The 55,953-nt window shown below is 73.0% G+C and carries 51 protein-coding genes and 2 pseudogenes (2 of these 53 cut by a window edge); 25 read left to right on the forward strand and 28 right to left on the reverse strand.

The window, feature by feature from the left end:
* On the forward strand, nucleotides 1-721 hold the end of the coding sequence (locus tag ACFC09_RS16410) for a GTP-binding protein (protein ID WP_376528263.1). 1,475 nt of this gene lie to the left of the window's left edge; 721 of the gene's 2,196 nt are visible here — the last part of the coding sequence; the start codon falls outside the window, past its left edge; the stop codon is at nucleotides 719-721.
* Between the two features lie 141 nt (nucleotides 722-862).
* Here ACFC09_RS16410 and ACFC09_RS16415 read toward each other — a convergent pair whose 3' ends face one another.
* The 4 genes from ACFC09_RS16415 to ctaD form a co-directional block, all read right to left on the reverse strand.
* Nucleotides 863-2,113: a YncE family protein gene (locus ACFC09_RS16415; RefSeq protein ID WP_376528265.1), complete on the reverse strand. Its 1,251-nt coding sequence runs from the start codon at nucleotides 2,111-2,113 to the stop codon at nucleotides 863-865.
* Between the two features lie 278 nt (nucleotides 2,114-2,391).
* Complete coding sequence (locus tag ACFC09_RS16420) at nucleotides 2,392-3,618, reverse strand: glycosyltransferase (protein ID WP_376528428.1); 1,227 nt, start codon at nucleotides 3,616-3,618, stop codon at nucleotides 2,392-2,394.
* A gap of 177 nt (nucleotides 3,619-3,795) precedes the next feature.
* Nucleotides 3,796-4,149: a hypothetical protein gene (locus ACFC09_RS16425; protein ID WP_376528267.1), complete on the reverse strand. Its 354-nt coding sequence runs from the start codon at nucleotides 4,147-4,149 to the stop codon at nucleotides 3,796-3,798.
* Nucleotides 4,146-5,894, reverse strand: a complete 1,749-nt coding sequence (gene ctaD, locus ACFC09_RS16430) for a cytochrome c oxidase subunit I (protein ID WP_376528270.1) — start codon at nucleotides 5,892-5,894, stop codon at nucleotides 4,146-4,148. The genes ACFC09_RS16425 and ctaD overlap by 4 nt, the downstream gene beginning before the upstream one ends.
* Here ctaD and ACFC09_RS16435 point away from each other — a divergent pair.
* Together ACFC09_RS16435 and ACFC09_RS16440 are read left to right on the forward strand one after the other, a co-directional pair.
* Nucleotides 5,893-6,402 (forward strand): annotated as a pseudogene (locus tag ACFC09_RS16435) (RNA polymerase sigma factor); the annotation flags it as partial. The gene ctaD and the pseudogene ACFC09_RS16435 sit on opposite strands and share 2 nt — an antisense overlap.
* A 262-nt stretch (nucleotides 6,403-6,664) precedes the next feature.
* A complete protein-coding gene (locus tag ACFC09_RS16440; protein WP_376528272.1) occupies nucleotides 6,665-7,639 on the forward strand; it encodes a CU044_5270 family protein in 975 nt (324 codons plus the stop codon).
* 72 nt (nucleotides 7,640-7,711) lie between these two features.
* Here ACFC09_RS16440 and ACFC09_RS16445 read toward each other — a convergent pair whose 3' ends face one another.
* A complete protein-coding gene (locus ACFC09_RS16445; protein ID WP_376528274.1) occupies nucleotides 7,712-7,972 on the reverse strand; it encodes a hypothetical protein in 261 nt (86 codons plus the stop codon).
* A complete protein-coding gene (locus ACFC09_RS16450; protein ID WP_376528276.1) occupies nucleotides 7,960-8,325 on the reverse strand; it encodes a nuclear transport factor 2 family protein in 366 nt (121 codons plus the stop codon). The genes ACFC09_RS16445 and ACFC09_RS16450 overlap by 13 nt, the downstream gene beginning before the upstream one ends.
* Nucleotides 8,326-8,497: 172 nt before the next feature.
* Between ACFC09_RS16450 and ACFC09_RS16455 the strand changes: the two genes are divergently transcribed.
* The 8 genes from ACFC09_RS16455 (at nucleotide 8,498) to ACFC09_RS16490 (ending at nucleotide 14,507) form a co-directional block, all read left to right on the forward strand.
* On the forward strand, nucleotides 8,498-8,794 hold the full coding sequence (locus ACFC09_RS16455) for a hypothetical protein (protein ID WP_376528279.1): 297 nt from the start codon (nucleotides 8,498-8,500) through the stop codon (nucleotides 8,792-8,794).
* 130 nt (nucleotides 8,795-8,924) lie between these two features.
* Entirely contained in the window at nucleotides 8,925-9,209 is a 285-nt protein-coding gene (locus tag ACFC09_RS16460; protein WP_376528281.1) for a metal-sensitive transcriptional regulator, read from the forward strand.
* Nucleotides 9,210-9,336: 127 nt separating this feature from the next.
* On the forward strand, nucleotides 9,337-10,422 hold the full coding sequence (locus ACFC09_RS16465) for an S-(hydroxymethyl)mycothiol dehydrogenase (protein WP_376528284.1): 1,086 nt from the start codon (nucleotides 9,337-9,339) through the stop codon (nucleotides 10,420-10,422).
* Complete coding sequence (locus tag ACFC09_RS16470; protein ID WP_376528287.1) at nucleotides 10,422-11,051, forward strand: MBL fold metallo-hydrolase; 630 nt, start codon at nucleotides 10,422-10,424, stop codon at nucleotides 11,049-11,051. The genes ACFC09_RS16465 and ACFC09_RS16470 overlap by 1 nt, the downstream gene beginning before the upstream one ends.
* Nucleotides 11,052-11,103: 52 nt before the next feature.
* A complete protein-coding gene (locus ACFC09_RS16475; RefSeq protein ID WP_376528289.1) occupies nucleotides 11,104-11,472 on the forward strand; it encodes a DUF4180 domain-containing protein in 369 nt (122 codons plus the stop codon).
* 176 nt (nucleotides 11,473-11,648) lie between these two features.
* On the forward strand, nucleotides 11,649-12,563 hold the full coding sequence (locus tag ACFC09_RS16480) for an SDR family oxidoreductase (protein WP_376528292.1): 915 nt from the start codon (nucleotides 11,649-11,651) through the stop codon (nucleotides 12,561-12,563).
* Nucleotides 12,564-12,879: 316 nt separating this feature from the next.
* Nucleotides 12,880-13,674 carry an SDR family NAD(P)-dependent oxidoreductase gene (locus ACFC09_RS16485; protein ID WP_376528295.1) on the forward strand — a complete coding sequence of 265 codons (795 nt, stop codon included), beginning with the start codon at nucleotides 12,880-12,882 and terminating at the stop codon, nucleotides 13,672-13,674.
* Nucleotides 13,675-13,811: 137 nt separating this feature from the next.
* Nucleotides 13,812-14,507, forward strand: coding sequence for a L,D-transpeptidase family protein (locus ACFC09_RS16490; RefSeq protein ID WP_376528298.1), 696 nt, complete (start codon nucleotides 13,812-13,814; stop codon nucleotides 14,505-14,507).
* Between the two features lie 29 nt (nucleotides 14,508-14,536).
* Here the strand turns inward: ACFC09_RS16490 and ACFC09_RS16495 are convergent, their stop codons facing one another.
* A complete protein-coding gene (locus tag ACFC09_RS16495) occupies nucleotides 14,537-15,739 on the reverse strand; it encodes a Gfo/Idh/MocA family protein (protein ID WP_376528301.1) in 1,203 nt (400 codons plus the stop codon).
* A 189-nt stretch (nucleotides 15,740-15,928) separates the two neighbouring features.
* Between ACFC09_RS16495 and ACFC09_RS16500 the strand changes: the two genes are divergently transcribed.
* On the forward strand, nucleotides 15,929-17,095 hold the full coding sequence (locus ACFC09_RS16500; RefSeq protein ID WP_376528303.1) for an ROK family protein: 1,167 nt from the start codon (nucleotides 15,929-15,931) through the stop codon (nucleotides 17,093-17,095).
* A 169-nt stretch (nucleotides 17,096-17,264) separates the two neighbouring features.
* A complete protein-coding gene (locus tag ACFC09_RS16505) occupies nucleotides 17,265-17,450 on the forward strand; it encodes a hypothetical protein (protein WP_376528306.1) in 186 nt (61 codons plus the stop codon).
* Nucleotides 17,451-17,528: 78 nt separating this feature from the next.
* Here the strand turns inward: ACFC09_RS16505 and ACFC09_RS16510 are convergent, their stop codons facing one another.
* The 5 genes from ACFC09_RS16510 to ACFC09_RS16530 all read right to left on the reverse strand — a co-directional run bounded on the left by ACFC09_RS16510 (nucleotide 17,529) and on the right by ACFC09_RS16530 (nucleotide 21,601).
* Nucleotides 17,529-18,215, reverse strand: coding sequence for a class I SAM-dependent DNA methyltransferase (locus ACFC09_RS16510; protein ID WP_376528309.1), 687 nt, complete (start codon nucleotides 18,213-18,215; stop codon nucleotides 17,529-17,531).
* 224 nt (nucleotides 18,216-18,439) lie between these two features.
* On the reverse strand, nucleotides 18,440-18,859 hold the full coding sequence (locus ACFC09_RS16515) for a Zn-ribbon domain-containing OB-fold protein (protein ID WP_376528311.1): 420 nt from the start codon (nucleotides 18,857-18,859) through the stop codon (nucleotides 18,440-18,442).
* Nucleotides 18,860-19,023: 164 nt separating this feature from the next.
* Nucleotides 19,024-19,776 carry a TetR family transcriptional regulator gene (locus ACFC09_RS16520; RefSeq protein ID WP_376528314.1) on the reverse strand — a complete coding sequence of 251 codons (753 nt, stop codon included), beginning with the start codon at nucleotides 19,774-19,776 and terminating at the stop codon, nucleotides 19,024-19,026.
* 97 nt (nucleotides 19,777-19,873) lie between these two features.
* Entirely contained in the window at nucleotides 19,874-20,248 is a 375-nt protein-coding gene (locus tag ACFC09_RS16525; RefSeq protein WP_376528316.1) for a hypothetical protein, read from the reverse strand.
* 429 nt (nucleotides 20,249-20,677) lie between these two features.
* A complete protein-coding gene (locus ACFC09_RS16530; RefSeq protein WP_376528430.1) occupies nucleotides 20,678-21,601 on the reverse strand; it encodes a MurR/RpiR family transcriptional regulator in 924 nt (307 codons plus the stop codon).
* A gap of 484 nt (nucleotides 21,602-22,085) precedes the next feature.
* Between ACFC09_RS16530 and ACFC09_RS16535 the strand changes: the two genes are divergently transcribed.
* The 3 genes from ACFC09_RS16535 (at nucleotide 22,086) to ACFC09_RS16545 (ending at nucleotide 27,109) form a co-directional block, all read left to right on the forward strand.
* Nucleotides 22,086-23,915, forward strand: a complete 1,830-nt coding sequence (locus ACFC09_RS16535; protein WP_376528319.1) for a hypothetical protein — start codon at nucleotides 22,086-22,088, stop codon at nucleotides 23,913-23,915.
* 114 nt (nucleotides 23,916-24,029) lie between these two features.
* Complete coding sequence (locus tag ACFC09_RS16540; protein WP_376528322.1) at nucleotides 24,030-24,770, forward strand: HAD family hydrolase; 741 nt, start codon at nucleotides 24,030-24,032, stop codon at nucleotides 24,768-24,770.
* Complete coding sequence (locus tag ACFC09_RS16545) at nucleotides 24,767-27,109, forward strand: glycoside hydrolase family 65 protein (RefSeq protein ID WP_376528324.1); 2,343 nt, start codon at nucleotides 24,767-24,769, stop codon at nucleotides 27,107-27,109. The genes ACFC09_RS16540 and ACFC09_RS16545 overlap by 4 nt, the downstream gene beginning before the upstream one ends.
* An 81-nt stretch (nucleotides 27,110-27,190) precedes the next feature.
* Here ACFC09_RS16545 and ACFC09_RS16550 read toward each other — a convergent pair whose 3' ends face one another.
* Nucleotides 27,191-28,084: a M48 family metalloprotease gene (locus ACFC09_RS16550; RefSeq protein ID WP_376528326.1), complete on the reverse strand. Its 894-nt coding sequence runs from the start codon at nucleotides 28,082-28,084 to the stop codon at nucleotides 27,191-27,193.
* Nucleotides 28,081-28,464, reverse strand: a complete 384-nt coding sequence (locus tag ACFC09_RS16555; protein WP_376528329.1) for a BlaI/MecI/CopY family transcriptional regulator — start codon at nucleotides 28,462-28,464, stop codon at nucleotides 28,081-28,083. The genes ACFC09_RS16550 and ACFC09_RS16555 overlap by 4 nt, the downstream gene beginning before the upstream one ends.
* Nucleotides 28,465-28,636: 172 nt before the next feature.
* Between ACFC09_RS16555 and ACFC09_RS16560 the strand changes: the two genes are divergently transcribed.
* From ACFC09_RS16560 to prcB, 3 genes are all read left to right on the forward strand, one after another.
* Nucleotides 28,637-30,124, forward strand: a complete 1,488-nt coding sequence (locus ACFC09_RS16560; protein ID WP_376528433.1) for a hypothetical protein — start codon at nucleotides 28,637-28,639, stop codon at nucleotides 30,122-30,124.
* A complete protein-coding gene (locus ACFC09_RS16565) occupies nucleotides 30,121-31,068 on the forward strand; it encodes a YbhN family protein (RefSeq protein ID WP_376528331.1) in 948 nt (315 codons plus the stop codon). Before ACFC09_RS16560 ends, ACFC09_RS16565 begins: the two co-directional genes overlap by 4 nt.
* 69 nt (nucleotides 31,069-31,137) lie before the next feature.
* Nucleotides 31,138-31,992: a proteasome subunit beta gene (gene prcB / locus ACFC09_RS16570; protein ID WP_376528334.1), complete on the forward strand. Its 855-nt coding sequence runs from the start codon at nucleotides 31,138-31,140 to the stop codon at nucleotides 31,990-31,992.
* A gap of 268 nt (nucleotides 31,993-32,260) precedes the next feature.
* Here the strand turns inward: prcB and ACFC09_RS16575 are convergent, their stop codons facing one another.
* From ACFC09_RS16575 to ACFC09_RS16595, 5 genes are all read right to left on the reverse strand, one after another.
* Nucleotides 32,261-33,001 (reverse strand): response regulator transcription factor, encoded by a 741-nt coding sequence (locus tag ACFC09_RS16575; protein ID WP_376528338.1) that lies wholly within the window; start codon nucleotides 32,999-33,001, stop codon nucleotides 32,261-32,263.
* A 32-nt stretch (nucleotides 33,002-33,033) separates the two neighbouring features.
* Nucleotides 33,034-35,679 (reverse strand): FtsX-like permease family protein, encoded by a 2,646-nt coding sequence (locus ACFC09_RS16580; RefSeq protein WP_376528341.1) that lies wholly within the window; start codon nucleotides 35,677-35,679, stop codon nucleotides 33,034-33,036.
* 244 nt (nucleotides 35,680-35,923) lie between these two features.
* A complete protein-coding gene (locus tag ACFC09_RS16585) occupies nucleotides 35,924-36,586 on the reverse strand; it encodes an ABC transporter ATP-binding protein (protein ID WP_376528344.1) in 663 nt (220 codons plus the stop codon).
* Nucleotides 36,587-36,675: 89 nt separating this feature from the next.
* On the reverse strand, nucleotides 36,676-37,392 hold the full coding sequence (locus tag ACFC09_RS16590) for an ABC transporter ATP-binding protein (protein ID WP_376528347.1): 717 nt from the start codon (nucleotides 37,390-37,392) through the stop codon (nucleotides 36,676-36,678).
* Between the two features lie 5 nt (nucleotides 37,393-37,397).
* A complete protein-coding gene (locus tag ACFC09_RS16595; protein ID WP_376528349.1) occupies nucleotides 37,398-38,003 on the reverse strand; it encodes a hypothetical protein in 606 nt (201 codons plus the stop codon).
* 167 nt (nucleotides 38,004-38,170) lie between these two features.
* On the opposite strand from ACFC09_RS16595, the gene ACFC09_RS16600 reads away from it, so the two are divergent.
* Together ACFC09_RS16600 and ACFC09_RS16605 are read left to right on the forward strand one after the other, a co-directional pair.
* Nucleotides 38,171-39,463, forward strand: coding sequence for a histidine kinase dimerization/phospho-acceptor domain-containing protein (locus tag ACFC09_RS16600; protein ID WP_376528352.1), 1,293 nt, complete (start codon nucleotides 38,171-38,173; stop codon nucleotides 39,461-39,463).
* A 154-nt stretch (nucleotides 39,464-39,617) separates the two neighbouring features.
* Nucleotides 39,618-40,445: a hypothetical protein gene (locus ACFC09_RS16605; RefSeq protein ID WP_376528355.1), complete on the forward strand. Its 828-nt coding sequence runs from the start codon at nucleotides 39,618-39,620 to the stop codon at nucleotides 40,443-40,445.
* 7 nt (nucleotides 40,446-40,452) lie between these two features.
* Here the strand turns inward: ACFC09_RS16605 and ACFC09_RS16610 are convergent, their stop codons facing one another.
* From ACFC09_RS16610 to ACFC09_RS16630, 5 genes and pseudogenes are all read right to left on the reverse strand, one after another.
* Nucleotides 40,453-41,811 (reverse strand): sensor histidine kinase, encoded by a 1,359-nt coding sequence (locus tag ACFC09_RS16610; RefSeq protein WP_376528358.1) that lies wholly within the window; start codon nucleotides 41,809-41,811, stop codon nucleotides 40,453-40,455.
* Nucleotides 41,808-42,485, reverse strand: coding sequence for a response regulator transcription factor (locus ACFC09_RS16615; RefSeq protein WP_376528361.1), 678 nt, complete (start codon nucleotides 42,483-42,485; stop codon nucleotides 41,808-41,810). Before ACFC09_RS16615 ends, ACFC09_RS16610 begins: the two co-directional genes overlap by 4 nt.
* Before the next feature lie 481 nt (nucleotides 42,486-42,966).
* Nucleotides 42,967-43,626 (reverse strand): annotated as a pseudogene (locus ACFC09_RS16620) (phosphatase PAP2 family protein); the annotation flags it as partial.
* On the reverse strand, nucleotides 43,623-44,225 hold the full coding sequence (locus ACFC09_RS16625) for a phosphatase PAP2 family protein (RefSeq protein WP_376528363.1): 603 nt from the start codon (nucleotides 44,223-44,225) through the stop codon (nucleotides 43,623-43,625). The pseudogene ACFC09_RS16620 and the gene ACFC09_RS16625, both read right to left, overlap by 4 nt.
* Nucleotides 44,222-44,881: a DedA family protein gene (locus tag ACFC09_RS16630; RefSeq protein ID WP_376528366.1), complete on the reverse strand. Its 660-nt coding sequence runs from the start codon at nucleotides 44,879-44,881 to the stop codon at nucleotides 44,222-44,224. The genes ACFC09_RS16625 and ACFC09_RS16630 overlap by 4 nt, the downstream gene beginning before the upstream one ends.
* A gap of 189 nt (nucleotides 44,882-45,070) precedes the next feature.
* On the opposite strand from ACFC09_RS16630, the gene efeU reads away from it, so the two are divergent.
* The 3 genes from efeU to ACFC09_RS16645 all read left to right on the forward strand — a co-directional run bounded on the left by efeU (nucleotide 45,071) and on the right by ACFC09_RS16645 (nucleotide 50,132).
* Nucleotides 45,071-47,407 carry an iron uptake transporter permease EfeU gene (gene efeU / locus ACFC09_RS16635; protein WP_376528369.1) on the forward strand — a complete coding sequence of 779 codons (2,337 nt, stop codon included), beginning with the start codon at nucleotides 45,071-45,073 and terminating at the stop codon, nucleotides 47,405-47,407.
* Nucleotides 47,408-47,559: 152 nt separating this feature from the next.
* Entirely contained in the window at nucleotides 47,560-48,843 is a 1,284-nt protein-coding gene (gene efeB / locus ACFC09_RS16640) for an iron uptake transporter deferrochelatase/peroxidase subunit (protein ID WP_376528435.1), read from the forward strand.
* Between the two features lie 128 nt (nucleotides 48,844-48,971).
* The gene (locus ACFC09_RS16645; protein WP_376528373.1) at nucleotides 48,972-50,132 is read left to right on the forward strand and encodes a HoxN/HupN/NixA family nickel/cobalt transporter; all 1,161 of its coding nucleotides are present in this window, start codon (nucleotides 48,972-48,974) and stop codon (nucleotides 50,130-50,132) included.
* Nucleotides 50,133-50,262: 130 nt separating this feature from the next.
* Here ACFC09_RS16645 and ACFC09_RS16650 read toward each other — a convergent pair whose 3' ends face one another.
* From ACFC09_RS16650 to ACFC09_RS16665, 4 genes are all read right to left on the reverse strand, one after another.
* The gene (locus tag ACFC09_RS16650) at nucleotides 50,263-51,222 is read right to left on the reverse strand and encodes a hypothetical protein (protein WP_376528376.1); all 960 of its coding nucleotides are present in this window, start codon (nucleotides 51,220-51,222) and stop codon (nucleotides 50,263-50,265) included.
* A 12-nt stretch (nucleotides 51,223-51,234) separates the two neighbouring features.
* The gene (locus tag ACFC09_RS16655) at nucleotides 51,235-52,707 is read right to left on the reverse strand and encodes an APC family permease (protein WP_376528379.1); all 1,473 of its coding nucleotides are present in this window, start codon (nucleotides 52,705-52,707) and stop codon (nucleotides 51,235-51,237) included.
* Nucleotides 52,708-53,005: 298 nt separating this feature from the next.
* A complete protein-coding gene (gene sthA, locus ACFC09_RS16660; RefSeq protein ID WP_376528437.1) occupies nucleotides 53,006-54,394 on the reverse strand; it encodes a Si-specific NAD(P)(+) transhydrogenase in 1,389 nt (462 codons plus the stop codon).
* Nucleotides 54,395-54,563: 169 nt separating this feature from the next.
* Nucleotides 54,564-54,770 carry a hypothetical protein gene (locus ACFC09_RS16665; RefSeq protein ID WP_376528381.1) on the reverse strand — a complete coding sequence of 69 codons (207 nt, stop codon included), beginning with the start codon at nucleotides 54,768-54,770 and terminating at the stop codon, nucleotides 54,564-54,566.
* Between the two features lie 201 nt (nucleotides 54,771-54,971).
* Here ACFC09_RS16665 and ACFC09_RS16670 point away from each other — a divergent pair, with 201 nt between their 5' ends.
* Nucleotides 54,972-55,953: the 5' portion of a glycoside hydrolase family 15 protein gene (locus ACFC09_RS16670; protein WP_376528384.1), read on the forward strand. The gene runs 863 nt beyond the window's last position; the window shows 982 of its 1,845 coding nt (coding positions 1-982); it begins with the start codon at nucleotides 54,972-54,974; the stop codon falls past the right edge of the window.

Here is a 55,953-nt window from a genome sequence, read left to right on the forward strand (position 1 = left end):
GACCCTCTGCGTCGAGCGTCCGCTCGGCAGCGGAGCGGCCGTGGAGTTCAACAAGAAGGACCAGAACCCGTTCCTGGCGACCGTCGGACTCCGCGTCGACCCGGCCCCGGCCGGCTCAGGCACCGGTTTCCGGCTGGAGGTGGAACTCGGCTCGATGCCGTACGCCTTCTTCAAGGCCGTCGAGGACACGGTGCGCGAGACGCTCGGGCAGGGGCTGCACGGCTGGCAGGTCACCGACTGCACGGTGACCGTGACCCACTCCGGGTACTCGCCCCGGCAGAGCCACGCCCACCAGGGCTTCGACAAGAGCATGTCGAGCACCGGGGCCGACTTCCGCGGACTGACCCCGCTCGTCCTGGTCGAGGCGCTGCGGCGGGCGGGCACCCGGGTGTACGAACCGATGCACCGCTTCCGCATCGAGGCGCCGGCGGACACCCTCGGCACCCTGCTGCCGGTGCTCGCGCGCCTGTCGGCGGTGCCGCAGACCACCGCGACGCACGGCACCGGGTGCGTGCTGGAAGGTGCGGTGCCCGCCGCCCGGGTGCACGGTCTCGGGCAGCGGCTGCCCGGCCTGACCCGGGGCGAGGGCGAGTGGGAGAGCGCCTTCGACCACTACGCACCGGTGACCCGCGGGACCGTCCCGGAGCGGGCGCGCACCGACCGCAATCCGCTGAACCGGAGGGAGTACCTGCTGAACGCGACGAACCGGCTCGGCACCTGACCGGCGCCGACGGCGGCCGGACGGACACCGTCCGCACCGGCCCACGGCGGCCGGACACGGTCCGGCGACCGGTCACGACAGTCCGTCGGGTCAGGGCGGCTCCGGTCAGTCCGTCAGGTCAGGGCGGGTCCGGTCAGTCCGTCAGCCTCCCGCCGGGCCGGTCCAGTCGGCCTGGACGTGCCCCAGCCGGACCCGCTGCGGATGGTCGCCGACCGCGACCGTCGCGACCTTCCGCCCGGTCGCGAAGTCGATCGCGGTGACCTGGTCGGCGCCGCTCTCGGAGACCACGCAGTCCTTGCCGTCGCCGCTGACCGTGGCCCAGTACGGTTTGGACGTGCCGACCAGCGGGCCTTCCTGGAGGGTGGCGCGGTCGACGACCGTGGCGTAGTCGTCCATGGTGCCCGCGACGCACAGCTTCGTACCGTCCGGACTCATCGACATGCCGTGATGGCGCGAGTCGTTGACCCACGTGGTGCGGTCCGTGCTGGTCGCCGGGTTCTCCGGCAGCGTCTTCACCCGGGTGATCCGGTCCGCGGCGATGTCGTACTCCAGGAAGCCGTTGAAGAACGAGACCTGGAAGTACAGTCTGGACTCGTCCGGGGAGAAGACCGCGGGGCGCACCGCGTCCGAGAAGTCGGTCAGGCCGATCGCGTCGAGCCGCTCCCGCATGTCGATGACCTTGACCTGCCGGAAGGTCGTCGCGTCGACGACCGTGAGGTGCCGGTCGCCCTTCGTCCAGTCCCAGAACGGGTCGTCGAGGTCGGTGTTGACGTCCCCGATGGACATGTTCCAGATGTACTTGCCGTCCTTGGTGAAGATGTTCTCGTGCGGCTTGTCGCCGGTGCCGAAGGAACCGAGTTGCCTGCCGGTGGCGATGTCCAGCACGTGCACCCTGTTGGCGGTCGAGGCGGACACCGCGACCCGGGTGCCGTCGGGGGAGACGGCCATGTGGTCCGCGCGGTAACCGCTCACCGGGAAACGCCAGTTGACCACGCCGGTGGCCAGGTCGATCGAGACCACGTCGGCGAAGCTCGGCCGCGACACCACGACCGACTTCCCGTCCGGGGTGGAGTACATGTCGTCCACGAACTGGTCGTGTCCCTCGCCGACGCTGTCGCGGATGGCCATGAAGTAGATCCACTTGATCGGATCGGCGTTGATCTCCGCCATCCGCTGGTCCTTGTCGGGGATGACGTCGATCCGGCCGACCTTCGCGTAGTCGCCGCCGGAGCCGATGACGTCGGCGGTGCCGTCCCAGTTGTTGCCCACGAACAGCACCTCGCGCAGGGCCGCGGCGTCGGACACGGCGGTGGCGGCGGTGGCGGGAGCGGTGACGGTCAGGACGAGCGCGGCGGCCACGGAGCAAAGGTGCCTGGTGGTGAAGGCAGGCATGGCTGCTCTCCTCTGGACGGGGGCGTGGGGGTACGGGCCCTGACAGGGCGGAGCATCTGAACACAGGCGCGTTCTCGACCAACTTACTGAAAAGTAAGGTGGGGTCGGCTTCGCCACAAGAGCGCGTACACGACAAAAATGGCCGGTACGGAGGGTACGGCGGGCGGAGGAGGGCCCGTGGCGGGCGGGCTCGGGGCACCGACCGGCCGCGTCTCGCGCGCCGCACCCGCTGGGTCGGGCTGAGCTGCGCCGAGGCACGGGCAGCCGCCGCGCGCGGGCTATTCGGCCAGTCGGTCAAGGGCCGCCAGGACCGGTGCCACGCCGTCCTCCGCGCGGATCCGGGCGCCCAACTGCCGCGCGCGGTCGGCGAACGCGGGCTCGCGGGTCGCGCGGACGAGGGCGGCCGACAGGGTGTCCGTGGTCAGACCGCGCAGCGGTACCGCGGCCGGCGCCACGCCCAGGTCGACCAGACGGGCGGACCAGAAACTCTCGTCGAACTGGATCGGGACCGGAACGGCCGGCACCCCGGCACGCAGCCCGGCGGCGGTCGTGCCCGCGCCCGCGTGGTGGACCACGGCGGCCATCCGCGGGAACAGCGCGGAGTGCGCCGCCTCGCCGATGGTCAGCATGTCGTCGCCGTCCGCCGCGAGCCCGCCCCAGCCCTGCTGCACCACCCCGCGCAGCCCGGCCCGCCGCAGCGCCGTCACGACCTGCTCGCTCAGCCGCCCGGCGTCGGGCACGGTGGCGCTGCCCAGGCCGACGAAGACCGGAGCGGGCCCCGCGTCCAGGAAGTCCCGCACGTCGCGGGGGAGTCCGGCCGCGGCGTCGTACGGCCACCAGTAGCCGCACACGTCCAGACCCGCCCGCCAGTCCCGGGGCCGCGGGACGACCAGCGGGCTGAAACCGTGCTGTATGGTCCAGCCGCGCGCACGTGCCCGCCGGGCGGTGCCGAGCCGTTTCGGCGGCGCACCCAGCCGCGCCCGCACCTCCGGCACAGCCGCCGCGAAGATCTGCTCCACGGCCAGGCTCACCCCGTGCCCGGCGAACCGGTTGCCCGCTCCTCCCCAGGACCCGCCGCCCAGCACCGGGGGCGCGAACTCCCGGGTGGGTGTGAGCGGTTGGAGGTAGACGCCCATGCTGGGCAGGGACAGCCCGTCCGCGATGGCGTGCCCGAGCGGCGCCACCGCGCCGGACAGCAGCAGCACATCGCTCCCGCGGGCGGCGGCCACCAGGTCGTCCGTCATCCGGCCGACGAGCCGCCGCGCCATCTCGGCCACCCGCACCAGCTTGCCCACACCGCTGGCGCTGCGGTGCAGTCCCCGCCCGCGCACGGACTCCAACTCGGCCCGCGGATCGACCGGAAGCGGCCGGAAGGCGACCCCGGAGCCCGCCACCAGGTACTCGAAGCGGGCATGGGTGACCAGAGTGACCTCGTGCCCGGCGCGGCACAGGCCCTGGCCGAGCCCGGTGTACGGGGCGACGTCGCCCCGGGATCCCGCCGTCATGATCGCAACCTGCACGACCGCCAGTATGACGGCGCCGCGGCCCGCGGGGCCCGACACGGCGGCCACTTCCGGCCGGTACGGATCCGGTTCCGCCCGTCCACGCGGCCGGAGCGTCATGGGACCGCCGGGGACGCCCGCCGGACCGTCACCGGGCCGCCGACAGTCGCCGCCGGACCGTCATCGGGCCGCCGACAGCGCCAGCAGCCCCGCGGCCGCCAACACGGCGCAGCCCAGCAGGAAGCAGGCCACCAGTTGGTGCCGCAGCGCCCGGTACTGGGTCTCGTAGGTGCGGCGCAGTTCCTCGGCGCGCTCCGCCGTGCGCCGCCAGGAGGCGCGCGCCAGGCCCAGGTACTCGGCCTCGAACTGCCGCTCCACATCCTCGCGTTGCCGGTCGGTCAGCCAGCCGAGCCGGCCGGTGAGCCGGGCCGCGGCCGTCCGGCCCTCCTCGCGGGCGGCGGCCAGCAGCAGATGGCCCTCGACCTCCTGGACCAGCGCCCGCGCCTCCCGCGCCCCGTCGTCCCTCCTGGTCACGGCGCGGTCAGCTCCCGCTCCTCGGCGCGGGACACCTCCGCGTGGTGCAGGTCGAATGCCGGGGATTCGCTGCGGATCCGCGGCAGGGTGAGGAAGTTGTGCCGCGGCGGCGGGCAGGAGGTGGCCCACTCCAGCGAGCGGCCGTAGCCCCACGGGTCGTCGACCTCGACCTTCTTGCCGTACTTGGCGGTCTTCCAGACGTTGTAGAGGAACGGCAGGATCGACAGGCCGAGCAGGAACGAGGAGATCGTCGAGACCGTGTTCAGGGTGGCGAAGCCCTCCACCGCCAGATAGTCCGGGATCCGTCGCTGCATGCCCTCCGCGCCCAGCCAGTGCTGGACCAGGAAGGTGCCGTGGAAGCCGGTGAACAGCGTCCAGAAGGTGATCTTGCCGAGGCGTTCGTCCAGCATCCTGCCGGTGAACTTGGGCCACCAGAAGTGGAAGCCGGCGAACATCGCGAAGACCACGGTGCCGAAGACGACGTAGTGGAAGTGGGCCACCACGAAGTACGAGTCGGAGACGTGGAAGTCGATCGGGGGAGAGGCGAGCATGACGCCGGTCAGGCCGCCGAAGGCGAACGTCACCAGAAAACCCATGACCCAGAGCATGGGTGTCTCGAAGGACAGTGAGCCCTTCCACATGGTGCCGATCCAGTTGAAGAACTTCACACCTGTCGGTACGGCGATGAGGAAGGTCATGAAGGAGAAGAACGGCAGGAGCACACCGCCGGTGACGTACATGTGGTGGGCCCACACCGTCACGGACAGGCCGGCGATGGAGATGGTCGCGCCGATCAGGCCCATGTAGCCGAACATCGGTTTCCGGGAGAAGACCGGGATGACCTCGGAGATGATGCCGAAGAACGGCAAGGCGATGATGTACACCTCCGGATGGCCGAAGAACCAGAAGAGGTGTTGCCACAGCAGGGCCCCGCCGTTGGCGGCGTCGAAGACGTGGGCGCCGAACTTGCGGTCCGCCTCCAGGGCGAGCAGCGCGGCGGCCAGCACCGGGAAGGCGAGCAGGACCAGGACACCGGTCAGCAGCACGTTCCACACGAAGATCGGCATCCGGAACATGGTCATGCCCGGGGCGCGCATGCAGATGATCGTGGTGATGAAGTTGACCGAGCCGAGGATGGTGCCGAAGCCGGACAGCGCCAGACCCATGATCCACATGTCGGCGCCGACACCCGGCGAACGGATCGCGTCCGAGAGCGGCGAGTAGGCGAACCAGCCGAAGTCCGCCGCGCCCTGCGGCGTGAGGAAACCGCCCGCCGCGATGAGCGAGCCGAGCAGGTACAGCCAGTAGGCGAACATGTTCAGCCGGGGGAAGGCCACGTCCGGCGCGCCGATCTGCAACGGCATGATCCAGTTCGCGAAACCGGCGAACAGCGGCGTCGCGAACATCAGCAGCATGATCGTGCCGTGCATCGTGAACGCCTGGTTGAACTGCTCGTTCGACATGATCTGCAGACCCGGCCGGGCCAGCTCGGCACGCATGAGCAGCGCCATCACGCCGCCGATCAGGAAGAACGCGAACGACGTCGCGAGATACAGCGTGCCGATCGTCTTGTGGTCGGTGGTCGTCAGCCACCTGACGATCCTGCGGTCGAGGATCCTGAGGTCGATGCTTGTCACGCCCTGCCTGTGTCCGCGCGGACCCCGCACGTCACACTCGAAGGACGCGACGAGAATCACGACGAAGGGGTGTGACGATCCGGCCGCCGCCGGACACCAAGCGGGCATGAGCAACGACGAGATCTTCGCCGCTGCCTATCGCGAGCACTACTGGGCGGTCACCCGCTATGTCGCGCGGCGACTGGCAGATCGGGGCGACGCGGTGGAGGAAGTGGTGGCGGAGGTGTTCACGGTGGCCTGGCGCCGCCGGGCCGAACTGCCGTCCGTGCCGCTGCCCTGGCTGTACGGGGTGGCACGCAACTGCCTTGCGAACACGGTGCGCGGCTGGGGACGCCGACGGCGGCTGGTCGACCGGCTCGGCAACGAGGACACCGCCCACCGGCGGCACATCGTCGAGAGCCCCGACACGGAGACTCCGGGCGCCTGGGTGCACGAGGCACTGGCCCGGCTCTCCCCGGCCGACCAGGAAGTGCTGCGCCTGACGGCATGGGAGGAACTCGGTGTCGACGAGATCGCCGTCGCCCTCGGCTGTGGCACCCGGGCCGCCGCGATGCGCCTGCACCGGGCGCGGCGCCGGCTGAGAGCCGAGATCGACCGCATCCGCCCGGCCGTGTCCACTGCCCCGGCAGCGGCCGTGTCCGACGGCCGGGCAGCGGCCGTGTCCGTCGACCCGGGACCGGCCGTGTCCGACGGCCGGGCAGCGGCCGTGTCCGTCGACCCGGGACCGGCCGTGTCCGACGGCCGGGCACCGGCCGCCTCCGCCGGTTCGCCACCGGCCGCACCTGCCGGTCCGGCACCGGCACCGGCTGCGGGCGCCGGACGTCCGGCGCCGCGCCCCGTACCCGCCGTAGACGCGGCCCTTTCGAAGGACGACGGCCATGGCTGACGAACTCGACCTGCTGCGCCGCGCCAACCCGGTACCGGCGGACGACCCGCCCACCGCGGACGGCCCGCTCGACCAGCACGCCGAGCGCACCCTGAACCGGCTGCTGCACGACCCGCACCCCGGCCACCGCCACCGGTACACCCGGCCGGCCTGGGGCCTCGCGGCCTGCGCCGTCGTCCTCGCGACGGCCCTGACCGTGCTGCTCGGCGGCACGGGCACCACGCCCGCCGTCGCCGCGCCCCGCCCGCTCGCCGTACGCCCCCACTCCACCGCCGTACCCCTGGACCGACTCGCCGCCCTCGCCGCGGCGGCCGTGGTGGACGGCTCACCGGAACTGCGCAAGGGCACGCACGTGCAGTCCTGGAGCCTCGGCATGAGCGACGACAGGCCGCCGGTCACCCTGCCCGAGGAACGCATCGTGCGCTGGCACGCCGACGACAGCCGCACGGAGATCGTCGTGGCGACCGATCCCCGGCACCCGGGCCGTCCCGTCCTCACGGACGAGGACGGACCACCGCACCAGGTCGCCGACGGCCAGGTGCTCAGCCACCGCACCTACCCGCCGAGCTGGAGCGACGCCCCGCCGGAGGCACCGCCCCCGGACGACCCCGGACATCTGCGTGCCTACCTCGCCGAGACGGTCCGCACCGACTCCCCGACCACACCCGAACTCCTGGACTCCGTCGACGAGTTGCTCGACCACTGGACGCTCGGCGCGCGCGAGTCGGCGGCGCTCGTGCGGCTCCTAGCCGACATCCCCGGCCTGCGGGCGGTCGGGCAGGTCACCGACCGGCTCGGGCGGCCCGGCCAGGCATACGTCTACGACACGGCGGGCACCCGCCGGATGCTGGTCCTGGACCCCGCCACCGGAGCCGTGCTCGGGACCGAGACCACGTTCAGCGAGGACCAGCCGGAGTACGGCGTCGTGGCCGGCGACGTCATGGACTACAGCGCCTGGATGCGGTGAGCCGGGGGCGATGTCCCGCCGGTGTCCGCCGGTGTCCGCAGGTGTCCGCCGATGCCCTCCGGCCGGGCGGTGTCAGCGCGGGCGGGCGCGACGGGTGCGGGGCGTCGGTGCCGCCGGAGCGCACCGGCGGCGGCACGCCGCCCGCAGCACCGTCCGAAGCAGCCCGGCGCTCACCGGCCGGGCCGCGGCGACCGCCGGCCGGTGCCCGCCGGGCTGCCGGTGACGGGCCCGGCCGAGCGCCGCTCGGGCCGAGAAGGTCCAGGTCAGATGGGCGGTCCAGGTCAGCTGGGAGGTGACCTGGACCCGCGCGATCCGTTTCGCTACTCGTCCCATGCCTGGATCATGACCTGTTCGGCGATCTTGCCGTCGCGCAGCGTGAGCATGGACTCGGTGAGGACCCGTACGCCGTCCCCGTACTCGCAGGACTCGCTGTAGGCGGCGTGGTCGCCCTGCACGACACACCGGTCCAGCTTGTGCGTCATGTCGCGGCTGTAGACGTCGTCGAGCAGTTGCGCGATCTGGGGCCGGCCACGCAGGACCCTGGGGTGGCTGGGCTGGGTGTCGCGGTCGACGATGCGGATCTCCGCGTCGTCCGCGTACAGCGACAGCAGGGAGTTCCCGGTGTTCCCCTCGATGCCCCGGCGCAGGGCCTCGGCGGTGAAGGCGGAGCCCGTCGCGGTACCCATGGTGACCTCCTTCGAGGGGCCGCGGGCCCGGATGGAGCGGGGCGTTCGCGTCCCCTCTTCGAGGCTCCCCCGCCCCGGCGGCCTCGGCAAGCGCAGCGGGGCCGCTCCGCCTCACGGGTGAGCGGGGGCGGGTGCCCGTGTCCGCAGGGGCACCGGTGCCGTTGCTGAGGACATGATCTCAACACGACGCATCGTCGCCGCCGTCGGCATCGCCGCGGGCGTCACCGGCCTCGCCGCACCGCTGGCGAACGCGGCTCCCGCGAGCGCCCGGGAAACCGGGAAGATCAGCCCGATGGCCACGGTCGACGCGCTCGCCATGAGCGACATCCCCGCGGAGCAGCGGGCCGGGGTCCCACGGGTCTCCGAGCAGTTGCAGGGGCTGAACCGGCTGCACGACCTCGGGGAACTGCACCAGGTCACCGACCTGGTCGCCCCCGTGACCGGGTTGCTGCCCGCCGTCGAGTACTGAACCGCCGCATCCCGCCCGCCGACACCGAGGGCCGTCCGGAAACGGGCGGCCCTCACGGCTGTCCGGGACCATGGGAACGGACGGCCGGGTAAAATACCCCAGAGGGTATAAAGGGAGTGGAGGGGCGGTCGTGGAGCTTCGGTTCGAAGGTGACGAACTGACGTCGGTGCTCAACCGGTTGCGCCGGGCGCAGGGACAGATATCGGGCGTGGTCAGGATGATCGAGGAGGGCCGCGACTGCGAGGACGTGGTCACTCAGCTCGCCGCGGCCTCGCGCGCGCTGGACCGGGCCGGCTTCGCGATCATCGCGACCGGACTCCAGCAGGTCCTGGCCGAAGGACAGGACGGGACGGACAGCGGGACGGCCGAGCAGATGAGGGCCCGTCTGGAGAAGCTGTTCCTGTCCCTCGCCTAGCTAGCCTCCGCCGACCCGTCGGCGCGTCCGGCCGGAAAGATCCACCGCCGCCGTCGTGCTCCGTCCAGCTACCGATCGGTCACGCGTAGGGTCGGCACACAGGCACATCGACGGAAGGGGCCAGGCCATGGCGCAGGAAGTACGCGGCGTGATCGCACCGGGGAAGGACCAGCCGGTGCGGGTCGAGACGATCGTGGTGCCGGATCCCGGTCCGGGTGAGGCGGTCGTCCGTGTCCAGGCGTGCGGGGTGTGCCACACGGATCTGCATTACAAGCAGGGCGGCATCACCGACGAGTTCCCCTTCCTGCTCGGCCACGAGGCGGCGGGTGTGGTGGAGTCGGTCGGCGACGGCGTCACGGATGTCGCTCCGGGTGACTTCGTGGTTCTCAACTGGCGGGCCGTGTGCGGCAGTTGCCGGGCCTGTCTGCGCGGTCGTCCGTGGTACTGCTTCGACACCCACAACGCGCGGCAGAAGATGACGCTCACCGACGGCACCGAACTGACCGCGGCCCTGGGCATCGGGGCCTTCGCCGAGAAGACGCTGGTCGCGGCCGGGCAGTGCACCAAGGTCGATCCGGCCGTCTCGCCCGCCGTCGCCGGGCTGCTGGGCTGCGGTGTGATGGCCGGCATCGGCGCCGCCCTCAACACCGGCGACGTCGGCCGCGGCGACTCCGTGGCCGTCATCGGCTGCGGCGGTGTCGGCGACGCGGCGGTCGCCGGGTCCCGGCTGGCGGGCGCGGCGAAGATCATCGCCATCGACATCGACGACCGCAAGCTGGAGAAGGCCCGTGCCATGGGCGCCACGCACACCGTCAACTCCCGCGAGACCGACCCGGTCGAGGCCGTCAGGGAACTGACCGGAGGCTTCGGCGCCGACGTCGTCATCGACGCGGTGGGCCGCCCGGAGACCTACCGGCAGGCGTTCTACGCCCGCGACCTGGCCGGCACGGTCGTCCTCGTCGGCGTGCCCACGCCCGAGATGAAGCTCGAACTGCCGCTGCTGGACGTCTTCGGCCGTGGCGGCGCGCTCAAGTCCTCCTGGTACGGCGACTGCCTGCCCTCCCGGGACTTCCCCATGCTGATCGACCTGCACCTGCAAGGCCGCCTGGACCTGGGCGCGTTCGTCTCCGAGACCGTCGGGCTCGACGAGGTGGAGCAGGCGTTCGAGCGGATGCACGGCGGCGACGTGCTGCGCTCGGTGGTGGTGCTGTGATGGCCGCGCGCATCGAACGCCTCGTCACCTCGGGCGTGTTCACCCTCGACGGCGGCACCTGGGAGGTCGACAACAACGTGTGGATCGTCGGCGACGACGAGGAGGCCGTCGTCATCGACGCCGCCCACGACGCCCGCGCCATCGCCGAGGCGGTCGGCGACCGGCGGCTGACCGCCATCGTCTGCACCCACGCCCACAACGACCACATCGACGCCGCCCCCGCCCTCGCCGACCTCACCGGCGCCACGATCTGGCTGTACCCCGCCGACCTGCCGCTGTGGCGGCAGACCCACCCCGACCGGGATCCGGACAGGCACCTCACCGACGGCCAGGTACTCCAGACCGCCGGCGCCGATCTGACCGTCCTGCACACCCCCGGCCACTCGCCGGGCGCGGTCTGCCTCCACGACCCCGGGCCGGCCACGGTCTTCACCGGCGACACCCTCTTCCAGGGCGGCCCCGGTGCCACCGGGCGCTCCTACTCCGACTTCCCGACGATCATCGCCTCGATCCGCGACCGACTCCTCGCCCTCCCGCCCGAGACCAAGGTCCTCACCGGCCACGGTGACGCCACCACCATCGGCGCCGAGGCCCCGCACCTGGAGGAATGGATCGCCCGCGGCCACTGAACCGGAAAAGCCGCGGGAGAACGGACGGCGCCGCCCGTACGATCACCTGGCCATGGCCCCGGACACGCTGGTGAACCTGCGCGACGTACGCGTCCTGAACTGCGCCTTGGACGGTCCGCTCCTCGACGGCGAGAGCGTGGCGCTCGACCTCGTCGGGGAGGCGCTCGGCCGGGAGGCGCAGTGGGTCGCTGTCCCCGTGGAGCGCATACCGGACGAGTTCTTCCGGCTGCGGTCCGGCATCGCGGGCGCCGTCGTGCAGAAGTCCGCCACGTACCGGCTGGGCCCGGCCGTGATCGGCGACATCTCCCGGCACCTCGCCGGCAGCACCGCCCTGCGGGACATCGTGTACGAGTCGAACCAGGGCAGTCGGCTGTGGTTCCTGGCCGACTCCCGGGAGTCCGGCGACAGACTGCGCGAGTGAGGACGGCGGACCGCGCGGCCAAGGGCCAGGGATCACGCGGGATTACGCGACCAAGGACACGGACCGCGCCAGAAAAGCCCAAGGACACGGACCGCGCCAGAAAAGGTGACAGGAGGTGTCCGGCTTTCGCGGCAGCCTGGTCGGCGACGCAGTCGTACGGACACGGGAGGCCGGACATGTCAGGACCGTTGGCGGGCAAGGTCGCGCTGGTGGCGGGCGCGACCAGGGGAGCGGGTCGCGGAATCGCGGTGGAACTCGGCGCGGCCGGCGCCACCGTCTACGCCACCGGCCGCAGCACGCGTGCCCGCCGCTCGGAGTACGACCGCCCCGAGACCGTCGAGGACACTGCCGACCTGGTCACCGCGACCGGCGGCCAGGGCATCGCCGTCCCCGTCGACCATCTCGACCCGGCCGCCGTCCGCGCCCTCGTGGACCGCATCGCCGACGAGCAGGGCCGGCTCGACGTGCTGGTGAACGACATCTGGGGCGGCGAGCACCTGTTCGCCTGGGACAGCCCGGTCTGGGAACACGACCTCGACAAGGGACTGCGCCTGCTCCGGCTCGCCGTGGAGACCCACGCCATCACCAGCCACTTCGCCCTGCCACTGCTGCTGCGCCACCCCGGCGGTCTCGCCGTGGAGGTCACCGACGGCACGGCCGACTACAACCGCGGCACCTACCGGGTCTCCTTCTTCTACGACCTCGCCAAGGCGTCCGTCCTGCGCATGGGCTTCGCCCTCGGCCACGAACTGGGCCCGCGCGGCGCCACCGCGGTCGCGCTGACCCCCGGCTGGCTGCGCTCGGAGATCATGCTCGACCACTTCGGCGTCCGCGAGGACGACTGGCGTACCGCGCTGGACCGGGCGCCCCACTTCGCCATCTCCGAGACCCCGCGCTACGTCGGCCGGGCCGTGGCCGCCCTGGCCGCCGATCCCGACGTGGCCCGCTGGAACGGGCAGTCCCTGTCCAGCGGCGGGCTCGCCCAGGTGTACGGCTTCACGGACCTGGACGGCAGCCGCCCCGACGCCTGGCGGTACCTGGTCGAGGTGCAGGACACCGGCCGACCGGCGGACGTGACCGGCTACCGGTGACCCACGACCGCGGGAGCGGCCGGCTCTCCGACCGGCCGGGCGGCAGGTGCGGATCCTCCCGGTCGGCCCGCTGCCGGGCCGGCCGGGCCCGCCAGGTCTCGGGACCGCGCCGGCCCTCCACCGATGTCCACCACCGTCACCGCTCGGTCGCGGACCCGAGCCCCCACCGCCGGGCTGCCGAGCAGGAGCAGCGCCGCACCGGCGACCAGGGCGGGGAGGCGCCGCGGGGAACGCGCGGACATGCCCGCACGCCGTCCGGCACGTCCCCCGCGCAGCGGCCTTTTGCGGCCGTCGCCGCGCCCGTACCGTCCTTGTCATGACCGAACCCAAGCGCTTCGCGGGACACGGAGTCCTCATCACGGGCGCGGCCCGCGGCATCGGCGCGGCCGTCGCCCACCGGCTCGCCGACGAGGGCGCGCGGGTCCTGGTGACCGACCACGACCTGCCCGCGGCGGAGCGGGCCGCGGACGGGCTGCGCCGACGGGGCCTGGCGGCCGAGGCGTTCGCCTGCGACGTGTCCGACCGGGCCGCCGTCGAGGCCGCCGTCGCGCGGGCCGTCGCCGTCCTCGGCTCGCTCGACGTCCTCGTGAGCTGTGCCGCCCACTGCACCCCCGACGTCCCCCTCTTCGAGGACGACCCGGACGACGCCTGGGCCCGCGACCTGGACGTCACCCTCACCGGCGGCTACCGCTGCTGCCGCGCCGCGCTCCCGCACCTCGCCGCCTCCGGCCGGGGCGCGATCGTCCTCATCGGCTCCGTCAACGGCGTCCAGGACTTCGGCAACCACGCCTACAGCGCGGCCAAGGCCGGACTCGACTCCCTGACCCGCACCCTCGCCGGGCACGCGGCGCCGCGCGGGGTCCGGGTCAACCTGGTGGCGCCCGGCACGGTGCGCACCTCGGCCTGGGCGGGGCGGGAGGCCGAACTCGACGCCGTGCGCGGGCTCTACCCGCTCGGCCGGGTCGGCGAACCCGAGGACATCGCCGCCGCTGTCGCCTTCCTCGCCTCCCGCGACGCCGCCTGGATCACGGGCACCGCACTCCGTGTCGACGGTGGACTCACCGCGGTCAACACCGGTTTCCACACGGCCCTGCGCGGCGCCGCGGACTGAGCGGTACGGGCGCCCGCGGAGCGGATCTTCACCGTTCGGTCACGACTTGGGAGGCGCCGCAACCGAAGCCACGGCTCGCTCGTCTAGGTCTCCGGGTCCGTGACAGTCACGGACGCCCGAGCAAGGAGGGGCCCTACATGGGGGACATAGGCAGGCGAAGCGCCGTCGCGCTGGGCATCACGGGGCTGGTGGCACCGCTCACACTCGCGCTCGGCGCCGCACCGGCCCAGGCGGCGAGTTGCACGACGAAGGCCGGGCCCTACCAGAAGCAGGTGGAGAAGTTCCTCGGCCGCCCGGTCGACGGGAAGCAGTCCACCGCCGACTGCAAGGCCGTGCGGGCCTTCCAGAACAAGCACGGCATCACGCCCGACATCGGCTACGCGGGTCCCGTGACCTGGGGCGTGATGGACCTCATGAACAAGCAGAAGGCCGTCGGGAAGAACCCGAACAAGGCCGGCAAGTGCCCGGTGAACAAGGGCCGTGTCGCCTGTGTGAACCTCACGCTCCAGCTGAGCTGGATCCAGGACGGCAGGAAACTGGTGTACGGGCCGGTCCCGGTGCGCACCGGCCGCAACGGGTACGAGACCCGCACCGGCCTGAAGAAGATCTACTGGCGGGACATCGACCACGTCTCGTCGCTCTACGACGTGCCGATGCCCTACAGCCAGTTCTTCGACGGTGGCCAGGCGTTCCACTCGGTCGGTCTCAGCATGTGGAACCCGCCGGGCTCGCACGGCTGCGTCAACATGACCACGAAGGACGCCAAGAAGTACTGGTCGCTGCTGAAGAAGGGCGACGACGTCTTCGTGTACGGCCGCAAGCCGGGCACCTGAGCACGCCCAGGCACCCGGCCGGCCGGAGCTCAGCTCTCCGGGGCGTCCCCGAAGTCGGGGATCTCCAGCCGGACCCCGCCCTGCCGCGCGGACTTGTGCGCGATGATCCCCGGCAGGGTGTAGCGCGCCGCCACCCAGGCGTTCACGGACGGCAGGGTGCGGCTGTTCACCGCGGTCACGAAGTCGTCCACCAGGAAGTGGTGGCTGCCCTCGTGCCCGTTGTGCAGGTGGTCGAACGCGCGCGGCAGCCGGGCGCGGTCGTGCACCGGCGCCGAACCGGAGGTGAACGCGGCCCGCAGCTCGGGCGCGACGTGCTGGAGCGACGGGTCGTCGGGGGACAGGGTGGGCTTGGGCTCCAGCAGTTCGCTGATGTCCGTCACCCCGGTCTTGTCCTGCCAGAAGGCCACCGTGGCGAGCTGCTCCATGCTCGCGTCCGTGCCGAAGAACCGGAACCGGGACTCGCGGATGTGTGACGGGTAGCCGACCCGCCGGAACTCGTTCGTGCGGAACGAGCCGCCGCCCGCCACTTCGAACAGCGCGGTCGCGTTGGAGACGTCGTTGTCGAACTGGCTGACCGAACGGTCGAAGACGCCGTCCCCGCGCTCGTCGACGACCCCGAGGGCCGACACGCTCACCGCGTGCGTCTGCCAGGCGCCGAGCACCCCGCCCACCGAGTGCGTCGGGTACAGCAGCGGGGGGTAGCTGGCGGTCGCCTGCCAGTTCTCGCCGCCGCTGTACCGGTAGGCGTCGTAGAAGCCGAGGTCCATGTCGTGGACGTAGTCGCCCTCGGCGTAGAAGATCCGCCCGAAGGCGCCCTCGGCGATCTGGTTGCGGGCGTGCACGGTCGCCGGATTGTACTGGCTCGTCTCGCCCATCATGTAGGTGAGCCCGGTCGTCCTGACCGCCTCGATGATCGCGGCGATCTCCTCGGTGGTGATCGCCATGGGGACCGCCGAGTAGACGTGCTTGCCGGCGGCCAGGCCCTGGAGCACCAGCGGGCCGTGGGTCCAGCGCTGGGTGAAGACGGCGACCGCGTCGACGGCCTCCGACTCCAGCATGGCCTCGTACGACGGGAAGGTGCCGGCGAGGGACTGGGCCGTGGCCAGCCGCTCGGCCCGCTCGGGCAGCAGATCGGTGACGTACACGTCGCCGACGCCGGGGTGGGCCTGGAACAGGGTGGCGAACTGGCCGGAGAACTGCCCGGCGCCGACGATGCCGAGGGAGAACGTCATGGAAAAGGGTGCCCTTCAGTGGCCGCGGACGAATGTGATCCGGTGTTGGTCTTCCTCGGGTATTTACTTTTGATGCGAAACAATCAATCCGTCAAGTCCCTTGGACGGGTCATGTCGGCACGGCTCGACACGCTCTAGACTGGTCGCCTTACTTTCAGGCCGAAAGATACCTCAGGGAGTTCGATCTCCATGACCGCCGCAGCTGCCGCCGCCAGCTGGCTGCCGCTCAGCCCCGGTGAACGCTCCGTGGCCATCGAGGTGCTGGTCCACGGTCCGCTGTCGCGCGCCGAACTGGCCCGTCGACTGGACCTCTCCGCGGGCAGCCTCACCCGGCTGACCAAGCCGCTGATCGAGTCCGGGCTGCTCGTCGAGGTCCCCGAGGCGGGCGGCCCCGGCGAGGCGAGGCAGGGGCGCCCCTCGCAACCGCTCGACGTCGTGGCCGAGTCCCGGTCCTTCCTCGGCTTCAAGATCACCGAGGACAGGGTGTACGGCGTCGTCACCAGCCTCAGAAGCGATATCGTCGCCCGTCTCGACCGCCCGCTCACCACGCACGACCCCGGCGAGGTCGTCGATCTGCTCGCCGGGATGACGGCCGAACTGGCCGCCTCCTTCCCCGCGCTCGCGGGCATCGGCATCGGGGTGGGCGGACTCGTGCAGGACCGTGCCGTGGTCGGTGAGTCGCCCTTCCTGAAGTGGCGGGACGTGCCGCTGGCCGAACTGGTCGGGGCCCGCACCGGGTTGCCGGTGGTCGTGGAGAACGACTTCGCCGCCCTGGTCGAGGCGGAGACCTGGTTCGGCGCCGGCCGCGGTCTCGACCGCTTCGTCGTCCTGACCATCGGGGCCGGTTTCGGTTACGGCCTGGTGCTCGGCGGCAAGCGGGTGCGGTACGCGGAGGAGGACCGGGGATTCGGGCACCACTGGATCGTCGACCCCAACGGGCCGCTGACCCCCCATGGCGAGCGGGGCAGCGTCGTGTCGCTGCTCACCATCCCCGGCATCCGGTACCAGATCCGGGCCGCCACCGGCCGGGACGCCACCTACGAGGAGATCCTCGCGCGTGCCGCGGGGGGCGAGCCGATGTCCGTCCGGGTGCTCGACGAGGCGGCACGGGCGCTGGGCACGCTGGTCGGGCAGATCGCCAACCTCGTGATGCCACGGAAGATCGTGCTCGCCGGGGAGGGCGTCGGGCTGATGGACGTGGCCGGAGCGACGGTGTGGGAGACCGTCCGGGCCCACCGCCATCCGCTGGCCGCGCCCGTCGTCCTGGAGACCAAGGTGTCGGACTTCCACGACTGGGCTCGTGGGGCGGCCGTGCTGGCGATCCAGGTCCTGGTGCTGGGCGCCACCGAGGACTGACCCGGCCGAGCGGCGGCCCGCCGCGGTTCGTGAGGACGGCTGACCGACCTGGTACTGAACGGCGAGTGAACGTCCGGTGAGCGGTCGCAGTCTGACGTGATGAGCAACACGGTCGGATATATCCCTTATCGATCGTACTTACTCACCTGGCCTTCACCTCTGCTGGCATATGCTTCACACCATGTCCACCACAGTTGAAGCCGCCTCCGAGCGATCGGCCGCGGAGGTCAACGAGGAGATCCGGGCCCTGTGGCTGCGGTCGGGCGGGACACTGAGCGTCGAGCAGCGCGAGGAGTACCAGCGGCTCGTCCTGGAGTGGGCCGCCGTGGCCCCGCAGTCGTCGCAGGCGGCCTGAGCGCCGCGGTCGGCGGGCTTTGTCCGGCCCGGCGGCGAATCCTCCAGCCGGACACCCGGCTGAGCGCGGCCTGACACGTCAGCGTTCCTGCGTCCGTCTGCAACGCAGGAAGATCTGTTCCTCGGGCTTGGTGTCCGCGGACGCCGGCGCGTACGAGGTGAAGGACTCGCCGACGATCTCGAAGCCCGCGCCCTCGACCACCTCGCACAGCTCGTCCCGCAGATAGCCGGAGACGCGGACCGTGGTGCCGATGAACGGGATCGCGAAGTCGTCGATGTCGGCCTCGACCATCGACAGGGCGAACAGGCCCTCGGGGACCAGCAGTCGGCCGACGGCCTCAAGGGCGAGCGGGATCTCCGCGCGCGGCAGCATGATCAGCGTGAAGAACGCCGTGACCGCGTCGAACCGGCCCAGGTCGCGGGATCCGCCCGGGTAGAGGTCCGCCATGTCCAGTTGATGGAACCGCGCGGCGGGCACGTTCACCCGGGCCAGCTCGACCATCGTGCGCGACAGGTCCACGCCGACGACCTCGAATCCCGCGTCCGCCAGCCGGTGCGCGGTGGGCAGTCCGGTACCGCACCCCAGGTCCAGCACCCGGGCGCCGGGCCGCAGCGAGCCGACCAGCCACTCGGTGGCGGCGACCTGTCCCTCCTTGCGGGGGAAGACCTCGTCGTACCGGCCGCCGATGGCGTCGAACGCCTCGGCCTGGCCGCCGCGGTCGGGCCGTATGTTCCCGAAACCGGGCGAGTTGCTGGGGCTGGTCACGAATGATCTCCCTTTGGAGACGAGCTGAGGTGATGCGCGTGGACCGCCCGTGCACGGTGCGTCGGGCAGTCCGGGTCACCGGTGCCGGATGTGTCACCAAGAGTAACCGCCCTTGGGGAAGGATCAACCCCAAGTGGCCGAGTAGTGCCGCCGATACGCCGGGCGGTCCTGTTCTCCGCTGGGCCAGGTGCTCGTGTATCGCCCGGACGAGCGGTCGGCAGAGGTCAGTGCCAGGTCCGGTACGCCGGCTCGTCGAGCAGTTGGAACAGCGGCTCGCCGCGCACCGGATCCTTGGCCGTCGACAGCCGCACGCGGTCCCCGGTGTGCACGCCCACGGGCGGACCCATGACCCGGCCCCGCAGGACGAATCCCTCGGCCATCTCGATCAGGGACGCATTGCGCGCGGCGGGCGAGTTGCGGTGCAGCACCGAGGCGTGGCGGACGGTGCCGATGCCCGCGCTGCGCTCCGTGACGAGGTCGCCCCCCTGGCACACCGGGCACAGCAGTCGGTGGTACATGGCGGTGCCGCACCAGGTGCAGCGCTGGAAGAGGAGTGTGTCGGTGGAGCCTGCGGCCATGGGGTCGAGGACGCCCGTCGCGCTGCCGGCCCACGCCTGGGCGGCATTTCCTGAGAGGTGGTTCACGCTGGTCAACTCCCTGCGCTCGGCCGGAATCCCGCGCACCCGGCAGCGACCGGGTACACCTGTGCGCGGCCTGCCGTGCCACCGTGCACGCGGAACAGAATATGGCACGGAGTGTCAAGGGTAAAGGTACTCGGTACCCCTAAATTTCCCCGAAACGGGTGGCGTCAGTGTCGGTCGCGGCCCAGTGCCGATTCCAGTTGCTGCACCACCCGCCACAGCGGCGCGTCGCGCCGGGACACCAGGACGATCACGTCCTCCGGGCCCCCGGCCCGCGCCAACTCCCGCTCCTCGCGCCGGAGTTCCTGCCCGGCATCGGCCGCGGCCGGGCCGGCGAAGGCGGACTGCACCTGGCCCAGCGCGTGGTCGACGGCCGCGTCGGCGTCGGTCCGGCCGCCCGAGCGCAGCCAGGAGCGCAGGGCGTTGTTGTGCGCCGCGACCACCGCGGCCGCGACCACGTCGGCCCGCAGCGTCCCGTCGGGCTGCCCGGCGAAGCGTCCGCGCAGGTATTCGGCCAGCGCGCGCTCGTAGCGCCACACCACCGACAACTCGTACGCGCGCAGTCCCGGCACCTGCTTGGTGAGCCGGTAACGCTGCACGGAGAAGGGCGGGTTCTCGGCGTACATGCGCAGCACCAGCCGGGCCGCGTCGCACACCCGCCGCACCGGCTCGTGCTCCGTGCCGCTCTCGGCGAGGAAGGCGGTCATCTCGGCCAGGCAGCGCTCGTGGTCGGGGAAGACCACGTCCTCCTTGGAGGGGAAGTAGCGGAAGAACGAACGCCGTCCGACCCCCGCGAGCGTCACGATGTCGTCGACGGTGGTCTGTTCGTAGCCGCGTTCCAGGAACAGCTGGAAGGCCGCCGCGACCAGGGCGTCCCGCATCGGCGGCTTCGCGGCGGACACCGCGCTGCTGGTGCTCATGCACGCGAACGTAGCATCGCATCCGCCATCCTGGCACTCAGTGCAATTTTGGCGGGAACTGAGTGCTCTCCGTGCTCTGCCGCAGGACGGCTGGGGCTCAGCGGACGGCGCCGTGACCCACCAGGGCCTCGGTGACCGCGCGGACGCTGCGAGCGATGTGCTGGAGCTGGCGGATCTCGGCCGCGTACAGCTTGATGCTGTGCTCGATGACCGATTCGGGCAGGCCCAGCGGCGGCAGTTCCGTCCGGGCGGTCTGCAGCGCCGTGCGTGCCACCCGGATCTCGTGGTGGACCTGGATCTGCGCGTGCCGGGCGAGCAGCACCGGGTGCCGGATCAGCGCCGGGTAGCCGCTGTAGCGGGCCGGTACCAGCTCGCGCAGCCACCTGGCCGCGGAACGCTCCCAGTCGTAGCTGCCCGGCGGCTTGACCTGGCAGGGCCAGTCCGGACTGTTGCGCGTGGTCGTCAGGGGCATGGTCGTCGCTTCCGGGGGTGCGATGGCGTGCGGGGTGGGCCGACGGGTTCGGGCGGCCCCGGCCTAGGGGATGACCGGGACCGCCGCGGGCCGGCCGCGCAGGCGTGGCCCGGCCGAACGTCCCGGGTGCCGCCGCGGGTAGGAGGCGGCGGCTCGGGACGCTCGCTGTGGAGCCCCGGACATCGGACACCGGCGCGGCGAGCGGGCGACGGCATGCGCATGGGCGGTCCGGCTTTCTCGGGGCGGTGCGAGAGGTGCGTCCTGGGGGTGCGGAACCCATCTGGAGTGAACCGGATGCGCTCCGTGAGCAGTATTTATATATGCCGTCGGCTTGGCAAGGCGCATGAAAACATTCATGCGGCATCTGTGGGGAATGATCCCGATACCGGATCCGCAGCCCGTGGCCGCCCGTACCGGATCCCGCCGTGGTCATTCCTTCAGGAAGAACTGGTGCTGTTCGGCGACCTGTTCGTACTCCTCCAGACGGGCCTGGGTGCGTTCGGGATCGGCGTCGGTCATGGCCTGCAACAGCGCGGCGGACAGTACGCCCGGCGCCGCGTACGAGTCGAAGACCAGCCGGGAACCGGTGCCGGTGGCGAAGGTGACGTCCGCCTCGTCGGCCAGCGGCCCGAGCGCCAGATCCGTCACCAGGGCGACCCGCAGCCCGGCGCCCCGTGCCACCCGGATCGCGGTGAGGGTCTCCTGCGCGTGCCGCGGCATGGCGAACGCCAGGATCCAGGTACCGCCCGCCTCGTGCGACTGCAGCAGCGCGTCGTAGGCCACGCTCCCGCCGCGGGTCACCAGCCGTACGTCGGGGTGGATGCGGCGGGCGGCGTAGGCGAAGTACTCGGCGAGCGACACGGAGATGCGCAGGCCCAGGACGGTCAGCGGGGACGAACGGGACAGTTCGCGGCCCAGCCGGATCACCCGGTCGGGGTCGGCGAAGTCCTGCCGCAGGTTCTCCAGGTTCGCGATCTCGGCGTCGACGGCCGCCTGGAGTTCGTTGCCGCGGTTCTCCTCGGCCGCCCCCGGGCCCCCGGGGAGGGCACCCAGCGCGATCGACCGCAGCCTCTCCCGCAGCGCGGGGTAACCGCTGAAGCCGACGGCGGCGGCGAAGCGGGTCACCGAGGGCTGGCTCACCCCCACCCGCTCGGCGAGTTCGGTGATCGAGAGGACCGCGGCCTCGGCGTTGTGCTCGATGAGGTACTGGGCGATGCGCCGCTGCCCGGGGGACAGCCCGCGCCCGTCGAACAGCTCTCTGAGCCGGGAGGTCGGTGCGGCTTCCGCGTCCGGCACGGTCCTGCCCGCGGTGATCGCGGACGCCTGCGCGCGTGCCTGCTGCACCGATGGCACCGGGGTGCCTTCTCTGTCTCCCACGAAGACTCAACATAGCTCACCGACCGCGGTGACCTGGGCTTGTGCACGGTGTCTGACGATCGTCGGCGAAGGGCCGTCCGCGTCGGCCGGGCGACTGCCGTCGATCGGTGGGGCCGGCCCCTCGCTGGTCGGGGTCCGGCCGTCACGGGAGCCGTCGACCGGGGGCCGCCTGGATCGGCCGGGCGTACGAGGGCTGGGTCTCCGGGCCCCTCCCGCCGCACCCGTCCGCCGGCGGACGACACCGCCGCCCACGGCGCGCCGGCGGCCCCTCTTCCGTATCCACCGGTACGGCCCGCCGCCGGGCGGAGTTCACCTCGTGGTGGAACGGGCCGGGCATCCCACGTGCGGGTCGAGGACCGGCACGGTCCGTCCGCCGCCGCGTGCGCGCCCGCGTGTGCGCGTGGGCGGGCTAGGAGTTGACGGAAGGCCCGGCCGCCACCCGAACGGAGGCTCGGAACCCGTGCTGCTCCCTTACCAGCGCCGCCCGTTGCACGATCTGCCGGACACCCCGCAGGCGTACGACGCCGTCCTCGCCGACGTCGCCGAGCAGGCCCTGGCCCGGCTCACCCCCGAGGGCGGCCTGGAACACCCCGAGGCGTACCTCGACATCGGCGACACATCCCTCGGGGTGACCTCCCTGCTGGCCCTGGCCTGGCAGCGCGGCCAGGATCCGCGGCTGCCGGAGGCCGTGCGCCGCAGCCTCGCCTTCCACCTGCGCGAGCGGGTGTACACCGACGACAACCCCGGGTACCCGAATCTGCGGGTCCGGGACTCCGGTCTGCCGTACGCCCGTTACGTCCTGGAGCCGGGCGCGCACCCCGTCGGCGACTGGCCGAGCACCGTGTGGGCGCTGCTCCAGGCGGTCGACATCCTGGACCTCGCCGACGGGCTGCTGGACGACACCCGGCGCGCCGCGCTCACCGAGGTGGCGCACGGCTACTGGCGGTGGCTGACGGAGGCGACCTTCTTCAACCCGCAGGAAGCCGGCAACCAGGCCATCGGCTGTGTCGTCGGCGGCCTGATGCTCGCCCGGCGGCTGCCGCCCGCGCGCGGCGAGGCGGTGCGCTCCCGCGCCCTGGCCCTCTACACCGAGCGGATCCGGGCCCACCGGATCAGGGACCGCGGTGCGCTGCTGCCCCCGGAACACGGCGGCGCCTACGACAACAACTACGGCCCGATCTCCCTCTCCTTCCTCGCCCAGGCGCACCGGGTCAGCGGCGAGCCGGTCTTCGCCGAGGACGGCGACACACTGGCCCGCTACATCGACGCGCGCCTGCCGGGCGGCGGTTACGACACCGGCGGCCCGCGCTACAGCGAACAGCACTCCGGATTCGAATCGGTGCTCGGCCTGCGCTACTTCAGCGGCCGTATCGGCTCCGACCTCGGCCGCTACCGGGGCGACACCCGCTGGGGCCGACACGCGGTCCGACCGGACGGCGGGCTCGACGGGCACTTCGCGTGGATGCTGGTGTGGCAGATCCAGGACACCTCGCGCTGGCACCGCACCCCGTCGGCCGGGACGGTGCGGCACCAGTTGCGCGCGGGCACGGTCTCGGTGGCCTTCGACGACCGGATGACCCCGTCGCTGATCGAGGCCGCGGGGACCTACTACCTGCCCGCCGCCGTCGACCGCCGGCACGGCTTCGGCCCGGTCGTCGACGGCTTCCTGCTGTGCCGGCCCATGGGGGAGGTCCGGGTGCGGGACGCACACGCCGCCCCGCTGACGGCCAAGCTGGTCAGCAAGCCGGTGGTCGGCCCCGACCAGGTCCTCAGACATGTGCGGTCCCTGTACGTCACGGACGGTACGAGCCTGTGGACGGTGGTCGCCGTGGAACGGCTGGCCGGTGACCCCTGCCTGCTGGCCGGGCTGCCGTACGCGGCGGACGACGGCGACCGGGTGCGGCGGGTGGCGCGCGGCGAGGTGACGTCCGCGGGCGAGCTGCGGCTGAGCCATCCCGTGCGGACGGGCGTCGAAACCTTCGACACGCGCGGCGAACTCACCCAGGAACAGGCGGCGTTCGCCCTCGCGGCCGACCCGCGGGGCTACGGCGACCCCGACGAGGGCTGGCGCCACCTGGTCACCTCCTCGGCGTTCGAGGCGGGCCCGGCGCCCGGAGCACCGCCGGACCTGCACGTGTTCGCCGTGCGGTACGGCCCCGGCGGCCCGTTCGCGCCCGCCTTCACCGCCGCGGAGGAGGGTCTGACCGTACGCGCCGAGGTCTTCACCGCGGTGCTCGGGCACGCCGCGGGCGACGCCCACGGCGTGCCCACGCTCACCCTGCACGGCTAGGGCCCGTCCATCGGCATTCAGGTGCATACCCGGCGAATGTGACTTTGTTGACAAGCGGGTCCGGTGTGGCGCACGCCACCCGCTGGGGTGCGTTCCGTGGGGAAGAGTGCTGCTATGACACAGCTCGGCCTGCCCGGCCCCATCGTCGCCTGCCTCTTCGACCTGGACGGCGTCGTCACCAAGACCGCCGTCGTCCACGCCGCCGCGTGGAAGGAGACGTTCGACGCCTTCCTGCGCGCACGGGACGGCGAGGACTTCCGTCCGTTCGACGCCGCGGCCGACTACGCCGAGTACGTGGACGGCCGCCCCCGGGCCGACGGCGTGCGCACCTTCCTCGCCGCGCGCGGCATCGACCTGCCCGAGGGACGGCCCGACGACCCACCCGACGCCGCCACCGTGCACGGGCTCGGAAACCGCAAGAACCTCCTGCTCCTGGCGAAGATCCGCACCGAGGGCGTCGAGCCGTACCCGGGCACCCTGCGCTATGTCGAGGCCGCCAGGGCGCGGGGGCTGCGCACCGCGATCGTCTCCTCCAGCGCCAACACGCTCGACGTGCTGCGCTCCATCGACGCCGAGCACCTGTTCGACGTCCGGATCGACGGGGTGGTCGCCGCCGAGCGCCGGCTGCCGGGCAAGCCGCGCCCCGACACCTTCCTGGCCGCCGCCGCCGATCTCGGCGTACCGCCCGGCCGGGCCGCTGTCTTCGAGGACGCCCTGGCCGGCATGGACGCGGGTCGCAGCGGCCACTTCGGGTATGTCGTGGGTGTCGACCGGGTCGGCCACGCCGACGCGCTGTACGCGCACGGTGCCGACGTGGTCGTCGCGGATCTGGCGGAGTTGGGGGGCACGGAATGATCACTCACCGTTCGTACGCGGTCGAGCCGTGGACCGTACGCGAGACGGACCTCGGCCTCGACGTCCTGGCGCAGAGCGAGTCCGTGTTCGCCCTGTCCAACGGGCACGTCGGCTGGCGCGGCAACCTCGACGAGGGCGAACCGCACGGGCTGCCCGGCAGCTATCTCAACGGCGTGCACGAGGTGCACTCCCTGCCGTACGCCGAAGCGGGCTACGGCTACCCGGAGTCGGGACAGACGGTCATCAACGTCACCAACGGCAAGGTCCTGCGGCTGCTGGTCGACGACGAGCCGTTCGACCTGCGCTACGGCCGGCTCGTCTGCCACGAACGGAAGCTGGACCTGCGTCGCGGCGTGCTGGAGCGGACCTGCGAGTGGACCTCGCCGGCCGGCTCCACCGTCCGGGTCCGCTCCACCCGGCTGGTCTCGCTCACCCAGCGGGCGATCGCCGCCGTGGCGTACGAGGTGGAGGCCGTCGGACGCCGCACCCGCGTGGTGATCCAGTCGGAACTGGTCGCCAACGAGCAACTGCCCGAGTCCGACGGCGACCCGAGGGCGGCGATGGCACTTAAGTCGCCGCTGGAGCCGGAGACGGACTTCGCCTCCGGCCACCGGCTGCGGCTGGTGCACCGCACCCGGCGCAGCGGCCTGCGGGTCGCCGTGGCCGCCGATCACGTGGTGGACGGTCCGCAGGGAACCACGTCCAGCAGCGAGAGCGGCGCCGACGTGGCCCGGCTGACGGTCACCTCCGTGCTGGAGCCGGGCCGGCGGCTGCGGGTGGAGAAGCTGGTCGCCCACGGCTGGTCCGGGACCCGCTCCCGGCCCGCGATGAGCGACCAGGTCGACGCGGCCCTCGCCTCCGCCGCACACGACGGCTGGTCCGGGCTGCTGGCCGGACAGCGGGCCTACCTGGACGAGTTCTGGGGCCGCGCGGACGTCGAGGTGGACGGCGACGAGGAGATCCAGCAGGCCGTCCGCTTCGCCCTGTTCCACGTGCTCCAGGCCGGGGCCCGCGCCGAGCGGCGGGCGGTACCGGCCAAGGGGCTGACCGGGTCCGGCTACGACGGGCACGCGTTCTGGGACACGGAGATGTTCGTGCTGCCGGTGCTCACCTGCACCGCACCCGAGGCGGTCGCCCAGGCGCTGCGCTGGCGGCACGACACCCTGCCCGCCGCCCGCGAGCGGGCGGCCCAACTGGGCCTGGACGGCGCCGCGTTCCCCTGGCGCACCATCGAGGGCTCGGAAGGCTCGGCCTACTGGCCGGCCGGCACCGCGGCCTTCCACGTGAACGCCGGGATCGCGATCGCCGCGCTGCGCTACATCGCGGCCACGGGGGACGAGCGCTTCGAGCGCGAGGTCGGGGTCGAACTGCTGGTCGAGACCGCCCGGCTGTGGCGCTCCCTGGGCCACCACGACCCGCACGGCGCCTTCCACCTCGACGGCGTGACCGGCCCGGACGAGTACAGCGCGGTCGTCGACGACAACACGTACACCAACCTCATGGCCCGGGAGAACCTGCTGGCCGCCGCCGACGCCGTCGAACGCCACCCGCGGGAGGCGGACCGGCTCGGCGTCGACGCGGAGGAGAGCTCGGCCTGGCGGGACGCGGCGGAGGCCATGTACATCCCCTACAACCACCAACTCGGCGTGCACGAACAGCACGCCGGCTTCACCCGGCACCGGCGCTGGGACTTCGAGCGCACCCGGCCCGACCAGTACCCGCTGCTCCTGCACTTCCCGTACTTCGACCTCTACCGCAAGCAGGTGATCAAACAGGCCGACCTGGTGCTGGCCATGTACACCTGCGGCGAGTTCTTCGACGAGGAGCACGTCGCACGCAACTTCGAATACTACGAGGCGCTCACCGTGCGGGACTCCTCGCTGTCGGCGTGCTGCCAGGCCGTCATCGCCGCCCAGGCGGGCCATCTGGAGCTCGCCCACGACTACGCGGCCGAGGCCGCGCTGATGGACCTGGCGGACCTGGAGCACAACACCCGTGACGGACTGCACATCGCGTCGCTGGCCGGTACCTGGATGGCGCTCGTCGCGGGCTTCGGCGGGCTGCGCAGGCGCGAGGGCGGGTTGCGGTTCGCCCCGCGGCTGCCGGAGCGGATCAGCCGGCTCGCCTTCAACCTGGCGTACCGGGGCCGCACGCTGCGCGTGGAGATCCGCGCGGACAAGGTGAGCTACACACTGCTGGACGGGCCGTCGCTCGCGCTCCACCACCACGGGGAGCCGCTGACCGTGAGCACCGACGAACCCGTGATCCGCGCGGTCCCGTCCCTGGGACCGCGCCCGGCCCCCACACAGCCGCTGCACCGCCGCCCGGACCGGGCCTGACGGCACGGACGTCCGCGGGCGTTTTCCCGGCAGGGACCCGTCCCCTGCCGGGGGAACGCCGGGCGTCCTGCCGGGGCGTCCTCAGAACAGCACGCTCGCCAGCAGCGCGAAGAGGTCGTCCGTGGCGTCGGCGGCGCACGCGGCCGACAGGGCGCCGAGGGCGAGGACGGCGAGCGCGAGGGACCACAGGCGCGGGGGCGGGGCCGTCTGCAGGGCGGCGACCCGGCGGGTGACGGACCGGTCCGTGAAGCCGAGGGCGTGCCGTGGCCGGCTGCGGCACGCGGTGAGCGCGGCGCGGGCCAGCGCGCGGGCGGTGGCCGTGCGGTCCCCGACCGCGGCCGCGGCCCGTTCGTCGGCCCAGCGCTCCACCAGGAAGACGACGGCCCGCAGGGTCGGGGCGAGCAGCGGATCGGCGGCGGCGGCGAGCGTGACCGCCGTCACCAACGTGCCGTGGCGGTGGGCGAGGTGGGCGCGTTCGTGGGCGAGCAGCACCCGGCGCTCGGCCGGTTCCAGGGCGCCCAGCATCGCGGAGCTGACCAGGATCCGTCCCGGCCGCCCGGGGATGGCGAACGCCTGTGGCACCGGGGAGGCGGCGACGATCAGTTCGGTGTCCGTCGGATGTCCCTGGCACAGCTGCCGCAGGGTCCGCCGGGTGGCGCGCTCGGCCCGCACGGCGCGGTACACCCGCCAGGCGACGGCGGCCAGCGCCACGCACGCCGCGATCCCGATGGTCTCCGGTACCGGGTCGGCCAGTCGGCGTCCGTCCTCCCTGGCCTCGGCGACCACCGACGGCGCGCTGCCGACCAGTGTGGTGGCCAGCAGGACCAGGGACCAGGTGGTGGCCGCGGCGGTGAGCACGGCCGCGGCGGCCAGTACGCGGGCGGCCAGCGCCGGGGCCACCCGGCGCCCGATCGCCGGGCTGACGACGGGCAGCAGCAGCGACAGCAGCAGCGGCGTGTACACGTCGACCCTCATGCGGCGCCGCCGCTGAGCAGATGGCGCAGCGCCCGTTCCTCCTCGGCGCTCAGCCCGGACACGAACTGCTGGAGCGCGGCGATCGGGTCCGGCCCGCGGTCCAGGGCCTCGTGCATCGCCTCGGCGGTCAGCTCGGCGGCGTTCTTCACCGGCCGGTACGCGCCGCGTCGCCCGTCGGCGTCCCGCAGCACGAGCCCCTTGTCGTACAGTCGTTTGAGGATGGTGTGGACCGTGTTGTAGGCGAGTCCGCCGTCCAGCTCCGCCTGGATCTCGGCGGGGGTCAGCGGCCGTTCGGTGGCCCAGAGCGCGGCCAGCACCTCGCTCTCCAACTCCCCGGCGCTGCGTCGTTCCGCCCTGTCGCGGGAACCCGTGCCAGCCATGCCCCCAACCTTACAGTGCGTAGTGCCATCGACCGGCCCGTCGTGCCCGCCACCGACGGCCGCCCGATGCGGGTAGTTTGATCGTGTTTGTCGTCGACTCCCGCCCTCGGTACTACAGCCTGTAGGGTGTCAGAAACCCTACACGATGTAGGGGTGGAGGGGTGGGTGGATGATGGCCGGCAGCGCGAACGTCACACTCGCCGGGGCGGGCCGCGACAGACGGCGACCCGGATCCGACGCCGCCAGCGCCGCCCGTGCCCAGCGCCCCCTCGTCCTCGTGGCGGCCGCCTTCACCCTCGCCCAACTGGTCCTCGTACGCCCCGGAATGGGCCTCGGCTGGGACGAGACCGTGTACGTGAGCCAGGTCAGCGGCCACGCCCCCGCCGCCTTCTTCAGCGCCCCCCGCGCCCGCGGCATCTCCCTGCTCGTCGCACCCGTGACCGCCTGGTCCTCCGCCACGCCCCTGCTGCGCTGCTACCTCGCCGTACTCTCCGGACTCGCCCTGTTCCTGGCGCTGCGCGCCTGGCGAGGACTCTTCCCGGTGCGCGTCCTGGCGCTGGCGGGCGCCCTGTTCGCCTCGCTCTGGGTGACACTCTTCTACGGCCCGCAGGCCATGCCCAACTACTGGGTCGCCGTCGGCGCGCTCGCCGCCGTCGCCTGCTTCCTGCGCGCCCGCGCCGACCGGGCCGACCGCGCCGCACTGTGCGGACTGGCCGCGAGCGCCGCGCTGATGGCCTGGATGCGGCCCACCGACGCGGTCTGGACGAGCCTGCCGCTGCTCGCCCTGGCACTCGGCCGACGCCACTGGCGCCCGCTCGCCGCACTCCTGGCGGGCCTCGCCGCGGGTGCCGTCGAGTGGGTGGCCGAGGCGTACGTGAGCTACGGCGGCCTGGCCCGCCGGCTGTCCGACGGTTCGGCGATCCAGGGCGGCCTCGGCTGGCACTTCGCCGTCACCGACCAACTGCGCAGCCTGGGCGGACGGGCCCTGTGCCGGCCGTGCACCGGGGCGATGCCCCACCCGGTGGTCATGGTGTGGTGGTTCGTGCTCCCCGCGCTCGCCCTGTACGGCCTGGCCGTCGCCGTCCGGGCCCGGCGCGGCGCCCCCACCGCGCTGCTGCTGGCCTGCGCGGCGACCGCCGCCTTCCCCTATCTGTTCATGATCGGATACGCGGCGCCCCGCTTCCTGCTGCCCGCCTACGCCCTGCTCGCCGTCCCGGTGGCCGCGGCCCTCGGCCACCTGGTGACCACGACCGCCCCGGCCCGGCGACCGCTCGCCGTGACCCTGGTCGCGGTCGGACTCGCCGCCCACCTCGCGGTGCAGCTCGCCGTCCTGGAGAACACCGTCGGCCGCACCACGGCCGCCCGCCGCGACTGGTCGCGCACCGCGGACGAACTGCACCGCCTGGGCGTCCGCCCGCCCTGTCTGCTCACCGGGCACGACGCCATCCCGATCGCCTTCTACGCCGGCTGCTCCTCCGCCGCGACCTCGGGCCACAACGCCAACTCGACCCGGGCCGACATCGAACGGACCGCGCGCAGCACCCCGGTGGCCGCACTGGTCACGGCCGGCGGCCGGCCCCCCGCGTACGCCCGCTCCTGGCCGTCCACGTCCGTCGGCGGACTGCGCCTGTACTACGCCACTCCGGCGGCCGGCTCATGACGGCCCCGGCCGACCTCGCCCCCGCCGCCGGCCGCCGCCGCGCCTACTGGCACACCGCCGGCACCCTCGCCGTCCTGGCGGTCGCCGCCTACCTGGCGCGGCGCCACTGGCCGACGGTCCGGACCGGTGCCGCGCGGCTGGCCGTCGCCGACCACGGCTGGCTGCTGGTGGGAGCCACGGCGGCGATCGCCACCTGGGCGTTCTCGGCGCTCGCCCAGCAGGGCGCGGTCCCGCGCAGGCTGCCCGGCCGCCGACTGGTCGCCACGCAGTTCGCCGCCTCCGCCGCCAACCACGTACTGCCCGCCGGGCTGGGCGCGGGCGCCGTCAACCTCCGCTTCCTGATGCGCTGCGGCCTCCCGGCCGGACGTGCCGCCAGCGCCCTCGCGGTCAAGGCCACCGCGGGCGGCGTCGCCCGCGGCGCGCTCGTCGCGGCACTCACCCTGGCCTGTCCTGGCCTGCTGAGCCTGCCGCGGGTCTCCCCGGTCGTGCTCGCCGTCGGGCCGGCCGTCCTCGTCCTGCTGGCCGTGCTGCTGCGCTCCAGGCTGTGGCCCCGCTGCCGACGGGCCCTGCTCACGGTGCTCGCCGACATCCGCGCCGTGCACACGAACCCGCCCCGCGCGGCCGCCCTGTGGGGCGGCTCGCTGGCCTTCGCCACGGCGCACGCCCTGGTGCTGATCGCCGTCTGCCAGGCCGTCGGACTGCCGCTGCCCCCGGTCCGGGTGGCGCTGCTGTACCTCGCCGCGAGCAGCGCCGCCGCCCTGCTGCCCACCCCGGGAGGCATCGGCTCCCTGGACGCCGCGCTCGCCTTCGCGCTCACCGCCGACGGAGCCCCGGGCGCCGCGGCGGCCTCCGCCGTCCTCGGCTACCGCCTGCTGACCGTGTGGCTGCCGCTGGTTCCGGGACTGCTGGTGCTCGGGCTGCTGATGCGCCGCAAGGCCCTGTGAGCGGACCGGCGTTTCCCGTGCGCCCGCGACAGGTAGGAACCCCGTTGCCGACGACGAAGGGGGCATGCCATGACAGGAGAGGACACCGGCGGCCGGCTGGGGGCGGAATTCTTCACACCCGGTACCGCGTCCTTCACCGAGTTCCTCGCCGCGCACCGGCCGGAGCTGCTGCCGACGCGCCGCTCCTTCCCGGACGGGGTGCGGGCCGACTCCGACCGGTTCCCGCACGGCACCACGATCCTCGCCCTCGTCTACCGCGACGGCGTACTGATCGCCGGCGACCGCCGGGCCACCCTGGGCAACCTGATCGCCCAGCGCGACCTGGAGAAGGTGCATCCCGCGGACGATCACACGGCGGTGGCCTTCGCGGGCACCGTAGGGCTCGCGCTGGACATGGTGAAGCTCTACCAGGTCGAACTGGCCCACTTCGAAAAGGTGGAGGGCATCCCCATGACCCTGGGCGCCAAGGCGACCCGGCTGGCCGGCCTGATCCGGCAGAACCTCGGCCAGGCCATGCAGGGCCTCGCGGTCGTCCCCCTGCTCGTCGGCTACGACCGGTCCGCGCCCGGCGGCGGACGGGGCCGCATCTTCAGCTTCGACGTGGCCGGCGGCCGCTACGAGAAGTCCGGCTTCCACGCCGAGGGCTCCGGCTCCCCGTACGCCCGTGGCGCGCTGAAGAAACTGTTCCGGCCGGGCATGCCCCGCCGGGAGGCCGCCCTGGCGGCCCTTCAGGCGCTGTACGACGCGGCCGACGACGACTCCGCCACCGGCGGCCCCGACCTCAACCGGCGGATCTTCCCCGTGGTCTCGGTCATCACCGAGGACGGCTTCGAGCGACTGCCCGAGGCCGAGACGGAAGGGCTCAGCCGCGACATGGTCGAGCAGCGCCGCAGCCGCCCGGACGGGCCCGGCGTCGCGCCCTGAGCCGCCTTGAGCCGCCTTGAGCCGCCTTGAGCCGCCTTGAGCCGCCGGGAGCCGCCGGGAGCCGCCGCGCGGGCCCGGCCTGCCACCGGACCCGGCCCGTCGGTCCGTCCGCCCAGGTCGGCCTGCCGTCGGCCGGGTGGCCGGGCGTGCCTGCGCGCCTTCGGGCGTGAGCGTCCTCGGGACTTCGGGCTTTTGGGCCCTGAAGTCCTCCGGTCCCGGGCTTCCGCCTTCGCCTTCGCCTCGGGCCTTCCGCCCTCGGGGGAGGTGCCTACGCCGGATCGGTTTCGAGCCGGTAGCCGTGCCCCCGCAGGGTGGTGATCCGGGGCAGTCGTACCGCACGCGGCACGGACTCGGCCGCGTCGGTGAGCCGGCGGCGCAGGCTCGCCATGGTGACGTCGAGGGTCTTCGTCGACCCGAACCAGTTCTCGTCCCACACCCGCGCCATCAGCGTCTCCCGGGTCACGGCCGTGTCCGCGTACCGGGCGAGCAGCGCCAGCAGGTCGAACTCCTTCGGCCGCAGCGGGACTTCCCTGTCGTCCAGGGTGCAGCGCCGGGCCGGCACGTCGAGGACCAGGTCCCCCAGCAGCACCGGCTCGTCCAGCGGGGCCGCGACGTACCGGCGGCGCAGGTGCGCCCGCAGCCGGGCCAGCAGCACGCTGAGCGTGAACGGCTTGACCAGATAGTCGTCCGCGCCCGCCTCCAGCCCGGCGATCACGTCGATGTCGTCCGTACGGGCGGTGAGGACGACGATCAGCAGATGGGGGAACCGGTCCCGCAGCCTCCGGGCGACGTCGAGGCCGTCCAGATCCGGCAGGCCGAGGTCGAGCAGCAGCGCGTCGTACGGCGCCCGTTCGACCTCGGCCAGCGCACCCGACCCGGTACGGCTCCAGGTCGGCGCGTAGTCGTTGGCGCGCAGCCCGGTCTCCAGATGCCGCCCGATCGTGTCGTCGTCCTCGACGACGAGGACGCGGAAACGGCGGGGGTCCGGTGATACCGCGGGTATGCGCATGTCGGCCAGCGTAGAGGCGGCGGTCCGTGCCCTCATAGCTCGCGGAGTTCCTCCACGGCCGGCCGGCCCGCCTGCCGCACACCGGCCACTGCGGCGGCGAACACCGCCGCCACCGCGGTCAGCGCGCCGAGCGTGAGATAGCCGCCGGGAACCGAGAGCGCGGCGGGCGGCGGGTCGAAGACCCCGGTGAGCACCTTCACCAGCATCTCGGACAGCACCCAGCCGATCAGCGCCCCGCCGGCCAGACCGCCCACCGCGACCAGCGCCGCCTCGGTGAGGACCATGCCGCGCAGCCGGCGCCGGGTGGCGCCCAGCACGGTGGCGACCGCGAACGTCCGGCGCCGCTCGGCCAGCCCCAGCGCCAGCACGAGACCGCCCGCCCCGGCCCCCAGCAGCACCGCGAACACCAGCTCGATCCGGGTCAGCCCGCCCAGGTCGACGGAGGTCAGACTCGTACCGATGGTGCCCCGCGTCTGGGTCAGATCGGTGACCGTGGCATCCGTGCCCACGCGCTGCCGCAGCCGGTCCGCGACCGCCCGCTGCCCGCTGCCGCCGGTGTCGACGAGGAACGCGCCCGTCGCGTCGCTGCCCGTCGCCCGCGCGAGGTAGGAGGCGTTGGCGACGAAGAAGCTGTCCTTCGGCGCGGTCGGGAACTCCTTGACGATCCCGGCGTAGTGGAAGGGGACCGTCCGCAGTGCCTTCGTGCCCGCGTCCTGGATCCGCAGGTTGACCGTGTCACCGGGGGAGAGCTGGAAGTCCGTCACCGTCTCGGCGCTCACCAGCAGGTTGTCGGGCCGCTCGGCCAGTGTCCGCATCAGTTCCCGGGCCGTGCCGCCGGAGAAGTACGCGTCCTGCAACGAGGTCGCCGAGGCGATCGTGTCGGGTCGTACCCCGTACAGGTCCTGAAGGTCCGAGCCGACGTACGCGAACCGGTGCTGGAGCGGCTCGACATGCCGCACCCCGGCGACCCGCAGGGAGTCGGCCGCGGTGGGCGGGACGCCGGCCCCGGGCGGCTCCGTGACGGTGACGTCGGCCCCGTTGGTCAGCCGGGCGTCGATCTCCGCCTGCTGCCGGTAGGTGGCGTTGAAGACCGCGGTGGACACCGCGAACGCCGCCGCCACTGCGAGCAGCACCACGGAACGGGCCAGCGGGCGCCGCCTGCGGGCGAGCATGGCCGCCGTGGTGCCCGCCAGCGTCCCGGTCAACGGGCGGGCGAGCCGCGCGAGCACAGGCCGCCCGTACGTCAGCGCCAGCAGCGTCAGCCGCCACAGCAGCAGCGCCGCCCCGGCCCACAGCAGCGCCGGTCCGAGGAACGCCCAGTACGACACGGAGATGCTCGGCACCCCCTCGGGCGCGAGGACCAGGGCGTACTGATTGCCGGCCAAGGCCCGGAAGACCAGCCAGGCGCCGATCAGCAGCAGGACGTCGACCCCGAAGCGCAGCCACCACGGATTGCGGCCGGCGCGGCCCGGCCGCCGGGCGTCGGCCACGGTCACCGCACGCAGGTCGCGCACCGCCGGAACGAGCACCGCGCCCGCGGCCACCGCGGCACCGAGCGCGAACGCGCCGCCGTACCGGACACCCCAACTGCCCGCCCCGGCACCGAAGGAGGCCGTACCGAAGGCGATCCGGCCGGTCAGCGCGGCGATGCCCAGCCCGGCCAGGCCGCCGACGGCCGCCACCAGCGCCGCCTCCAGGCCCGCGAGCGCCACGATCCGGCCGGGCCGCAGCCCGCGCAGCCGCAGCAGCGCCTGTTCCTGACGGCGCCGTTCGCCGCCCGCGGCGGCGACCGCCGCGGTCAGGGCCGCGGCCAGCACGGCACCGGGCACGCCGAGGAACAGGAACAGCAGTTGCGCGTAGAGCGCGTCCTGCCGGGCCGCGTCCAGGGCCGCCCCCAGGTTGTCGCCGACTACGGCACCGCCCGCGGACCTGGCCTCCAGATTGTGCGCGGCCCGGGTGACCGAGGTGTACGCGGCGGCCGGATCGGCGGGCAGCGCGCCGTCGCGGGCCACATGGATCTGCGTGCCGACGCCGGTGGCGGTCCGGGTCAGCGAGGCGAACTCCGCCGACGGCAGCAGCAGTACGTTGTCCGGGGGCGCCGTCGGCTGGGACTGGGTGGGCGCGCCGACCTTCTGGAACAACTGGTCGGCCTGCGGCAGATCGACGACCCCGGCCACCCGGACCTGGCGCGTACCGCCCGTTCCGGGGAGCTTGACGCCGACCCGGTCGCCGGGCACGACATGCAGGTTGGCGGCCGTCTGCTGGGCCAGCAGCACGCCCGTGTCACTGCCGCTGAGGGTGCGCAGCTCACCGGGGAACGCGGTGCGGTAGCCGTCGGGCAGGCCCAGCACCACGCCGGGCCCGGTGGTCTGCGTGGTGCCCCGCACGGTGGCGGTGAAGCCGCTGCTGGGTGCGAGTCCCACCGGCAGCGCGGTACGCACCCCGGGGGTCGAACGCACCAGGTTCCGTACCGACCCCGGGTCAGCGCCCGGCTCCACCTCGACCTGCCAGTCCACGGCGACGGACCGAACGGCACGCTGCGTCATGGTGGCCTTGGAGGCGGTCAGGAAGGAGCCCAGCGCGGCGATCAGGGCCACGGCGAGGGCGATCCCGGCCGCGGCGGCCAGCAGCCGTCCGGTGCGACGGCGGGCGAGTCCGCCCGCCCAAGAAATGATCATGACGCTCTACCTTCCTGCTTGGGCTGAGCGAGCCATTCGTAGGGTTGGCTCACCCAGGAGGACCGGGTGTGGCTTTCATGACGCTGCCGACCGTGGCTTGGGAGGCTTGGCCGCCCGGCAAGCGGCACGTCCAAGCGGTCCTCGCCCTCGCACGACGCCGCGTGAACGTCATCTGGGCCCTGATCCGTGACCGACGGTGCTACCAAGTCGCACCACCGGTCACCGAGGCGGCTTGACAACAACATTAGGAAGCCTCCTCGGCGACCAGCAGCCGGCCGTCGCGCATGGCACGGCGTGCGCCGAGCCGGGCCGCGACCGCCGGGTCGTGGGTGGTGACGACGAGCGCGGCGCCCGTCCGTTCGGCCGCCGTGAGCAGCGCGTCGAGGACGCGGCCGGCGGTGGTGCGGTCGAGCCGGCCGGTGGGCTCGTCGGCCAGGATCAGCCGGGGCGCCTGGGCGAGCACACGGGCCGCCGCGACCCGCCCGGCCTGCCCGCCGGAGATCTCCTCCGGCAGCCGCTCGGCCAGGTCGTCGGCCGCGACCAGTGCCAGTGCGTCCAGCGCGGCACGCCGTGCCCGTTCCTCGGGCACCCCGGAAAGGACCAGCGGCAGCGCGGTGTTCTCGACGACGTCGAGGGCCGGGATCAGGCTCTCGCTCTGGAACACCAGCCCGATGTCGCGCGGCCCGGCCGACGCGGGCCAGGTCACCGTGCCGCCGGTGGGCCGTTCGAGACCGGCCAGCAGATGCAGCAGCGACGACTTCCCGGAACCCGAGGGCCCCACGATCGCGAGCCGCTGCCCGGCGCGTACGGTCAGCGTGGCACCGTGCACGGCCACCACCGCGTGCGCACCCCGCCCGAAGGTCAGGGCGGCGTCCCGGCACTCGACCAGCACGTCATCCGGCGCCATGGGCCACCTCCCGCCCGCGGGCGGCAGCGCCGTGGACGCCCTGCGCCACGGCGTCGCCGGGTGCGGCGGTCCGCCTCCGTGACCTCACGTCATCCCCTGACATCCGCTACCTCCTCGGGCCGGGACGTGCCCTCCCGGACCTGTCCGTCGTGCAGTTCGATCACCCGGTCCGCGATCCGCACGGCCTGGCCGCTGTGGGTCACCACGAGCACGGCGCAGCCGTCCGCCGCCCGGTCGCGCAGCAGCTCCAGGACCAACCGCTCGGTGTCGCCGTCGAGTTCACCGGTCGGCTCGTCGGCGAGCAGCACCGCCGGATCGTTCGCCAGGGCCACGGCCAGTCCCGCGCGGGCCAGTTCCCCGCCGGACAACTGCCGGGGCAGCGCCTGCGCCCGGTGTCCGAGCCCGACCCGCTCCAGCAGCCGGCCGGCGGACGCCGCCGGCCGGCCGCGCACGGCGCTCTGGGCCAGCCGCACATTGTCCAGGGCGCTCAGGTGGGGCAGCAGATTGCGGGACTGCAACAGGACACCGACGTGCTGGGCGCGCAGCCGGGCGCGTTCGCTCTCCGGCCGGTGGCTGATGCGCACCCCGGCCACCCGGACCTCCCCGCCGGACGGCTCGTCCAGCCCGGCCAGGCACGCCAGCAGCGTCGACTTGCCCGAACCCGACGGCCCCACCACGGCGACCGTCTCGCCCCGGCGCACCCGCAGCGACACCCCGCGCAGGGCCGGCGTCTCCTCCTCACCCGCCCGGAAGAACCGGTACAGCTCACGGGCGGTGAGGGCGTCCTCCGGCCGTTCGGCGGTCATCCCGCTCACCGCCACGTGAAGGAGTCGGTGACGATCCGCCACGGGTCCACGTTGTCCGCGCCGACCGGGCCGGAGAGCGTCAGATCCACTTCGCGGCCGGCGCGGTGGAAGGCGTACCGCTCGAACGCGTCCCGCACGACCTTCCCGGTCACCGGGTCCGTGGCGGAGTCACCCTGGTACGTGAGCCGGACGGCCTGCCCGCCCTTGCGGCTGACCTGCGACACCTCGGCGGAGGCGAACTTGGGCACCTGTCCGCGCAGCCGCGGCACCACCTCCTTGCCGACCGAGGCGACGGTCGGTGCCGCGGCGGCGGTCGTCTCCGTGATCCGGACGGTGTTCAGCTTGTCCGTGTAGACCGTGTCGGCGCCCTGCGTGCCGCGGGCCCATCCCTCGGGCACCCGCACCGTGAATCCGTTGCCCTGGAAAGCGACGTACGCCTGGTTGTCGGGGATGTCGCCGGGCGGGTTGGACTCGGTGGGAGGCGGCGCCGAGGGGGCGTGGGCCGACCCCTGCCGCGCGGGCGGTGCGGCGGCCCCCGTGGAGCATCCGACGCCGGTCACCCCCACCACCAGCGTGAACGAGACGACGGCGAGACTGCGTGCGCGTGTCATGGCCACTGCCCTCCTGGGCCGTTCTCCGGGGCCGCCCGCGAACCGGGCGGCCGTGGCCACGACGCTAGGAGCGGGCCGGTTAACGCACTGACCGGCGCGGGTTAGACGACGGCAAAAGCCTGCTGCGGCCCCCCTGCGGCCCTGCCGCGTCCCGCATGATGAGGAGCATGAGACAACGCGTGGTGCGGGTGGCCCTCACCGCCGTCCTGGTCGCCCTGGTCCTGCTCGCGGTCCCGCTCGCCCTCGCGATCAGATCGTCCTTGTACGCCGGCCAGCGCGACGCCCTGGAGCGCGCGGCGCTGTCCGCCGCGGTGCGGGTCAGCCCGGACTACACCGCCGGCGATCCCGTGGAACTGCCCGCGCCGCACCCGGGGGAGCGCATCGGCCTCTACGATCCGCGGCTCGGGCTGCGCGAGGGCACCGGACCCGCCACCGGCGACCCGGCCGTCCGGCGGGCGCTCGGGGCCGTGGTCGCGCGCACCGGCACCGGCGGCGAACTGGTCGTCGCCGTCCCCGTCTCCCACGCCGAGCAGGTCATCGGCGTCGTACGGGCCGCCTCGCCGGTCTCCGCGGTACGCGGCCGGATCCTGCTGGGCTGGGCCGCCCTGGCCGGGGCCTGCGCCCTCGCCCTGGCCGTCGCCGTCCTCGTCGCCCGACGCCAGGCGCGAGCGCTCGCCGCCCCGCTGGAACACCTCTCCCGGCACTGCCGTGCCGTCACCGCGGGCGACCTCAGTGCCAGGGCCGCGCCCAGCAGCATCGCCGAGGTCGACCAGGTCGCCCGCACCCACAACGAGATGCTGCACGGCCTGACCGAACTGCTGCGCCACGAACGGGACTTCACCGCCAACGCCTCCCACCAACTGCGCACCCCGCTGACCGGTCTGCAACTCGCCCTGGAGGCCGGCCTCGGCCAGGACGACGCGCGGCTGCGTCCGGTCCTGCGGGAGGCCCTGGACACCTCCCGGCGGCTGCACCGCACGGTCGAGGAGGTACTGCGGCTCGCGCGCGCCCATGGCCTGCACCGCCCACCGCTCCCGGACCGGCCGGCGCGCCGGCTGCTGCGGGAGGCCGAGGAACACTGGCACGGGCCGCTCGCCCGCGACGGACGCCGCCTGGTCTGCGCCGCCCGGGACGTACCCGAGGAGGCGCTGGTGCCCGGCGCGCCGGTCGCCGAGATCCTCGGCGTGCTCCTGGACAACGCCCGGGTCCACGGCTGCGGCACGGTACGGCTCACCGTGCGCGACCTCGGCGACGCGCTCGCCTTCGACGTCGCCGACGAGGGCACCGTCACCGGGGACGGGACGCGGCTGTTCGAACGCGGGCACACCGGCGGCACCGGGTCCGGCATCGGACTCGCGCTCGCCCGCGACCTGGCCCTCTCGCTCGACGGCAGGCTCTCCCTCACCCGCCCTGCGCCCACCACCTTCACCCTGCTGGTGCCCCTCGGGCCGGCCGGCTGACCGGTGGTGGCCCAACGGGCTGTGACCGGTGGTGGCCCAACGGGCTGTGACCGGTGGTGGCCCGACGGGCTGTGACCGGTGGCGGCACACCGGACGGCGACCGGCGGCGAGCGGTCAGGATGCGTTCAGGCGCCCGGTGACACCGTCGGGCCCCATGACATCAGAGACCTCCCCGACCCCTGCGGCCGACACCGCGGACGCGGCGCCCGGCCGCCGGCCGCGCTGGAACAAGGTGCCCGAAGTCACCGTCTACTTCTGGGTGATCAAGGTGCTGTGCACCACCGTCGGCGAGACCGCGGCCGACCTGCTCAACGAGAAGGCGGGCCTCGGCCTGACCGGTGTGTCGGTGCTCATGAGCGCGCTGCTCGCGGTCGTGCTCGTCGTGCAGTTCCGCACCCGGGCCTACCGGGCCGGCGTGTACTGGACGGCCGTCGCCCTGATCAGCGTCGTCGGCACACTCATCAGCGACAACCTCACCGACAACATGGGCGTGCCGCTGACGACGAGCACCACGGTGTTCGCGGTCCTCCTCGCGGTCACCTTCGCCCTCTGGTACCGCCGCGAGCGGACCCTGTCGATCCACAGCATCGACACCGGTGCCCGCGAGGCTTTCTACTGGCTCGCCGTGCTGTTCACCTTCGCCCTCGGCACCGCGGCCGGCGACCTGGTGTCCGAGCGCATGAACCTCGGCTACTGGCTGTCCGCCGTACTGTTCGCCCTCGCCATCGCGGCGGTCGGCGTCGCGCACTTCGCGCTCGGCCTCGACGTCGTCCTGAGCTTCTGGATCGCCTACATCCTCACCCGCCCGCTCGGGGCCTCCGTCGGCGACTACCTCTCGCAGCCGACCGGCGACGGCGGGCTGGGCCTGGGCACCGTGGTGACCAGCGTGCTGTTCCTCGCGGTCATCCTCGGCCTGGTCGGGTACCTCACGGTGAGCCGCAAGGACGTCACCGAGCAGCGGGCCGTGCGTCCGACCGCGTGAGCCGTCCCTATCCGGCGGGCAGCGTCACCACGAAACGCGCCCCGGGGGCGTGTTCCGGGTCGAAGGACACCTCACCGCCGGCGGAACGGGCCAGGCGCCGCGCGAGCGGCAGCCCGAGGCCCGCTCCGCCGTGCCCGTCCGAGGGATCGGCGCGCCGGCCCGGCTGGAAGAGGCGGTCCGTGAACGACTCCGGTACGCCCGGACCGTCGTCCGCGACGTCGACGCACACCGCGCCCGCCGTCGGACGGGCGGTGACCGTGACGTCGGCGCGGGCATAGCGCAGCGCGTTGGCGACGAGCGGGCTGACGATCCGTTCCAGCAGCGCGGACTGCACCCCGGCCCGCAGCGGCAGGTCGGGACCGCAGACCATGATCCGTATCCCGTCGGGCGGGTCCAGGGCCGCGGTCAGACGACGCAGCGCGGGCAGTACGTCGGCCGTGCCGGGGGCCGGACCGAGACCGTCGCGGGCCTCGTCGAGCAGGGTGTCGCAGATGGTGCGCATCGACTGGGCGGCCTCGGCGATCACGTCGTGGGCCGCCCGGGTCTCGGCCGGCGACCGCGGCCGGGCACGCCACCAGTCCACCTCGGCGACGATCCGGCTCAGCGGCGTCCGCAACTCGTGCGACAACTCCCCGGTGAGCTGCCGCTCGTGCCGCAGCACCGCCCGTATGCGGTCGAGCAGGGCGTCCAACGAGGCGCCGAGCCCGGCGAGTTCGGCCGGCCGCCCGACGTCGCCGAACCGCTCGTCGGAGGCCGTGGCGCTCCACTGCGCCGCCTGGTCCGTCATCGTGCGCACCGGCCGCAGCGCCCGGCCGACCGCCAGCCGGGTCAGACCGTAGGTGCAGGCGAGCATGAGGACGTCCAGGGCGAAGGAGCCCAGCAGCAGCGTCTCGGCGGAACTGCGGTACGGCGACAGGTCCAGGGCCGTGACGACCGTGGCGGCCTTCGCTCCGGCGCCGGGGACCGGTTCGGCGCACAGCCGGACCGGATCGGGCCCGTCCACGGTGGCACAGCCCCGGCCGCGGCGGGCCAGCGCCCCGGCCGCCCCGGTGAGGGCGCCGGCGCGGGTCGCGGACGCCGGGCGTTCGAGCAGCCGCCGGCCCGCGTAGATCCACACATTGGTGTCCAGGGGCGCGTCGTTGGCGGTCTCCAGGACCCGTACCGTCCCGCCGCGGACGTCGACGGTGCCGGCGACGGCCGCCGCCCGGGTGCGCAGTTCGTCGTCGGCCTCGTGCTGGAGGCGGTGCCGGGCCACGGTGTTGAAGGCCACGGTGAGGATCACCATCAGCAGCGCGGCCGTCGTCAGCGCGATCAGCGACAGCCGGCCACGCAGGGTCCGCGGCGCCCACCGGAACGGGATCCTCATACGAGCCGGTGGCCGATCCCGCGCGCGGTGGCGACCGTCAGCCCGCTGCCCGCCGCCCGCAGTTTGCGCCGCAGCCGGGTCAGGTACTGGTCGAGGGTGTTGTCACTCACCCGTGCTCCTTCCGGCCAGCCCGCCCTGACCAGTTCGCGGCGGCGCACGATCTCGCCGCTCGCGGCGACGAGCGCCGCTAGCAGCCGGAACTCCGTCGGGGTGAGCGCGATCCGGGCGCCGTCCACGGTGGCGCCGTACCGTACGGGGTCCAGGACCAGACCGCCCGCCGTGGCGGCGGCCGGCGGGAATGCGGCCCGCGGTGCGCAGCGCTTGAGCAGGGCCCGCAGCCGGGCGGCGAGTTCGCTGAGGTGGAAGGGCTTGGGCAGGTAGTCGTCGCCGCCCGCGGAGAACCCTGACAACCGGTCCGTCAGACCGTGCCGCGCCGTCAGGAAGATGACGGGGGCGAGGAATCCGCCCGCGCGCATCGCCTGGCACACGTCCCGGCCGTCCGCGTCGGGCAGCCCGACGTCCAGCACCGCCGCGGCCACGTCGGGCGTCGCCAGCCGCAGTGCCATGGCGCCGTCCGCGGCGGTCACCGTCTCGAAGTCCTCGTCGTGCAGGCCGCGCCGCAGGACGTCACGCAGGGCGTGATCGTCCTCGACGACCAGGATCTTGGGCCGCATGTTCCTCCGCCGGCGCTTCCGCCGCATCCGTTGTGTCCACGGAACCGGCCGTGCGCGGCGCTCCGGCCGCCTCGGTCGTTCCGGTCGTTCCGCTTGTGTCGCTCGGTCCGGTTGTTCCGGTTGTTCCGGTCGTTCCGGTCGTGCGGGTTGTTCCGGTCGCCTCCGCCGTGCCGGTCGGCTCGCCCGCAGCGGCCGTGTGACGGGTATCCGTGGCGTCCGTAGCATGCGGAACGTCCGCCGCCGTGCCCGCCGTGCCCGCCGCGTCGGCCGTGCCCGTGATGCCCGGTGTGCTGGTCGTGCGCGGATTCCTCGGCGTACCCGGTACGTCCGGGGTGGCCGATGCCTCCGGCGTACCGGCTGCCGCGCTCCTCGCGTCCGGCGTTCCCGCCGTCCTCGTCGTCCTTGTCGTCCTTGTCGTCCTTGTCGTCCTTGACGCTCCCGGCGTACCGGCCAGGTCCGACGCGTTCGCGGCGCCCCGGGTGCTCGGGGCGCTCGTCATGAACCGTGCGGGCAGCCACCAGGCCGCCGCGCACAGACAGAATCCGAGCCAGCCGACGCTGAACAGCCAGCCGCCGAGCACGTCGGTGAACCAGTGCACGCCCAGATAGACCCGGGTGAGCCCGACCAGTACGCCCCAGCAGCCGACGGCGAGGCACAGCGGAGTCCTGCCGCGCGGCGCGCGCAGACAGATCGCGAGGACCAGCAGCCCGGCGGTGAGGGCCGCCGTGGTGCTGTGGCCCGAGGGGTAGGACCAGCCCGAGGCGTGGGTCAGCCAGTCGGACCGCGGCGGGCGGGCCCGCGCGATCAGTTCCATGACGCCGTAGCGCGCGGCCTGCCCCGCGCCGAGGCAGGCCGCGCCGAGCAGCGCGGCCGCCAGCCGCTGTCGCGCGGTGCGCCCCGCGAGCAGCCCGGCCGACAGGACCAGGGCGTACGGCACCACGCCCGTGCCGGTGGCGGTCAGCCCACGGGCCACGGCCACCGCCACGGCCGGACGGTGGCCCAGGGACCAGTGCAGCAGGCCGTCGTCGAGGAACTGCGGAGCGCCGTGGGCGCCGGCCACGATCAGGGTCAGCACCCCGAAGGCGGCCCAGGCGCCGAGACCGGTGCTGCCGGCCGGTTCGGTGATGCCCTTGCGGTTCATGACACCAGGAGCGGGCGCAGCCAGGTCGTCGACAGCCGCCCGGCGAGTCCTCTCGGCCATCGCCGCAGCACTGTCATCGACGCGAGCGCGACGAGTCCGCCGACCACGACCCCCGCGAGGACGTCATGCGGATAGTGCACCCCTATCCACACACGGGAGGCCCCCATGCCGACCGCCGCCACGGCGGCCACCGCGCCCAGCCGTCTGGAGACGAAGCAGAGCGCCACCGCCGCGGCGGCCGCTATCGCGGCGTGATTGCTCGGGAACGACCAGTCGCCCGGCGCCGGACACGCCTCAAGCGTGCTGACCCGCAGGCTCTGGCACGGGCGGTTCTCCGCCACCAGAGATTTGAGGCCGGTGTCCACGGCGAAGGCCACCAGCACGATCACCGGAACGACCAGCGCCGTCATGGCCGCCGTCGCTCCCTCACGGCGTGCGCGCCACCAGCCGACCGCCATCAGCACCGCGAAGACGGCCAGACCGTAGGCCGACCACGCCGTCACCGCGCCGTTGAACCAGCCGGGCGCGTGGTGCGCCCAGCCCACCACGTCCTTGTACGCCGCACCGTCCACCGCCGAACCCGTGAGTGCCAGGATCATCGGGCCTCCTTCGCCGCCTTGCGCGAGCGCAGCACCTCGGCGGCGAGCGGGATCAGGGACAGGACCACGATCACCGCGATCAGCGGCAGCAGGTACTTGTCGATGTTCGGGACGGAGGAGCCCAGCGCATACCCGGCGAGCGTCAGCCCGACGCTCCACACCAGGCCGCCGATCACCTGCCACACAATGAACGTCCGGGCGGGCACGCCGAGTGCCCCGGCCATCGGATTGAGCACCGTACGCACCACGGGCACGAACCGGGCGAGGACGATCGCCTTCGCGTGGCCGTAGCGGTCGAGCAGTTCCTCGGCGCGCTGCGCGCCTTCCCGCAACCGCGCCGAGCGGCTGCGCGCGAGCAGGGGGCGGCCCGCCTTGCGGCCCAGCAGATAGCCGCACTGCGAGCCGGCCAGCGCCCCCACCGCGGCGGCGACGAGCAGCGGCCCCAGGGACAGCCGCAGCCCCTGGTCGGCCGTACCGGTGCACAGCAGGCCCGCCGTGAACAGCAGCGAATCGCCCGGCAGGAAGAATCCGATCAGCAGCCCCGTCTCGGCGAAGAGGACCACACCGACGCCCAGCACGCCGAAGGCGGCCAGCAGCGAGTGGGCATCCAGCACGTTGACAGCGAGCTGCGACGACAGGTGTGGGGGAGGGATCAAGGTCGCGCCCTTTCGGTGACTACATATCTGTAGACGGTCTACTGAACTGTAGACGATCGGCGCGCGTTCCGCGTTCCCGGCTTTTGCCGCTCCATTGCCGGTTCGTGACCTGATGACTACATCCGTGTAGTCATCATGGTCGACGAAGGTAAGGCATGCCTTCGCTAACCAGGGAAGGGGCCGCAGGGCATGTGGGACGACGCGTTTCCGAGTTTCCTGATCGGACTGAGGGAGGGGCTCGAAGCCGGACTCATCGTCTCCATTCTGGTCGCCACCCTGGTTCGGGCGGACGCCAGGTCGCGATTGCCGCAGGTGTGGACCGGCGTCCTCGCGGCCGTCGCGCTGGCGATGAGCTTCGGCGCCGTTCTCACGTTCACCGCCGCGTCCCTCTCCGCGACCGCCCAAGAGGCGTTCGGCGGCACCCTCAGCGTGATCGCCGTCGCGTTCGTCACCGCCATGGTGTTCTGGATGCGCCGCTCCGCCCGCAGCCTCTCGGGCGAGATCAAGGAGAAGGTCACCGGCGCGCTCGCCATGGGCGCGGGGATGCTGGTCGTCACCTCCTTCCTCGCGGTGGGCCGCGAGGGTCTGGAGACGGCCCTGTTCCTGTGGACCACCGCCCAGGCCGCCGGCGAGTCGGCGGGGCCGCTGACCGGTGCGGCCATCGGTCTGGTCCTCGCGGCGGGCCTGTGCTGGGGTCTGTACCGCCGGGTCCTGAAGATCAACCTGACGAAGTTCTTCACCGCCACCGGCGTCGTCCTCATCGTGATCGCGGCCGGTGTCCTCGGCTACGGTCTGCGCGACCTCCAGGAGGGCGGCGTCCTGCCCGGGAGCACGGCGTACGCCGTGGACCTCGGCGGCAGCATCGATGCCGGCGCCTGGTACAGCACCCTGGTGCAGGGCGTGTTCAACCTGACGCCCACCATGACCTGGCTCCAGACGGCCGCCTATGTGGTCTATCTCGCCGTGGTGATGACCCTGTTCGTACGCGGGGTACGCGCCGGCGCGGCCAAGCCGGCCGCACCCAGGCGGACCGCCCCCGAGCCGACCGCGGCCCAGCCGACCTCGTGGACCTCGTCGATCACATCAACCGCCTCAACCGCCTCGACCGCCTCGACCGCCTCGACCGCGTCGACCGAGTCATCCGAGTCGTCTGCGTCGTCTGCGTCGCCCCGGTCGTCCCAGTCCTCCGGGCCGTCCGCGACCGAGCAGGCCGAGCCGCAGTCGGCCGCGTCCGAGGCGGTCGGCGAGCCCGACCCCGTCGACCCCGCGCAGTCCGACCCCGCCGAAGTCCCCGACCCCGCCGATCCCGCGCGGCCCGAGCCCGCCGAACCCGAGTCGCAGCCCGCCCGGGTGCCGGCCGCCGCCCGTCGCCGGCCGGCCTGGGTGATCCCGGTCGCCGTCGTCGCCGTACCCGCGGTCGTCGCGGGTCTGGTCGTCGCCCTGGGCCGTCCCAAGCCCGCCGGCGACCAGACCGTCGCCGTCTCCGAGACCGAGTGCGGCAAGGGCTTCGCCGCCCCGAAACCCGGCCGGCAGACCTTCCAGATGCACAACACCGGAAGCAAGACCTCCGAGGTATACCTCATCGACCCGGCCTCCAACGCGGTCTACGGCGAGATCGAGGGCCTGGCACCCGGCACCACCCGCGCCCTGGTCGCCACGGTCGCGGGCGGCACGTACGCCTGGCGCTGTGTCCCGAGCACCGGCCGGGCGGTCACCTCCGAACCGGTCAGCGTCAGCGGCGGCGGATCGGCCAAGGCGGTCGTACCGGTCTCGGCGAGCGACCTCACCGGACCCCTGAAGGCATACCGGCAGTACGTCGACCAGGGCCTGGCCACGCTCGTCACGCAGACCGGCACACTGAGCGCCGACATCGCGGGCGGCGATCTCGACCGGGCCCGTGCCGACTGGCTGACCGCCCACCTCACCTACTCCTCCCTCGGCGCCGCCTACGGCACCTTCGCCGACTACGCCCAGCGGATCGACGGCCGGGCCGACGGCCTGGCGGGCGGCGTGCAGGACCAGGACTTCACCGGCTTCCACCGGATCGAGTACGGGCTGTGGCACGGGCAGTCCGCCGACCAGCTCGCAGCGCCCGCCCAACAACTCGCCGACGCCGTCGCGGGCCTGCGCAAGGCGTTCCCCACCCAGGACTTCGACCCGGGCGACCTGCCGCTGCGCGCCCACGAGATCCTGGAGAACACCCTCCAGTTCGAGCTGACCGGCGACACCGACGAGGGCAGCGGCACCAACCTCGCCACCGCGGACGCTAATCTCGACGGCACCCGGGAACTGCTCAGCCTGCTCCGGCCGTTGCTGACCAGCCGGTCACCGAAGCTGCTGCCCACGGTCGACGCGGACATCGCCCGCGTCCAGCAACTCCTGGACGCAGCCCACCAGGATGCGCGGTGGACGCCCGTCGCACAGCTCGACGCGACGGCCCGGGCCCGCCTCGACGGCGCCACCGGCCAACTCCTGGAGGATCTGGCGCCGATCCCGGACCTGCTGGAGATCCGGAAGGCCGCCTGATGACCACCGAGCGCCCGCACGGGCAGCCGCCCGACACGCACACCTCGCACCGACCGGCCACCCCGCACCGCCCCGCGGCCTTGGACCGGACCGCCGACCCGGACCGCTCCCCGGCCCCGGATCACACCGCTCGCCCCGAAGGGAACACCTCCATGCCGTCCGCCGAAACGCCCGCCCCGCACAGCGGCTGCCCCGTCGGCCACGGCCGCCGCACCTTCGTGCGCACCGCCCTCGGCGCCGGGGCGGCGGGCGCGGCCCTGGCCGGCGGCGGCTTCGCGCTGAGCCAGAGCGGGGCCGGACAGGCGCAGGCGGCGGACGGTGCCGCCGGCGACACCAAGGTGCCTTTCCACGGCGCCCACCAGGCGGGCATCGTCACCCCCGCGCCCGCCGCCGCGGCCTTCGTCTCCTTCGACGTGATCGCCGACGACCGCGACGGCCTCACCGATCTGCTGCGCACCCTCACCGAACGGGCCCGCTTCCTCACCGCCGGCGGCGCCCCCGACGACCTCGGCGTCGGCGCGCCGCCCTCGGACAACGGCATCCTGGGGCCAGAGGTCCCCACCGACGCGCTGACCGTCACGGTGGGCGTGGGCTCCTCCCTCTTCGACGACCGCTACGGACTGGCGAAGGCCAGGCCGAGCCGGCTCACACCGATGAAGACGTTCCCGAACGACCACCTGAACGCCGCCGAGTGCCACGGCGACCTGTCGCTGCAACTGTGCGCCGACCGCCAGGACACCGTGCTGCACGCGCTGCGCGACATCGCCCGGCACACCCGTGGGGCCATGCAGATCAAGTGGCGCGTCGACGGCTTCCAGAACGCGCCGCGCCCCACCGGCGCCCAGCGCAACCTGCTCGGCTTCAAGGACGGCATAGCCAACCCGGACGTCACCTCGGCCCGCGAGATGGACCGCCTCATCTGGGTCGGCGCCGGGCAGGGCGAGCCGGAGTGGGCGACCGGCGGCAGCTACCAGGTGGTCCGGATCATCCGGATGCTGGTGGAGTTCTGGGACCGGGTCTCGCTCACCGAGCAGGAGAAGATGATCGGCCGCCGCAAGGACACCGGCGCCCCGCTGGACAGCGCCGAGGAGACCGACACCCCGCAGTACGCCAAGGACCCGCACGGCACGGCGATCCCGCTCGACGCGCACATCCGGCTCGCCAACCCGCGCACCTCGGCCAGCGACGACACCCGCATCCTGCGCCGCGGCTACAACTACGACCGGGGCGTCGACGGCGTCGGCGACCTCGACATGGGCCTGGTCTTCTGCTGCTACCAGCAGGACGTCAGGCGGCAGTTCGAGGCCAACCAGACCAGGCTGATCGACGAACCCCTGGTCGACTACATCTCACCGACCGGCGGCGGCTACTTCTTCGCGCTGCCGGGCGTCAGGGACTCCGCGGACTGGCTCGGCCGGGGGCTGCTGGCGGCCTGACTTTCCGGTTCCGTGGGCAACGCCTGCCGCGGGCTTTACTGCACATCATTTGCAAGTACGTAAGGTTGGTGAGTGGCTGTCGACGGCAGCCGTGCACACACGACTGACCGGATGGAAGAAACCTCCCGATGACGGCCGCTCCCGGCACCACTCCGCCCGTCCCCGCCCGGTCCGGGGCGAAGCCCTCGGTCCGGCAGCGCGTCCGCGGTTCCCTGACGCGGCAGGAGTGGGCCGGGGCCGGCGCGATGGCCGCCGCCGTCATCGGGCTGCACGCGGTCGGCTGGTTCACGCTGGTGGCGCTCGTCGCGCCCCATCACTACAGCCTCGGCACCAAGACCTTCGGGATCGGCATCGGCGTGACCGCGTACACGCTGGGCATGCGGCACGCCTTCGACGCCGACCACATCGCGGCCATCGACAACACGACCCGCAAGCTGATGGGCGAGGGCCGACGGCCCCTGTCGGTCGGCTTCTGGTTCTCCCTCGGGCACTCCAGCATCGTCTTCGGGCTGGCCCTGCTGCTCTCCCTCGGCGTGAAGACGCTGGCCGGACCGGTCCGCGACGACGACTCCCGGCTCCACGAGGTGACCGGACTGATCGGTACGACGGTCTCCGGCACGTTCCTGTACGTCATCGCCGCGATCAACCTGGTCGTGCTGGTCGGCATCGGGAAGGTGTTCCGCGGGATGCGCTCCGGCCGCTACGACGAGGCCGCCCTGGAGGAGCAACTGGCCGCCCGCGGCTTCATGAACCGCTTCCTCGGCCGTGTCACCAGGTCGATCACCAAGCCCTGGCAGATGTATCCGCTGGGCCTGCTGTTCGGCCTCGGGTTCGACACGGCGACGGAGGTGGCGCTGCTGGTGCTCGCCGGGTCCGGCGCCGCCTCGGGCTTGCCCTGGTACGCCATCCTCTGCCTGCCCGTGCTGTTCGCGGCGGGCATGTCGCTGTTCGACACGATCGACGGCTCGTTCATGAACTTCGCCTACGGATGGGCGTTCTCCCAACCGGTCCGCAAGGTCTACTACAACCTCACGGTCACCGGTCTGTCCGTCGCCGTCGCCCTGCTCATCGGCACGGCCGAACTCCTCGGCCTGCTCGCCGACCGGCTCCACCTGCACGGCCCGTTCTGGGACTGGATCGGCGGCCTCGACCTCAACACCCTCGGCATCGTCATCGCGGTCCTGTTCGTCGTCACCTGGGTGGTCGCCCTGCTGGTCTGGCGGCTCGGCCGCATCGAGGAGAAGTGGACGGCCCACCTCGGGCGGGGCGCTGGGCCCGAGGGGTCGTGACGCGCGGTCGTCGGGCCGCGGTCGCGGTCGCGGTTGCGGCCGGTCAGTCGGGGCCGCACTCCTTCCGGGGCGCCGGCGGACCCCGCGCCCCTTGAGGGGTGCGCCCGGCTCCGCCGGGACTCGGCCGCCGTCACCCCCGCAGGCCCAGTTCCCGGCGCCACCGCAGCAACTGTTTCGCCGGGTCGCCCGTGTACGACCACGGGGTGCGGGTGGCGCGGCGGCCCAGCATGCGCAGGAGCGCGGAGGCGATGTCCATGCTGCCCGCGTGGCACGCCGCATGGGCGAGGTGGTTCAGGTCGCGCAGCTCGGCCGGGACGACGCCGCCGTCGCCCCGGCCCACGACCCACCGCTGCCAGGTACGGCGCACATCGCCGACGGCGCCGTCGTGGTCCCAGTGCTGGCCCAGACCGACCGTGGACCGCCGGCCCTGCGAGCCGTCCTGGGCGTGACGGAACTCCTCGACCCGGGCGTACTGCACCAGCACCGGCAGCGCGCAGCCGGGCGGGGCGACTCCGGCCGCGTCCCGGGCGAAGTCGTACATGAGGCCGTGGGTGCCGTGCCAGCGCGCCGAGTAGTAGTGCAGCACCTGGAGGTGGCCCTCCACGCTGTACGGGTCGCGCCGGTGCAACTCGTCCCACCAGCGCGCCAGTTCCCGCCGCCGTACCCCGGTCGGATACAGCCGGGCCACCGAGATCAGCGAGACCCAGGGCGTCGGGTCGGCCGGCCATGCCTCGGTGGCCCGCAGGCAGGCCAGTACGGCCGCGTCGACCCGCTTCCGGTCGATCGGCACGCCCCGGCCCGCCACGACGGCCAGGGTGAAGGCGCGGGCCGTCTCCGTCGCCGCCCGCAGCACCAGCGCGTCGGGGCTGTGCGGCTCGGCGGCCAGCCAGGACTCCACCGTCGTACTGCCCGCACACGACTGCGCCAGCAGCCGCATCCGGTGCCCGCGGGACGGCCAGTCGCCACCCGTGGCCCGCAGCAGGTCGCGGAGCCCCTGCCAGCGGCCGATCACGATGTCCTGGCGGGCGGAGGTGAGCAGAGCGTCCCCGCAGTCGGGGTCGAATTCGGGTGTGAACCGGTCTCGCGCCATCGGGCTCACCCCTCAGAAGTCGGTGGGGAGGCCCTCGTGGACGCAGGAACGCGCGACCGTGCGGTCGTCCATGACGTACTCCGCCTCGACCGTGCGCGTGGCGTCCAGTCTGGCCGGCCGGTAGTAGTCGCTGCCCTTGTGCCAGTACCAGAACATCGGCAGCAGTCCCACGGCCAGGCCGCCGATGCCGATGGTGACGGCCGCGCCGCTCAGCTCGTCCAGCGACTCGACGAAGATCCAGAACATGAACAGGGAGCCGAACAGGGGCCACAGCCCGCCCAGGACCAGATGGCGCACCGAGGTGAACAGGAGTTTGCGGTAGGCGACGACCGCGGCGAGTCCCGCGAGGCCGTAGTACACGGCGATCTGCAGACCGATCGCGGAGATCGCGTCGGAGAGGATCTCACCGACCGTGCCGAGGGCGTTGGCGGCGACGAGCATCGCGAGAGCCACCGCGCCCACGACGACGATCGCCACCCACGGGGTGTTCCAGGTACGGTGCACCCGGCCCAGCACGGCCGGCATGGTCCGGTCGCGGCCCATCGCGAACAGCGACCGGGTGACCTGGATGAGCGTCGTCTCCAGCGTGGCGATGGTGGACAGCATCACCGCGACCACCAGCAGCTTGCCGCCCCAGCCGGGCTGGATCTCCTCGCCGAGCACGGCCAGGACGTTCGCCCCGTTCAGGGCGATCTGCTGCGAGGAGAGGACGACGTTCGCGGCGATGGTGAACACCTCGAACAGCAGGAACACCACGCCCAGACCGATCAGTCCCGCGAGTCCGGTCGTCCGCCGGCTGTTGCGGGTCTCCTCGCTCAGGTTGCTGGTGACGTCCCACCCCCAGTAGTAGAAGGCGGCGATCAGCGCGCCCGCCGCGAACCCGGACACCCCGTCGAACTGGCCGAAGCCCAGCCAGGACCAGTCGAACGGACGGGCGTTGCCGGTGTGGAAGACGGCCAGCACGGCGAACACCGTCAGCAGGACGAGTTCCACGCCGGACATCAGCAACTGGGCCCGTACGGTGATCCGGGCGCCGCCCAGCACGACACCCAGCATGACCAGGAACCACCCGGCGCCGACCACCGTGGCCGGCGCGGTGTCGTCGGCGAGCCGTTCGTCGAACAGGGCGAGCGTCATCGCGCCCGCGGGCAGCGAACCGGCCACCATGAAGATGGTCGCCGAGACCACCAGCGCCCAGCCGCTGACGAAGCCCAGGGACGGGTGCAGCGTGCGCCCCACCCACGAGTAGCTCGCGCCCGCGTTCACGTCGATCCGGCTCAGCTGGGCGAACGCCAGTGCGATGCCCAGCATCGGGATCGCGCAGTACAACAGCGCCGCCGGGCTCGCCAGGCCCACCGCGCCGACCAGCACGGCGGTGGTCGCGGCCAGCGAGTACGCCGGTGCGCTGCCGGCGACGGCCATGACCACGGTGTCGAACGTACCGAGGGCGTTGGCCTGCAGCCCTCTGCCCCTGTTGTTGCTCATCGTTGCGCTGCTTTCCGGTTGTGCACGGCGCCCGGGCGGCTCGGCCCGAGGACGTACGGAGTGGGGGGTGGGGGGACCCGCCCGTGACCCGGAGAGGGTTCGCCTCGGGGTCGGAGGCAGGCCGGAGGAGGAAAGGGGGGGCGGTGGGCACCGGTGAGCCCAGCGTCGGCACTCGGTTACACCGAGTGTGGATGTGATGATAGCGGTGCCCTTCGCCCTGGCAAGATCGATCAGCGGGAAATCCCGAGTTTCCGCCGTCGGCCCAACTCCCACCAGGAAGAACGCCGTTGGCGCGCGTTCAGTCCGCCAGCCGGTCGATCTGCCGCAGCTTGTTGGTCGCGTCGAGGGCGGCGACCTTGTAGGACTCGGCGAGCGTCGGGTAGTTGAAGACGGCGTCGACGAGATAGTCGACCGTTCCGCCGCAGCCCATCACGGACTGTCCGATGTGGATCAGTTCGGTGGCGCCCGTGCCGAAGCAGTGCACACCGAGCAGCGCGCGGTCCTCGGGGGAGACCAGCAGCTTCAGCATGCCGTGCGAGTCGCCGATGATCTGCCCCCGGGCCAGCTCCCGGTAGCGGGCCACGCCTACCTCGAACGGCACGCGCTCCTCGGTCAGCTGGTTCTCGTTGCGGCCTACGAAGCTGATCTCCGGGATGGTGTAGATCCCGATCGGCTGCAGGTTGTGCATGCGCCCCACGGGCTCCCCGCAGGCGTGGTAGGCCGCCGTCCGGCCCTGTTCCATCGAGGTCGCGGCCAGCGCGGGGAAGCCGATGACGTCACCGACCGCGTAGATGTGCTCCACGGCGGTGCGGTAGTGCTCGTCCACCGTGATCCGGCCGCGCCGGTCGGCGCTCAGGCCGGCCTTGTCCAGGTCGAGTCCGTCGGTGAGGCCCTGCCGGCCCGCGGAGTACATCACCGTGTCGGCGGGGATCTTCTTGCCGCTCTCCAGGACGGTCAACGTACCCCGCGGATGGCGTTCGACGGCGGCGACGGTCTCCCCGAACCGGAAGGTGACGGCCAGGTCCCGCAGGTGGTATTTGAGGGACTCGACGATCTCGACGTCGCACATGTCGAGCATTCCCGGCCGCCGTTCGACGACCGTCACCTTGCTGCCCAGCGCCGCGAACATACTGGCGTACTCCATGCCGATGACGCCGGCGCCGACGATCACCATGGACCGCGGGACCCGTTCCAGCGACAGCACGTTGTCCGAGTCCATGATGGTGCGCCCGTCGAACTCGACGCTGTCCGGCCGCGCCGGGCGGGTGCCGGTGGCGATCACGATGTGCTCGGCGCTCAACAGCCGTTCGTTGCCGGTCGCTTCACGCAGCGACACGGTGTGCGGGTCGACGAACCGGCCGGTTCCGGCGAACAGGGAGACGTGGTTGCGGGACAGCTGGCTGCGGATGACGTCGACCTCCCGGCCGACCACGTGCTGGGTGCGCGCGGTCAGGTCCGCGACCGTGATGTCCTCCTTCAGCCGGTAGCTCTGTCCGTACAGGTCCCGCTGGGTGAGGCCGGTCAGGTACAGCACCGCCTCGCGCAGCGTCTTGGAGGGGATGGTGCCGGTGTGGATGGAGACCCCGCCGACCATGTCGGGGCGGTCTACGACGGCGACCCGGCGGCCGAGCTTGGCCGCGGCGATGGCGGCCTTCTGGCCGCCGGGTCCGGATCCGATGACGAGCATGTCGAAGTCGAAGTCGGGCACCCACCGGAGTCTGGCAGCCCCGGAGCACCCTCCGGAAGGGCGCACCCGAAACGATCACCGTCCGCGGCGCGGCACGCGGGCGCGGCGGGCGGTCGGCCCGGCCCGGGTTGCCGGCGCCGCACCCGGGCCCGTCCCCTCGGCCCGGAGCTCAGGGCAGCAGCTTCTCCACGGCGGCCCGGCCCTCCGAGTCCAGCTTCCGGCGCGCCCATTCGAGATTGGCCGGGGTGATGTCCCTGCCCGCCGCGAGGACCAGGTCCTCCGGGCCGACACCGGCGCTGGGTGCCGAGTGCAGCAGGGCGTCCGGGGTGCAGTGATCGTCGGGCGACCAGGATGTCTCGGGCTCTGACGTCGACATGGTGGCTCCTCCTGGGGTCCGTGTGGCCGCATCGGTACCCGTGCCGCTAGAGCGGGGCACACTCTCACGATTCACCGCCGGGGCGCCGAGTGCATCCGGAAGGGGGCCGGCGTCCGGGTCCCGGCCCGTGTCGTGCCGGACCGGAACCTTCGCTCCTAAGCTGGTAGCAGCCCGCACGCCCGTCCCCGGGAGGCTGCCGTTATGTCCGAGACGCCATACCACCGGGACCTGCCCGGCGACTCCCGGTATCTGCCGATCGCCGAGCACGGACTGATCGGCGACCTGCAGACCGTGGCCCTGGTGGGCACGAACGGCACGATCGACTGGTACTGCTGCCCCTCCTTCGACGCGCCCAGCGTCTTCGCGGCGATCCTGGACGCCGAGCGCGGCGGGGCCTTCGAGCTGGCCGCCGCCGTACCGGCCCGGACCAAGCAGTTCTACTTCCCCGACACCAACGTGCTGATCACCCGCTTCTTCACCGAGGACGGGGTGGGGGAGGTCCAGGACTTCATGCCGGTCACCGGGGATTCCACCGCCACCGCCGAGTGCGACCGGCACCGGCTGATCCGGCGCGTCCTGTGCGTCCGCGGAACGATTCCGTTCCGGGTCCGGGTGGCCCCGCGCTTCGACTACGGCGCGGCCCCGCACACCCTGCGCGTACAGGGCGACACGGCCCTGTTCGCCTCTCCCGATCTCTCCCTGAGCCTCACCTCCACCGTGACGCTGGAGAGCGACGGCGTGGACGTCCGCGCCGACTTCAAGCTCGTCGAGGGCGAGGCCGCGGTGTTCGCCCTCGACCGGGTCGGCGACGAAGTGCTGCCGCGCGGCTGCGCCCGCGCCGAGGCCGAGCAGGAGTTCGCCGCCACGGTCGCGTACTGGCGCCGCTGGCTGCACCAGTCCCAGTACCGCGGGCGGTGGCGGGAGCAGGTGCACCGCTCGGCGCTCACCCTCAAGCTGCTCACCTACGCGCCGACCGGCGCCATCGTCGCGGCCCCGACCACCAGCCTGCCCGAGCAGATCGGCGGCGAGCGCAACTGGGACTACCGCTACGTCTGGGTCCGCGACGCCGCCTTCTGCGTGTATGCGCTGCTGCGGCTGGGCTTCGCCGGTGAGGCCGAGGCGTTCATGCGGTTCCTGACCACGCACATCAGCGTCGGCGACGGCGGCGACTCCGGGCCGTTGC

Origin of the sequence: Streptomyces sp. NPDC056161 (assembly GCF_042268025.1) — a bacterium.
GTDB lineage: Bacteria > Actinomycetota > Actinomycetes > Streptomycetales > Streptomycetaceae > Streptomyces.

Coding starts and splice junctions, on each gene's coding strand:
- ACFC09_RS16415 (WP_376528265.1), bottom strand. CDS start 2,113: ATGCCTGCCTTCACCACCAGGCACCTTTGCTCCGTGGCCGCCGCGCTC.
- ACFC09_RS16420 (WP_376528428.1), bottom strand. CDS start 3,618: ATGACGGCGGGATCCCGGGGCGACGTCGCCCCGTACACCGGGCTCGGC.
- ctaD (WP_376528270.1), bottom strand. CDS start 5,894: ATGCCCGCTTGGTGTCCGGCGGCGGCCGGATCGTCACACCCCTTCGTC.
- ACFC09_RS16440 (WP_376528272.1), top strand. CDS start 6,665: ATGGCTGACGAACTCGACCTGCTGCGCCGCGCCAACCCGGTACCGGCG.
- ACFC09_RS16445 (WP_376528274.1), bottom strand. CDS start 7,972: ATGGGACGAGTAGCGAAACGGATCGCGCGGGTCCAGGTCACCTCCCAG.
- ACFC09_RS16450 (WP_376528276.1), bottom strand. CDS start 8,325: ATGGGTACCGCGACGGGCTCCGCCTTCACCGCCGAGGCCCTGCGCCGG.
- ACFC09_RS16455 (WP_376528279.1), top strand. CDS start 8,498: ATGATCTCAACACGACGCATCGTCGCCGCCGTCGGCATCGCCGCGGGC.
- ACFC09_RS16465 (WP_376528284.1), top strand. CDS start 9,337: ATGGCGCAGGAAGTACGCGGCGTGATCGCACCGGGGAAGGACCAGCCG.
- ACFC09_RS16470 (WP_376528287.1), top strand. CDS start 10,422: ATGGCCGCGCGCATCGAACGCCTCGTCACCTCGGGCGTGTTCACCCTC.
- ACFC09_RS16475 (WP_376528289.1), top strand. CDS start 11,104: ATGGCCCCGGACACGCTGGTGAACCTGCGCGACGTACGCGTCCTGAAC.
- ACFC09_RS16480 (WP_376528292.1), top strand. CDS start 11,649: ATGTCAGGACCGTTGGCGGGCAAGGTCGCGCTGGTGGCGGGCGCGACC.
- ACFC09_RS16485 (WP_376528295.1), top strand. CDS start 12,880: ATGACCGAACCCAAGCGCTTCGCGGGACACGGAGTCCTCATCACGGGC.
- ACFC09_RS16490 (WP_376528298.1), top strand. CDS start 13,812: ATGGGGGACATAGGCAGGCGAAGCGCCGTCGCGCTGGGCATCACGGGG.
- ACFC09_RS16495 (WP_376528301.1), bottom strand. CDS start 15,739: ATGACGTTCTCCCTCGGCATCGTCGGCGCCGGGCAGTTCTCCGGCCAG.
- ACFC09_RS16500 (WP_376528303.1), top strand. CDS start 15,929: ATGACCGCCGCAGCTGCCGCCGCCAGCTGGCTGCCGCTCAGCCCCGGT.
- ACFC09_RS16505 (WP_376528306.1), top strand. CDS start 17,265: ATGCTTCACACCATGTCCACCACAGTTGAAGCCGCCTCCGAGCGATCG.
- ACFC09_RS16520 (WP_376528314.1), bottom strand. CDS start 19,776: ATGAGCACCAGCAGCGCGGTGTCCGCCGCGAAGCCGCCGATGCGGGAC.
- ACFC09_RS16525 (WP_376528316.1), bottom strand. CDS start 20,248: ATGCCCCTGACGACCACGCGCAACAGTCCGGACTGGCCCTGCCAGGTC.
- ACFC09_RS16540 (WP_376528322.1), top strand. CDS start 24,030: ATGACACAGCTCGGCCTGCCCGGCCCCATCGTCGCCTGCCTCTTCGAC.
- ACFC09_RS16545 (WP_376528324.1), top strand. CDS start 24,767: ATGATCACTCACCGTTCGTACGCGGTCGAGCCGTGGACCGTACGCGAG.
- ACFC09_RS16550 (WP_376528326.1), bottom strand. CDS start 28,084: ATGAGGGTCGACGTGTACACGCCGCTGCTGCTGTCGCTGCTGCTGCCC.
- ACFC09_RS16555 (WP_376528329.1), bottom strand. CDS start 28,464: ATGGCTGGCACGGGTTCCCGCGACAGGGCGGAACGACGCAGCGCCGGG.
- ACFC09_RS16560 (WP_376528433.1), top strand. CDS start 28,637: ATGGCCGGCAGCGCGAACGTCACACTCGCCGGGGCGGGCCGCGACAGA.
- ACFC09_RS16565 (WP_376528331.1), top strand. CDS start 30,121: ATGACGGCCCCGGCCGACCTCGCCCCCGCCGCCGGCCGCCGCCGCGCC.
- prcB (WP_376528334.1), top strand. CDS start 31,138: ATGACAGGAGAGGACACCGGCGGCCGGCTGGGGGCGGAATTCTTCACA.
- ACFC09_RS16575 (WP_376528338.1), bottom strand. CDS start 33,001: ATGCGCATACCCGCGGTATCACCGGACCCCCGCCGTTTCCGCGTCCTC.
- ACFC09_RS16580 (WP_376528341.1), bottom strand. CDS start 35,679: ATGATCATTTCTTGGGCGGGCGGACTCGCCCGCCGTCGCACCGGACGG.
- ACFC09_RS16585 (WP_376528344.1), bottom strand. CDS start 36,586: ATGGCGCCGGATGACGTGCTGGTCGAGTGCCGGGACGCCGCCCTGACC.
- ACFC09_RS16590 (WP_376528347.1), bottom strand. CDS start 37,392: ATGACCGCCGAACGGCCGGAGGACGCCCTCACCGCCCGTGAGCTGTAC.
- ACFC09_RS16595 (WP_376528349.1), bottom strand. CDS start 38,003: ATGACACGCGCACGCAGTCTCGCCGTCGTCTCGTTCACGCTGGTGGTG.
- ACFC09_RS16600 (WP_376528352.1), top strand. CDS start 38,171: ATGAGACAACGCGTGGTGCGGGTGGCCCTCACCGCCGTCCTGGTCGCC.
- ACFC09_RS16605 (WP_376528355.1), top strand. CDS start 39,618: ATGACATCAGAGACCTCCCCGACCCCTGCGGCCGACACCGCGGACGCG.
- ACFC09_RS16610 (WP_376528358.1), bottom strand. CDS start 41,811: ATGAGGATCCCGTTCCGGTGGGCGCCGCGGACCCTGCGTGGCCGGCTG.
- ACFC09_RS16615 (WP_376528361.1), bottom strand. CDS start 42,485: ATGCGGCCCAAGATCCTGGTCGTCGAGGACGATCACGCCCTGCGTGAC.
- ACFC09_RS16625 (WP_376528363.1), bottom strand. CDS start 44,225: ATGATCCTGGCACTCACGGGTTCGGCGGTGGACGGTGCGGCGTACAAG.
- efeU (WP_376528369.1), top strand. CDS start 45,071: ATGTGGGACGACGCGTTTCCGAGTTTCCTGATCGGACTGAGGGAGGGG.
- efeB (WP_376528435.1), top strand. CDS start 47,560: ATGCCGTCCGCCGAAACGCCCGCCCCGCACAGCGGCTGCCCCGTCGGC.
- ACFC09_RS16645 (WP_376528373.1), top strand. CDS start 48,972: ATGACGGCCGCTCCCGGCACCACTCCGCCCGTCCCCGCCCGGTCCGGG.
- ACFC09_RS16650 (WP_376528376.1), bottom strand. CDS start 51,222: ATGGCGCGAGACCGGTTCACACCCGAATTCGACCCCGACTGCGGGGAC.
- ACFC09_RS16655 (WP_376528379.1), bottom strand. CDS start 52,707: ATGAGCAACAACAGGGGCAGAGGGCTGCAGGCCAACGCCCTCGGTACG.
- sthA (WP_376528437.1), bottom strand. CDS start 54,394: ATGCTCGTCATCGGATCCGGACCCGGCGGCCAGAAGGCCGCCATCGCC.
- ACFC09_RS16665 (WP_376528381.1), bottom strand. CDS start 54,770: ATGTCGACGTCAGAGCCCGAGACATCCTGGTCGCCCGACGATCACTGC.